This is a genomic window from Micromonospora sp. NPDC049559, from assembly GCF_040676675.1.
Taxonomy (GTDB): Bacteria; Actinomycetota; Actinomycetes; order Mycobacteriales; family Micromonosporaceae; genus JBFAPK01.
This window is the reverse complement of sequence record NZ_JBFAPK010000015.1, coordinates 1-57,671: the sequence shown is the minus strand read 5'-3', so window position 1 is coordinate 57,671 and position 57,671 is coordinate 1. Positions and strand designations below refer to the sequence as shown.

General features: G+C 72.0%; 46 protein-coding genes, 2 tRNA genes and 2 pseudogenes (1 of these 50 running past the window's edge). 25 read left to right on the top strand and 25 right to left on the bottom strand.

All coding sequences use genetic code 11. The features are described 5' to 3' along the window. On the bottom strand, positions 1-1,402 hold the 5' portion of the coding sequence (locus tag AB0J86_RS18120; RefSeq protein ID WP_363858399.1) for an ATP-binding protein. 59 nt of this gene lie to the left of the window's left edge; 1,402 of the gene's 1,461 nt are visible here — the first part of the coding sequence; it begins with the start codon at positions 1,400-1,402; its stop codon lies off the left edge, out of view. A 461-nt stretch (positions 1,403-1,863) separates the two neighbouring features. Here AB0J86_RS18120 and AB0J86_RS18115 point away from each other — a divergent pair, with 461 nt between their 5' ends. The 6 genes from AB0J86_RS18115 to AB0J86_RS18090 all read left to right on the top strand — a co-directional run bounded on the left by AB0J86_RS18115 (position 1,864) and on the right by AB0J86_RS18090 (position 9,408). Then, on the top strand, positions 1,864-2,592 hold the full coding sequence (locus AB0J86_RS18115) for a HipA family kinase (RefSeq protein WP_363858397.1): 729 nt from the start codon (positions 1,864-1,866) through the stop codon (positions 2,590-2,592). After that, a complete protein-coding gene (locus AB0J86_RS18110) occupies positions 2,589-2,957 on the top strand; it encodes a DUF3037 domain-containing protein (protein WP_363858395.1) in 369 nt (122 codons plus the stop codon). Before AB0J86_RS18115 ends, AB0J86_RS18110 begins: the two co-directional genes overlap by 4 nt. Positions 2,958-3,216: 259 nt before the next feature. Next, positions 3,217-7,404: a SpoIIE family protein phosphatase gene (locus AB0J86_RS18105; RefSeq protein ID WP_363858393.1), complete on the top strand. Its 4,188-nt coding sequence runs from the start codon at positions 3,217-3,219 to the stop codon at positions 7,402-7,404. Then, positions 7,401-7,703, top strand: coding sequence for an STAS domain-containing protein (locus tag AB0J86_RS18100; RefSeq protein ID WP_363858391.1), 303 nt, complete (start codon positions 7,401-7,403; stop codon positions 7,701-7,703). The genes AB0J86_RS18105 and AB0J86_RS18100 overlap by 4 nt, the downstream gene beginning before the upstream one ends. Then, positions 7,700-8,443, top strand: coding sequence for a pentapeptide repeat-containing protein (locus AB0J86_RS18095; protein ID WP_363858389.1), 744 nt, complete (start codon positions 7,700-7,702; stop codon positions 8,441-8,443). Before AB0J86_RS18100 ends, AB0J86_RS18095 begins: the two co-directional genes overlap by 4 nt. Before the next feature lie 125 nt (positions 8,444-8,568). Next, on the top strand, positions 8,569-9,408 hold the full coding sequence (locus AB0J86_RS18090; protein WP_363858387.1) for an FkbM family methyltransferase: 840 nt from the start codon (positions 8,569-8,571) through the stop codon (positions 9,406-9,408). Here the strand turns inward: AB0J86_RS18090 and AB0J86_RS18085 are convergent. The 5 genes from AB0J86_RS18085 to AB0J86_RS18065 form a co-directional block, all read right to left on the bottom strand. After that, a complete protein-coding gene (locus tag AB0J86_RS18085) occupies positions 9,378-9,632 on the bottom strand; it encodes an acyl carrier protein (RefSeq protein WP_363858385.1) in 255 nt (84 codons plus the stop codon). The genes AB0J86_RS18090 and AB0J86_RS18085 overlap by 31 nt on opposite strands. A 69-nt stretch (positions 9,633-9,701) precedes the next feature. After that, positions 9,702-11,468 carry an acyl-CoA dehydrogenase gene (locus tag AB0J86_RS18080; RefSeq protein WP_363858383.1) on the bottom strand — a complete coding sequence of 589 codons (1,767 nt, stop codon included), beginning with the start codon at positions 11,466-11,468 and terminating at the stop codon, positions 9,702-9,704. A 38-nt stretch (positions 11,469-11,506) separates the two neighbouring features. Then, positions 11,507-13,336 (bottom strand): acyl-CoA dehydrogenase family protein, encoded by a 1,830-nt coding sequence (locus tag AB0J86_RS18075; protein ID WP_363858381.1) that lies wholly within the window; start codon positions 13,334-13,336, stop codon positions 11,507-11,509. Beyond that, positions 13,333-15,003: a fatty acyl-AMP ligase gene (locus tag AB0J86_RS18070; RefSeq protein ID WP_363858379.1), complete on the bottom strand. Its 1,671-nt coding sequence runs from the start codon at positions 15,001-15,003 to the stop codon at positions 13,333-13,335. The genes AB0J86_RS18075 and AB0J86_RS18070 overlap by 4 nt, the downstream gene beginning before the upstream one ends. Then, positions 15,000-15,821: an alpha/beta hydrolase gene (locus AB0J86_RS18065; protein ID WP_363858377.1), complete on the bottom strand. Its 822-nt coding sequence runs from the start codon at positions 15,819-15,821 to the stop codon at positions 15,000-15,002. Before AB0J86_RS18065 ends, AB0J86_RS18070 begins: the two co-directional genes overlap by 4 nt. Positions 15,822-15,925: 104 nt before the next feature. Here AB0J86_RS18065 and AB0J86_RS18060 point away from each other — a divergent pair, with 104 nt between their 5' ends. After that, a complete protein-coding gene (locus tag AB0J86_RS18060) occupies positions 15,926-18,652 on the top strand; it encodes an L-tyrosine/L-tryptophan isonitrile synthase family protein (RefSeq protein ID WP_363858375.1) in 2,727 nt (908 codons plus the stop codon). 73 nt (positions 18,653-18,725) lie between these two features. On the opposite strand, the gene AB0J86_RS18055 is transcribed toward AB0J86_RS18060, so the two are convergent. The 3 genes from AB0J86_RS18055 to AB0J86_RS18045 all read right to left on the bottom strand — a co-directional run bounded on the left by AB0J86_RS18055 (position 18,726) and on the right by AB0J86_RS18045 (position 23,942). Then, positions 18,726-19,388: a hemerythrin domain-containing protein gene (locus tag AB0J86_RS18055; RefSeq protein ID WP_363858373.1), complete on the bottom strand. Its 663-nt coding sequence runs from the start codon at positions 19,386-19,388 to the stop codon at positions 18,726-18,728. A gap of 236 nt (positions 19,389-19,624) precedes the next feature. Beyond that, entirely contained in the window at positions 19,625-22,987 is a 3,363-nt protein-coding gene (locus tag AB0J86_RS18050) for a BTAD domain-containing putative transcriptional regulator (RefSeq protein ID WP_363858372.1), read from the bottom strand. A 187-nt stretch (positions 22,988-23,174) separates the two neighbouring features. After that, positions 23,175-23,942: a DUF427 domain-containing protein gene (locus AB0J86_RS18045; protein WP_363858370.1), complete on the bottom strand. Its 768-nt coding sequence runs from the start codon at positions 23,940-23,942 to the stop codon at positions 23,175-23,177. Positions 23,943-24,195: 253 nt separating this feature from the next. On the opposite strand from AB0J86_RS18045, the gene AB0J86_RS18040 reads away from it, so the two are divergent. Continuing rightward, entirely contained in the window at positions 24,196-24,498 is a 303-nt protein-coding gene (locus AB0J86_RS18040; protein ID WP_363858368.1) for a DUF1905 domain-containing protein, read from the top strand. A 219-nt stretch (positions 24,499-24,717) separates the two neighbouring features. Here AB0J86_RS18040 and AB0J86_RS18035 read toward each other — a convergent pair whose 3' ends face one another. The 5 genes from AB0J86_RS18035 to AB0J86_RS18015 all read right to left on the bottom strand — a co-directional run bounded on the left by AB0J86_RS18035 (position 24,718) and on the right by AB0J86_RS18015 (position 29,232). Then, complete coding sequence (locus AB0J86_RS18035) at positions 24,718-25,320, bottom strand: VOC family protein (RefSeq protein ID WP_363858366.1); 603 nt, start codon at positions 25,318-25,320, stop codon at positions 24,718-24,720. A 361-nt stretch (positions 25,321-25,681) separates the two neighbouring features. Continuing rightward, positions 25,682-26,731, bottom strand: coding sequence for an aldo/keto reductase (locus AB0J86_RS18030; RefSeq protein WP_363858364.1), 1,050 nt, complete (start codon positions 26,729-26,731; stop codon positions 25,682-25,684). Between the two features lie 123 nt (positions 26,732-26,854). Continuing rightward, complete coding sequence (locus tag AB0J86_RS18025; RefSeq protein WP_363858362.1) at positions 26,855-27,700, bottom strand: SDR family oxidoreductase; 846 nt, start codon at positions 27,698-27,700, stop codon at positions 26,855-26,857. A gap of 221 nt (positions 27,701-27,921) precedes the next feature. Continuing rightward, positions 27,922-28,500 carry a TetR family transcriptional regulator gene (locus AB0J86_RS18020; protein WP_363858360.1) on the bottom strand — a complete coding sequence of 193 codons (579 nt, stop codon included), beginning with the start codon at positions 28,498-28,500 and terminating at the stop codon, positions 27,922-27,924. 216 nt (positions 28,501-28,716) lie between these two features. Next, the gene (locus AB0J86_RS18015) at positions 28,717-29,232 is read right to left on the bottom strand and encodes a DUF6098 family protein (RefSeq protein WP_363858358.1); all 516 of its coding nucleotides are present in this window, start codon (positions 29,230-29,232) and stop codon (positions 28,717-28,719) included. Between the two features lie 139 nt (positions 29,233-29,371). Here AB0J86_RS18015 and AB0J86_RS18010 point away from each other — a divergent pair, with 139 nt between their 5' ends. After that, entirely contained in the window at positions 29,372-31,186 is a 1,815-nt protein-coding gene (locus AB0J86_RS18010; protein WP_363858356.1) for a 5'-nucleotidase C-terminal domain-containing protein, read from the top strand. 190 nt (positions 31,187-31,376) lie between these two features. Here the strand turns inward: AB0J86_RS18010 and AB0J86_RS18005 are convergent, their stop codons facing one another. Next, positions 31,377-32,429, bottom strand: coding sequence for a hypothetical protein (locus AB0J86_RS18005; protein ID WP_363858354.1), 1,053 nt, complete (start codon positions 32,427-32,429; stop codon positions 31,377-31,379). Continuing rightward, on the bottom strand, positions 32,426-32,773 hold the full coding sequence (locus AB0J86_RS18000) for a PadR family transcriptional regulator (protein ID WP_363858352.1): 348 nt from the start codon (positions 32,771-32,773) through the stop codon (positions 32,426-32,428). The genes AB0J86_RS18005 and AB0J86_RS18000 overlap by 4 nt, the downstream gene beginning before the upstream one ends. Positions 32,774-32,928: 155 nt before the next feature. Between AB0J86_RS18000 and AB0J86_RS17995 the strand changes: the two genes are divergently transcribed. After that, a complete protein-coding gene (locus tag AB0J86_RS17995) occupies positions 32,929-34,170 on the top strand; it encodes a PQQ-dependent sugar dehydrogenase (RefSeq protein ID WP_363858350.1) in 1,242 nt (413 codons plus the stop codon). A gap of 147 nt (positions 34,171-34,317) precedes the next feature. Here AB0J86_RS17995 and AB0J86_RS17990 read toward each other — a convergent pair whose 3' ends face one another. Continuing rightward, positions 34,318-34,767: a nuclear transport factor 2 family protein gene (locus tag AB0J86_RS17990; protein WP_363858348.1), complete on the bottom strand. Its 450-nt coding sequence runs from the start codon at positions 34,765-34,767 to the stop codon at positions 34,318-34,320. Between the two features lie 97 nt (positions 34,768-34,864). On the opposite strand from AB0J86_RS17990, the gene AB0J86_RS17985 reads away from it, so the two are divergent. The 4 genes and pseudogenes from AB0J86_RS17985 to AB0J86_RS17970 form a co-directional block, all read left to right on the top strand. Further along, positions 34,865-35,029 (top strand): hypothetical protein, encoded by a 165-nt coding sequence (locus AB0J86_RS17985; protein ID WP_363858347.1) that lies wholly within the window; start codon positions 34,865-34,867, stop codon positions 35,027-35,029. A gap of 159 nt (positions 35,030-35,188) precedes the next feature. Beyond that, positions 35,189-36,370, top strand: coding sequence for a Gfo/Idh/MocA family oxidoreductase (locus AB0J86_RS17980; RefSeq protein ID WP_363858345.1), 1,182 nt, complete (start codon positions 35,189-35,191; stop codon positions 36,368-36,370). After that, positions 36,367-37,449: a Gfo/Idh/MocA family oxidoreductase gene (locus AB0J86_RS17975; protein WP_363858343.1), complete on the top strand. Its 1,083-nt coding sequence runs from the start codon at positions 36,367-36,369 to the stop codon at positions 37,447-37,449. The genes AB0J86_RS17980 and AB0J86_RS17975 overlap by 4 nt, the downstream gene beginning before the upstream one ends. A gap of 533 nt (positions 37,450-37,982) precedes the next feature. Continuing rightward, positions 37,983-38,476, top strand: a pseudogene (locus tag AB0J86_RS17970) (integrase core domain-containing protein); the annotation flags it as partial. 298 nt (positions 38,477-38,774) lie between these two features. On the opposite strand, the gene AB0J86_RS17965 reads toward AB0J86_RS17970, so the two are convergent. Continuing rightward, positions 38,775-39,167 (bottom strand): hypothetical protein, encoded by a 393-nt coding sequence (locus AB0J86_RS17965; protein ID WP_363858341.1) that lies wholly within the window; start codon positions 39,165-39,167, stop codon positions 38,775-38,777. Positions 39,168-40,207: 1,040 nt separating this feature from the next. Between AB0J86_RS17965 and AB0J86_RS17960 the strand changes: the two genes are divergently transcribed. The 4 genes from AB0J86_RS17960 to AB0J86_RS17945 all read left to right on the top strand — a co-directional run bounded on the left by AB0J86_RS17960 (position 40,208) and on the right by AB0J86_RS17945 (position 43,665). Then, entirely contained in the window at positions 40,208-40,570 is a 363-nt protein-coding gene (locus AB0J86_RS17960; protein WP_363858339.1) for a hypothetical protein, read from the top strand. Between the two features lie 4 nt (positions 40,571-40,574). Continuing rightward, positions 40,575-41,150, top strand: a complete 576-nt coding sequence (locus AB0J86_RS17955; RefSeq protein ID WP_363858337.1) for a DUF6461 domain-containing protein — start codon at positions 40,575-40,577, stop codon at positions 41,148-41,150. A gap of 450 nt (positions 41,151-41,600) precedes the next feature. Next, positions 41,601-41,906, top strand: a complete 306-nt coding sequence (locus AB0J86_RS17950; protein ID WP_363858335.1) for an HNH endonuclease — start codon at positions 41,601-41,603, stop codon at positions 41,904-41,906. 619 nt (positions 41,907-42,525) lie between these two features. Beyond that, positions 42,526-43,665 (top strand): tyrosine-type recombinase/integrase, encoded by a 1,140-nt coding sequence (locus AB0J86_RS17945; RefSeq protein WP_363858333.1) that lies wholly within the window; start codon positions 42,526-42,528, stop codon positions 43,663-43,665. A 556-nt stretch (positions 43,666-44,221) separates the two neighbouring features. Here AB0J86_RS17945 and AB0J86_RS17940 read toward each other — a convergent pair. Next, positions 44,222-44,297, bottom strand: a tRNA-Lys gene (locus tag AB0J86_RS17940). Between the two features lie 205 nt (positions 44,298-44,502). On the opposite strand from AB0J86_RS17940, the gene AB0J86_RS17935 reads away from it, so the two are divergent. Next, complete coding sequence (locus AB0J86_RS17935) at positions 44,503-45,789, top strand: Ig-like domain-containing protein (protein WP_363858331.1); 1,287 nt, start codon at positions 44,503-44,505, stop codon at positions 45,787-45,789. Between the two features lie 313 nt (positions 45,790-46,102). Continuing rightward, the gene (locus tag AB0J86_RS17930) at positions 46,103-47,377 is read left to right on the top strand and encodes an Ig-like domain-containing protein (RefSeq protein ID WP_363858329.1); all 1,275 of its coding nucleotides are present in this window, start codon (positions 46,103-46,105) and stop codon (positions 47,375-47,377) included. A gap of 70 nt (positions 47,378-47,447) precedes the next feature. Here AB0J86_RS17930 and AB0J86_RS17925 read toward each other — a convergent pair whose 3' ends face one another. Next, positions 47,448-48,113 (bottom strand): DUF4097 family beta strand repeat-containing protein, encoded by a 666-nt coding sequence (locus tag AB0J86_RS17925; RefSeq protein WP_363858327.1) that lies wholly within the window; start codon positions 48,111-48,113, stop codon positions 47,448-47,450. A 172-nt stretch (positions 48,114-48,285) separates the two neighbouring features. Between AB0J86_RS17925 and AB0J86_RS17920 the strand changes: the two are divergent. Then, positions 48,286-48,555 (top strand): annotated as a pseudogene (locus tag AB0J86_RS17920) (helix-turn-helix domain-containing protein); the annotation flags it as partial. Positions 48,556-48,648: 93 nt separating this feature from the next. Beyond that, entirely contained in the window at positions 48,649-49,104 is a 456-nt protein-coding gene (locus AB0J86_RS17915; protein ID WP_363858561.1) for a MarR family transcriptional regulator, read from the top strand. 146 nt (positions 49,105-49,250) lie between these two features. On the opposite strand, the gene AB0J86_RS17910 is transcribed toward AB0J86_RS17915, so the two are convergent. Next, a tRNA-His gene (locus AB0J86_RS17910) sits at positions 49,251-49,326 on the bottom strand. 125 nt (positions 49,327-49,451) lie between these two features. After that, a complete protein-coding gene (orn, locus tag AB0J86_RS17905; protein ID WP_363858325.1) occupies positions 49,452-50,042 on the bottom strand; it encodes an oligoribonuclease in 591 nt (196 codons plus the stop codon). Positions 50,043-50,115: 73 nt separating this feature from the next. On the opposite strand from orn, the gene AB0J86_RS17900 reads away from it, so the two are divergent. Next, positions 50,116-51,420: a glycosyltransferase 87 family protein gene (locus tag AB0J86_RS17900; protein WP_363858323.1), complete on the top strand. Its 1,305-nt coding sequence runs from the start codon at positions 50,116-50,118 to the stop codon at positions 51,418-51,420. Positions 51,421-51,503: 83 nt separating this feature from the next. Here AB0J86_RS17900 and AB0J86_RS17895 read toward each other — a convergent pair whose 3' ends face one another. Beyond that, the gene (locus AB0J86_RS17895) at positions 51,504-52,082 is read right to left on the bottom strand and encodes a hypothetical protein (protein ID WP_363858321.1); all 579 of its coding nucleotides are present in this window, start codon (positions 52,080-52,082) and stop codon (positions 51,504-51,506) included. Between the two features lie 164 nt (positions 52,083-52,246). Here AB0J86_RS17895 and AB0J86_RS17890 point away from each other — a divergent pair, with 164 nt between their 5' ends. Both AB0J86_RS17890 and AB0J86_RS17885 read left to right on the top strand, forming a co-directional pair. Further along, a complete protein-coding gene (locus AB0J86_RS17890; protein WP_363858319.1) occupies positions 52,247-53,596 on the top strand; it encodes an MmgE/PrpD family protein in 1,350 nt (449 codons plus the stop codon). A gap of 3 nt (positions 53,597-53,599) precedes the next feature. After that, positions 53,600-54,193, top strand: coding sequence for a helix-turn-helix domain-containing protein (locus AB0J86_RS17885; protein WP_363858317.1), 594 nt, complete (start codon positions 53,600-53,602; stop codon positions 54,191-54,193). 191 nt (positions 54,194-54,384) lie between these two features. Here AB0J86_RS17885 and AB0J86_RS17880 read toward each other — a convergent pair whose 3' ends face one another. Both AB0J86_RS17880 and AB0J86_RS17875 read right to left on the bottom strand, forming a co-directional pair. Beyond that, a complete protein-coding gene (locus AB0J86_RS17880) occupies positions 54,385-55,143 on the bottom strand; it encodes a YcnI family protein (RefSeq protein ID WP_363858315.1) in 759 nt (252 codons plus the stop codon). A gap of 14 nt (positions 55,144-55,157) precedes the next feature. After that, positions 55,158-57,071: a copper resistance protein CopC gene (locus AB0J86_RS17875; RefSeq protein ID WP_363858313.1), complete on the bottom strand. Its 1,914-nt coding sequence runs from the start codon at positions 57,069-57,071 to the stop codon at positions 55,158-55,160. Between the last annotated feature and the right edge of the window lie 600 nt (positions 57,072-57,671).

Sequence of the window (57,671 nt, the reverse complement as noted above, 5' to 3'; positions counted from 1 at the left end):
AGGCGCTCATCCAGGACCCGGCCTGCTCCGGCGTCGGCTCGGCGGTGGGGCGGGCGTCGGCCGCCACCGCGGTGGCGGTACGGGCGGACCGGCCGCGCCGGGACTGCCGCCGCGGCAGGCCGCCGGACGTGGTGGATGCCTCGACGGGCGCGCCGGTACCGGCGTCCGCCTCGTCGTCCACCGGGGGGCGGACCGGCGGAGGGGCGGTGGCGGCGCCGACCGGTTCCGCCATCCGCACGTTCTCGGTGGGTATCAGTACGACCGCCCGCAGGCCGCCGTACGGCGACTCGCTCAGATCCGCCCGGAACCCGTGCCGGCGCACGTGGTGCCCGACGACCGCGAGACCCGTCTGCGGGATCTCGCCGAGGTCGCCGAGCCCGATCAACCGCCGCCCCGAGACCACCTCGCGGGCCTGCTCCAGCCGGTGCTCCTCCATGCCGATGCCGCCGTCGTCGATCTCGATGACCGCGCCGCGCTGCACCCTGCGTACCGTCACCGGCACGCTCGTCGCCGGCGGGGAGGACTGGGTGGCGTTGGCGAGCAGCTCCGCCACCAGGTGGATCACGGGCTCGACCACCTCGGCCGCCACCGCCACGTCCTGGTCCCCGGAGACCTCGACCCGCTCGTACGGGAGGATCCGCGCCGACGCGGCACGGACCACGTCCACCATCGCCAGCGGCTCCTGCCACTGCTGCCCCGGCCATTCACCACACAGCACGGCCAGGCTCTGCGCCTGGCGTGCCTGCTGGGCCGCCGCGTGGTCGACGCGCATGCTCGTCTCCACGACGTCGGGGAACTGCTGATGGCGCCCGGCCATCAGGGACACCTGCTCCTGGATCGAGTGGGCCGCCGTCTGTACGCGGCGGGAGAGCGCCACCACCGCGAGCCGCAGCGACTCCTCCCGCTCCCCCGCCTGTTCGGTCGCCCGGGTCGCCGCCGCGAGCACCTCGTCGAGCAGTTCGGCGACGGGTCCGTCCACGGCGGCCCGGTCGAGGGCGGGCGGTACCGGCGAGCCGTCCAGCGCGGCGGCCAGACGCACCCGTAGCAGGTGGTCGAGTTCCTTCTGCAGGCCGACGGAGCGCGCGGCGAGCTGGTCGTGCCACTCCGCTTCCCGTTGCCGCAGCCGCTCGTCGAACGAGGCCCGGTCCCGTTCGGTCTCCGCCTCCCGCCGGGCGGAGTCGACCAGCGCCGCCCCGAGCCGGTGGTGCGTCCTGGCCGCGAGCGCGAGCACGAGGCTCGTCGCCAGGGCCGCCCCGACGGCGACCGTCGCGGCGACCCAGTTCGTGCTCGTCACGGCCGCGGCGAGGGATGCCGCGACGGCGAGGCCGGCGAGTGCGAGCGTGGCGCGCCACGTCGAGCGCGCCTCCCGCACCCGCGCGTCAGGCGCTGTGGAACCCGGCATGTTGGCTACCTTTCCCCTGGGTGGACCCGCAGGGTGACGCTTCGAGGTCGTACGGGCAGCGCGACCGGGGGTAGACGCGGGTCGCGGGTGCCGGTCGAGCCGCGAGTCGGCGGAGGCCGCACACGGGCGCAGTCCTCCTGTCCACGATCGACGGCCGGATTGGCGTACGTTTTCCCATGATCGCGGCGCCAGGAGGGCGGCACTGGTGGCGGTTGCCCACGGGCTGACGTGGTACCTACCCGCAACGCGCGCCATAGACAGCCGCTAATATTTACATAGATGTCGGATTGGCGTGATTGGGCGCAGCAGATCATAATTACTGGTTCACACGCCGGCAATAGTCATCGGCGAGAATCCACGACACCTCCCCCAACCGGGTGAACGCCGGTCCGGACGGGCCCGGGCCGTGTCCTGCCGATCATTGCCGGCCCCGTCGGCAGGACACGGCCTAGGATGATCAGGTGCTACGCCGGTTGACCGCCACCCGCTACGTGACCCCGCTACGGGAGGGCGGCTCGCTGCCCGGCGTCGTGGAGGCGGACGACCTCGGCACGTACGTGCTGAAGTTCCGCGGTGCCGGTCAGGGGCCGAAGGCCCTGGTCGCCGAGGTGATCTCGGGTGAGCTGGCGCGACGGCTCGACCTTCCCGTACCGGAACTCGTCGTGGCCGACCTCGACCCGGTGGTGGCGCGCGCCGAACCCGACGAGGAGGTCCAGGAGCTGATCAAGGCGAGCGCGGGCGTCAACCTCGGCATGGACTTCCTGCCGGGGGCGCTGGGCTTCGACCCGGTGGTGCATCCGGTCGACCCCGGGCTCGCCTCGCGGGCGCTGGTCTTCGACGCGTTCGTGGAGAACGCGGACCGGAGCTGGCGCAACCCGAACCTGCTCGTCTGGCACGGCGGACTGTGGCTGATCGACCACGGCGCCACCCTGTACTTCCACCACGACTGGTCCCGGGCGGCGAACGTGGTGCACCGGCCGTACCGGTGGGACGACCACGTGCTGAAGCCGTACGCGACGGCGCTGGAGCAGGCCGGACCGGAGTTGGCCGCGCGGCTGACGCCGGCCCTGCTCGACGAGGCCATCGCGCTGGTGCCGGACGAGTGGCTCGACGATCCCGAGGCGGACCGGGAGGCGTACCGGAAGCACCTGACGGCGCGGGCCGCGGAGCCGGAGGCGTGGCTGCCATGAGGGTTCCCTACGAGTACGCGATCATCCAGGCGGTTCCGCGGATCGAGCGGGGCGAACTGATCAACGCCGGGGTGCTGCTCTACTGCCAGCGGCGGGACTTCCTGGCCGCGCGTACCCACCTGCACGAGGAGCGCCTGCTGGCGCTGGCCCCGGAGGCCGACGTGCCGGGGATCCGGGCCGCGTTGACGTCGTGGGAGACCACGTGCACGGGCAACGGCGCGTCGGCGGGCATGTCGCTCGGCGAGCGTTTCCGGTGGCTGGTCGCGCCGCGCAGCACCATCCTGCGGGCCGGGCCGGTGCACATGGGGCTCGCCGAGGACCCGGACGCCGAGCTGGACCGCCTGGCCGCGCTGCTCGTCCACTGACCGCCGGGCCGCGCTGCCGCCGGATTCCCTCCGGTCCGGCCCCGGTCAGCCGGTCCCGTCGCCGCTTCGCGCGGCCGTAGGGCCGCTGGTCGGGTGCGAGCCGTTCGAGGTGTCGCAGCTCATGGCATAACGGAGCCCCGAACGGGGCATGGGAGAGGCTCGTGTCGTACAGCGCCGCTGATGTGCCCCACCGCCCGCGCCTGGCCGGGCTCTGTGGCTCACCCGCTGCGAGGCCGTGGCGAGGGAGAATCCGACAGCGATGAACGATGCCGTCCCCCGGCCGCTGGCACCCGCGGTAGCCGACGTGTTCGCGGCCGACCACGAGATCGGGGCGGATCTCGCCGCGGTCGACTGGGCGGCGACGCCCCTCGGACCGCCGGACGGCTGGCCGCAGAGCCTGCAGACGGCCGTGAGCATCCTGCTGTCGTCCCGGTTCTCGATGTGGATGGCGTGGGGACCGGAACTGACCTTCTTCTGCAACGCCGCCTACCGCCGCAACACGCTGGGACGGAAGTACCCGTGGGCGTTGGGCCGGCCCGCGAGCGAGGTCTGGGCGGAGATCTGGGACGACATCGGGCCCCGGATCGAAACGGTACTGACCACGGGACGGGCGACCTGGGACGAGGCGCTGCTGCTCTTCCTGGAGCGCTCCGGCTACCCGGAGGAGACCTACCACACCTTCTCCTACAGTCCGTTACGCGACGACGACGGTGCGCTCGTCGGCATGCTCTGCGTGGTCAGCGAGGAGACCGAGCGCGTCGTCGGAGAGCGGCGGATGACCACGCTGCGGGACCTCGGCTCCGATCCCAGCGTGATCCGCACCGAGGAGGAGATGCTGGCCTTCGCCGGCCGCCAGCTCGGCCGCAACCTGCGCGACCTCCCGTTCACGCTGACGTACCTGTTCCAGCCCGACGGTTCCGCGGCCCTGGCCGCCGCCACCGGGATCCCCGCCGGACACCCGGCCGCCCCGGCGACGCTGCCGGCCGACGCTCCGGACCCGGTCTGGCCCGTGGCCCCGCCGGCCCGGGGCGAGTCGCGGCTCGTGCCCCTCGACGGCGCACCGTTCACCGGGCTGCCGGCGGGGCACTGGCCGGAGCCGCCCCACCAGGCGCTGCTGGTGCCGCTGGGGCGCCAGGGCGGCTCGCCGTACGGGTTCCTGGTCGCCGCGCTGAACCGGTACCGGCCGCTCGACGACGGCTACCGCGGCTTCGTCGAGCTGACCGCCGCGCACGTCGCCACCGGGATCGCCAGCGCCCGCAGCTACCGGGCCCAGCAGCGGCGGGCGGAGGAGCTGGCCGAACTGGACCGGGCCAAGACCGCCTTCTTCTCCAACATCAGCCACGAGTTCCGTACCCCGCTGACCCTCATCATGGGTCCGCTGGAGGAGCTGCGCACCCGGCTGGACGGCGCCGACGAGCGGGTACGCGAGGAATTGGGCGTCATCCACCGCAACGGGCTCAGGCTCGGCAAACTGGTCAACACCCTGCTGGACTTCTCCCGCATCGAGGCCGGCCGCATGCAGGCCCGCTACGAGCCGGTGGACCTGGCCGCGGTCACCGCGGAACTCGCCAGCGTCTTCCGCTCCGCGGTGGAGCGCGCGGGCCTGGCCTTCGAGGTGGACTGCCCGCCGCTGCCCGAACCGGTGCACATCGACCGGGGCATGTGGGAGAAGGTGGTGCTCAACCTGCTCAGCAACGCGCTGAAGTTCACCTTCGACGGCGCCGTCCGGGTCGGCCTGCGGGCCGGGGACGGGCAGGCGATCGTCACCGTCGCCGACACCGGCATCGGGGTCCCGGAGCACGAGATGCCGCGGCTGTTCGAGCGGTTCCACCGCATCGAGAACGCCCGGTCGCGCTCGAACGAGGGCAGCGGCATCGGCCTGGCCCTGGTCAAGGAGTTCGTCGGCCTGCACGGCGGCACCATCGGCGCCGAGAGCACGCTCGGCGAGGGGACGACCTTCACCATCCGGCTGCCCTTCGGCACCGCCCACCTGCCGGCCGACGCCCTGGTCCCCGCCGACACCACGGCGACCGTCTCGGCCACCGCCGACCCGTTCGTGCAGGAGGTCCTGCGCTGGCTGCCCTCGGGCGCCGGGAGCGGCGAGGAGCCCGTTCCGTACGCCCCGGGCGAGCCCGCCCCGCCCGGCGTCGCCGGCGACGGGCGTCCGGCGGTACCGGGCACGGCGGCCCGGGTGCTGGTGGCGGACGACAACGCGGACATGCGCGAGTACCTCACCCGGTTGCTGCGCTCCGCCGGGCACCGGGTGCGGGCGGTCACCGACGGCCAGGCCGCCCTGGAGGCCGCCCGGGCGGAGGTGCCCGACCTGGTCGTCAGCGACGTGATGATGCCCCGCCTGGACGGGTTGCGGCTGGTGGCGGCCCTGCGCGCCGACTCCCGTACCGTCGGCACCCCCGTGCTGCTGCTGTCGGCTCGGGCCGGGCAGGAGGCGTCCATCGAGGGCCTGGAGGCGGGGGCGGACGACTACCTGGTCAAGCCCTTCTCCGCGGCCGAGCTGCTGGCCCGGGTACGGGCGAACGTGGAGCTGGCCCGGTTGCGCAACCACCACGCCCGGTGGCGTACGGCGCTGGTCGACTCCCTCCAGGAGGCGTTCTTCGTCTGCGACGAGGACGGCGCCGTCATAGAGATCAACTCGGCGTTCACCGAGATCCTCGGCTACGGCCCCGAGGACCTGCCCTACGCACCGGTCCACCCCTGGTGGCCCGACCGGGAGACCCAGCCCGAGGCCCACCGGCGGGCCGCCGAGGGCTTCGCGCTGCTCCTAGCGCGGCCCCACGGCACGTACACCATTCCCGTGACCCACCGCGACGGACACCGGCTCTGGGTCGCGGCCGCCTTCAACCGGGTCGAGGACCCCGACACCGGGCGGCGCGTCGTCGTCGGCACCTTCCGCGACGTCACGGCCGACCACTACGCGGTACAGCGCGAGACCGCCCTGGCCGCCCTGAGCCTGCGCCTGTCGCGGGCCGAGAGCGTGGCCGACGCCCTGGCCGGTGTCCTGGCGGAGCTGCGCGGGCTGTGGCAGGCGAAGTACGCGCTCGCCGCCGTCTTCCGCCCCGGCTCGGCCACGCCCTCGGTGACCGCCACCGACGCGGAGCTGCGCTGGGAGAGCCTGTCCGAGGAGCGCCGGCGGGCCCTGGCCGCCCTGCGGGACCTGCCGCTGCTCACCCCCCGCGCCGACCGGGCGACCGGCGCCGGCATCGCCCTGGAGCACCCGGACGGGACGATGGTCCTCGCGGTCGACCTGGGCGAGCAGCGCCCCTTCACCGACCAGGACCAGACGCTGCTGGCGCTGCTCGCCGGCCACATCGGTCAGGGACTGCACCGCGTACACCAGATCGACCAGCAGCGCGAGACCGCCCTCGCCCTGCAGCGCGCCATCCTCGGCCCCGCGCAGCTGCCCACCGGCTTCGCCGTACGCTACGAGCCCGCCACCCGCCCGCTGAAGGTCGGCGGCGACTGGTACGACACCGTCGAGTTGCCCGACGGCCGGATCGGCATCGTCGTCGGCGACTGCGTGGGACACGGCCTGCGGGCCGCCACCATCATGGGCCAGCTGCGCAGCGCCTGCCGCGCCCTGCTGCTCCAGGACATCAGCCCCGCCCGGACGCTGATGTCGCTCGACCGGTTCGCCGCCCTGCTCACCGGGGCCAGGTGCGCCACCGTCTTCTGCGGCGTGCTCGACCCCGCCAGCGGGCACCTGCGCTACTGCAGCGCGGGCCATCCGCCGGCCATCGTCGCCCACCCCGACGGCACCACCCAACTGCTCGACCAGGGGCGTTCCAGGCCGCTCGCGGTCCGCCCGGGCGAGCAACGGCACGACGCCGAGTACCGGGTGCCCGCCCGTGCCACCGTCGTGCTCTACACCGACGGGCTGGTCGAGCGCCGCCGCCAGCCGCTCAACGCCGGCATCGACCGGGCCGTCGCCACCGTACAGAGCGGGCGCGGCGCCCCCATCGAGGAGCTGGCCAGCGACATCATGGACCGGCTGACCCCACCCGGCGGCTACGACGACGACGTCGCCCTGCTCCTCTACCGCCATCCCGGTCCGCTGGAGCTGGACTTCCCCGCCGAGGCCACCCGCCTCGCGACCGTACGCGCCGCGCTGCGCGGCTGGCTCGACCGCTGCGGCCTCGACCCCGGCACGGCGCAGAACGTGCTGGTGGCCGCCGGTGAGGCGTGCGCGAACGCCATCGAGCACGGCCACCGGGACGCACCCGGCGGTCGGATCCGGTTGCGGGCCGCCGCGACCGCCGACGACCTGCACCTGACCGTGCGCGACAGCGGCCGCTGGAAGGTTCCCGAGCCCACCACCAACACGCATCGCGGGCGGGGGCTGCTGCTGATGCGAGCACTGATGCACGAGATCACCATCACCACCGACACCGCCGGGACCACCGTCGACATGCAGGCGAGGATCGCGCGATGACCACTCCGCTCACGCTCACCACGGGCCGCCACCCGGACGGCAGCCTGGTCCTGACCGCCGTAGGCGAGATCGACATGAGCAACGTGGACGCCCTCACGGGCGCGCTGACCGAGGCCGTCACCCGGACGGGCGACGAGCCGCTCGTGGTCGACCTCACGGCCGTCGAGTACCTCGACAGCGCCGGCCTGGCCGCCCTCTACGCCCACGTCGAGCGGATCCGGCTGGTGGCCAACCCGATCCTGGCCCCCGTACTGACCATCTCCGGCCTGGCGGAACTCACCACCGTCGAGGGCCCGTGACGGCCGGCGGGCGGCGCGCCGGCCAGCGGGCGGGAACGCCGGTACGCTCGTCGCGTCGTGGTGATCCGCGCTGGCGGGCCCCGGAGAGCCCCCGGCCGCCGTCGTCGCTGGAGCTGGCCACGGTCGAGGAGCACGACCTCGGGGACGAGGCGACGTTCCAGCGGCTCGGCTTCTTCGACCTCGACCTCTCCGGACGGTCGGCCGACGGGGTCGAGTTCCAGCAGTGCCGGTTCCGAGGCGCGGACCTCAGCGGTACGCGGCTCGACGGTGCGACCCTCACCGACTGCCTGGTCGAGAGCACGAACCTGGCGAACCTGCGGGCGGAGCGGTCGTCCATGCTCCGGGCCCGGCTGTCGACGGTACGGATGACCGGGGTCCAGTGGGTCAACGGGGTGCTGCGGGACGTCACGGTCTCGCAGTGCCGGCTCGACCTCTCCTCGTTCCGGTTCACGGACTTCCACCGGGTCGTCTTCGAGGGGTGCAACCTGGCCCGGGCGGACTTCCAGAACGCCGACCTGAGCGGCGCGCGGTTCCGCGACTGCGACCTCACCGGCGCGCAGTTCTCGCAGGCGACGATGGCGGGCACCCGGTTCGCCAACTGCGACCTGGCCGGGATCGGCGGGGTGACGAGCATGGCGGGCGCGGTGGTCGCGGACCAGGATCTGGTGGCGCTCTCCCATACCCTGGCCGGCGCGCTGGGTATCCGGATCGAGGGCCGGGACGAGGCGGACGGCGGATGACGCGGGCCGGCAGTGATCGGCAGGACATGGCCCTGGTACCGGCCACGGCGAACCGAACGCCCGCGCGGCCCGTACTCATGCACGGGTCGTCGGCACGGGTCGTCGGCACGTGGCAGGGAGGAACGTTGGTACCGATTCGCGCAGGGGTCTCCGACGGGCTCCGCCGCTCCTGGGGTATCGCGCGGTCCCTGGTGATCTACCACGGCCAGCCGGGCAAGCACCGGCGGGCCCGGCGGCTCTACCGCGAGTTCCTCGGGCCGGGGGATCTCGGCTTCGACATCGGCGCCCACGTGGGTGGCCGGGTACGCACCTGGCGGCGGTTGGGCGCCCGGGTGGTCGCGGTCGAACCCCAGCCCGACTGCCTGCGCGTTCTGCGCACCCTCTTCGGCCGGGACCGGGACGTCACCATCGTGGCCGAGGCCGTCGGGGCACGCGCCGGGCGGGCCCGGCTCGCCCTCTCCAGCGCCACGCCGACCGTCTCGTCGATGTCGCCGGACTGGATCGGCTCCGTCACGGCCGACCGCGGCTTCAGCCGGGTCCGGTGGGACCGCTCCGTCGAGGTCCCGGTGGTCACGCTCGACGACCTCGTCGCGGCATACGGGACGCCCGCCTTCTGCAAGATCGATGTCGAGGGGTTCGAGGCCGAGGTCCTGGCCGGGCTCAGCCGCCCGCTGCCCGCGCTCTCCTTCGAGTACCTGCCGCCGGCGCACGACGCCGCCCTCGACGTCCTCGCCCGCGTGGAGCGGCTCGGCGCCCCGGCCGGCGGCTACCGCTACAACTACTCGCCCGTCGAGACCATGCGGTACGCCAGCGACCGCTGGCTCGACGCGGCCGAGCTGGTACGGCTGCTCGAACGGTTCCGGCCGCTCGGGCGTTCCGGCGACGTCTACGCCCGGCTGCCCGACGGCGCCCGGGAACCCGGGCCGGACGGTGGTCAGTCCCGTCCCGTGGCGCCCAGCACGTAGTCGGCGATCGCCTCGATGGTCGGGTTGTCCCAGGCGACCGTGGGGTCGACCGGCACGCCGAACTCCTCCTCGATGTCGCCGGCCAGGCCGAGGGTGTAGACCGAGTCCATGCCGTAGATGGTGAGCTGCCGGGTCGGGTCGATCTCGGCCGGGTCGCGCTCCACGTAGTACGCGACCCGCTCCACGAGCCAGTCGGTCAGCGCGGTCCGGGTGATGGAGGGCATGCGTTCGCTCCCGTCGGGGTGGTCGTCAGCTGCGAGGGGCGGCCCGGTCGGCCGCGGGCGTCGGGATGGTCACGTGCGGACCGGCGTCGCGCTCAGGTCGAAGGAGAGGCCGTCCCGCTCCCGGTCCAGCAGCGTGCGCACCAACCAGTCGGCGGTACCGGCGGGCAGGGGGGCGGGCCGGCCGGCGAGGTGTCCGTACAGCCGGGCCAGGGTCGCCGCCAGCCAGCGCGGCTCGCCGAGAAACGGGTCGCCGCGCTCGCGGCCGGCGAGCCACGTGCCGACCGCCGCCGCCGCGGCCAGCAGCAGGGCGTACCGCTCCGCGAGGCGCATCGTCTCGGGGTCGGCGAGCGGGCCCCGCCGCGCCGGCGGGGTCGTGGCGGCGTCGCGGGCGAGCGCCCGCAGGGAGTCGGCGAGGCTCGCCACCAGGTGGCGCGGGCCGTCCTCCGGGACCGTCGCGGTGAGCAGGAGGCCGGTGAGATCGTCCCGCCCGGCGCTGGCGAGGGTCAGCCGGGCGAAGTCCAGCTCGGGCAGCCCGGCCGGGTCGGCGTCCGGGGCGACGAGCGGCGCGGCCGGATCGGGCGGTGGCGTGGGCAGTTCGGGTGGTGGCGCGGCCGGGGCGGCGAGCGGTCCCGGTGGTCCGGCGAAGAGCGCGGGTGGCGGCGCGGCCGGCGTACGCCAGGCGCGCCGGGCCAGCGCCGGCAGCTGCGGGATGATCGCGAGCAGGCAGGCCGTCTCGCCCGCGTGGCCCAGCCCGACCACCGGAAGGTCGCGCAGGTGCTTGCCGAAGAGCGCGTGCTCCCCCTCGCGCAGGTAGTAGCGGGCACCGAGGACCACCGCCAGCTCCTCCATGGCGCCGGTCAGCAGGCGGGCGCCGAGGTACTTCGCGGCGGCGGAGTGCAGCGACGACTGCTCGGGAAGCAGGTGCAGGCCGCGGCAGGCGGCCGTGGCGAGCGCGTCGACCGCGAGCAGGTCGGCGAGGGCGCCGGCCAGGGTCTCGCGCGCGTGGGGCAGGTCCAGCACCGTACCGCCGTAGAGGCGTCGGGACATCGCGAACCGCAGGACGGTGCGCAGGGCGGTGTCGACCGCGCCGACCGCCAACCCGGGGAGGACGGCCCGGGTGACCTGGAACGAGCGCAGCGCGTTCTCCATCCCCCGCCCGGGCGCGCCGAGCAGCGCGGTGGCCGGTACGGGCAGGTCCGCGGCCCGCACGCCGCCGAGGCGTACGCCGCGAACGCCGCTGGTCCGGGTGCGCGGCAGGAACGCCACCCGCGCCGGGTCGAGCCGGTCCCGCTCGACGAGCAGCAGGGAGTGGGCGCGCGGGCCGGCGCTGTCGGCCGTACGCGCGAACAGCACGAACGCGGCGCACCGCGCGATGTTGTTGACGACCCGCTTGCTGCCGGCGAGCCGGAGCAGGTCGCCGTCGACGCGGGCGGCGAACTCGTTGCGGGCGAGGTCGTTGCCGTGCTCCGGCTCGTGGTACGCCACGGCCAGCCGCTCGCCGCGCAGCAGCAGGTCGGCGACCCGGCGCCGCTGCGCGGGCGTACCGGCGGACCAGACGTTGACGGCGGCCATGAGCGAGGTGACCCCGTAGCCGAGCCCCAGGCTCAGGTCCCGCCGGAAGACCGGGCGGACCGCCCGTACCAGCCGGTCGGCCGCGACCAGCCGCCCGCCGAGGCGGGCCGGGACGAACTCGGCGTTGAGGCCCCAGGAGGCCAGCGCCTCCTCGCCGGCCGCGAGCAGCTCCCCCCGCTCGTCGGCGCGCAGGATCCGCGCCGCGCCGACCGGGTTGGCACCGTCCCTCGGGTCGCCCAGGACCGCCTCCAGCTCCACCGTCACGGCGCTCTCCCCTCCCCCGGCGGGCACTGGCCCCACCGTCACGGCCCCATTCCCTCGGCCAGCTCGCACTCGAAGAGGGAGAAGAGCCGGCGCGACGCGGCCTGGCCGGTCAGCCCCGCCCAGAGCGCCTCGTCCACCTCGGGCCGGGGCCGCACCGGCTCACCCAGCTCGCCGAGCAGCCGGCCCAGGACGGCCGCCAGCCAGCGGCCGTCCGTCCAGAGCGCCGCGGAGCCACACTCGGCGCGGTCGTGGCCGGGCCGTTCCTGGCCGGCTCGGTCGTGACCCGCTCGGTCGTGACCGGGCCACTCTTGGTCGGCGCGGTCGTGGTTGGCGAGCCAGAGGGTGACGGCCGCGGCGCCCGCGTAGCAACGGGCCAGGTCCTGGGCGGCGGCGAGATGCGTGCCGGGGGCACCGCCGCGCGCGGGCCGCAGTCGCGCGATCGTCGCGTGCAGCCGGTCGGTGTGCCGGGCCAGCGCGCCGGCCAGCTCGGCGGCGGTCGTCAGGCCGGGCCGGGCCAGCGCCAGCTCGGCCAGCACGCGCGCCGCGTCCGGCAGGGCGGCCAGCACCGTCAGCCCGTCCCGGGCGGCGAGGGCGAGCCGCTCCCGATCGAACGGCGGGACCGCCCGGCGCAGGTCCGCGACGGGGCGCAGCCGCGACCACGGCCGCGGGCGGCGGTACCCGCGCACCAGGTTGGGGAACTGGCTGACGACGGCGTGCAGGTTGACCACGGTGCTGCCGTCGAAGAGGGAGACGATCCGCGCGTCCCGGCCGACCTTCTGGAAATCGCCGTCCGCGAAGATCGACCGGGCGCCGAGCAGCCGGCCGAGGGCGGCGATGCTCGCCTCGGTCCGCACCGGGAGCAGGTACTTGACGGCGGCGCTGGCGACGCTCAGCTCCCCGGGCAGCCAGTGGATCATGCGGGCCGCCACGACGGCCGTCGCCTCGGCGGCGAGCTGGTCGGCGTACGCGTCGAGCAGCACCCGCCGCGCCGCCGGCAGGTCGGCCAGAACCCGGCCGTACAGCCGGCGGGCGCCCGCCCAGGCGCTGGCGATCCGCAGCGCGTGCTCGCCGGCGCCCAGGCTGAGGGCGGCGCACATGGTGCGGGTCAGCTGGAGTCCCCGAAGGACGGTTTCGAGGCCGGAGCCGGGCGGCCCGAGCCGCGCGGCGGCGGGCAGCACCGCGCCGGCGAACGCGACGCCGCTGATGTCCGCGCCGCGGATGCCGAGCGTACGGACCTTGGGCAGGCAGCGCAGGGCGTCGGGGCCGAGGCGCTCCTTGTCGACGAGCAGCAGGTCGAACCCGCGCGCGCCGCCGGCCGGGTCGGTACGCGCCAGCACGGTGAGCAGCCGCCCCCGGGTGGCGTTGTTGATCAGCCACTTCTCGCCGGTCAACCGGAAGGACTCCTCGGCCCGGGTCGCGACCACCTCGCCGGCGAGCAGGTCGCTGCCGTGGTCGCGCTCGGTCAACGCCCAGGCGACGGGCGTACCGGCCAGGACCCGCTCCGCCAGGTCGGCACACTGCTCGGGGGTACCGGCGACCCAGGCCGAGACCGCACCGAGGAAGGTCTTGCCGTAGCCGATGGCCACCGTGAGGTCGCGGCGCGCGACCAGGCGTACGAGGTGCAGCAACTCCTCGTACGAGCGGAGCGCCCCGCCGTACTCGGGCGGGACGAAGTACCGGTGCAGTCCCCACGCGGTCAGCCCGGCGCAGATCGCCTCGGGGAACTCCTCGCGCTCGTCCAGAGACCGGGACCGGGCGAAGGAGAACTCCACGGTCGGGTCCTCCGGGTCGCCGAGGCGCCGCTCCAGCTCCCGGGCCGGCCCGAGCGCGTCGGGCGGGGTCGCGGGCCCGGCGGCTGCGGTGCTCATGCGCCCGCCAGGGTGTGCAGCGGGTCGAGCCGGCCGCCGAGGAACCGTTCCCGCATGTGCCCCCGGCGGATCTTCCCGCTGGTCGTACGGGCGATCGTGCCCCGGCCGACGAGCAGCACGGCGGGAGCGGGGATGCCGAACCCGCCGGCCAACTCGGCCTGGACCCGCTCGGCCAGCTCCGGCAGCCGGTCGGCCTCGGGCGTGCGCACCTCCTGGATCAGCACGACGTGCTCCCGGTCGTCGCCGTGCGTGAAGGCGGCGGCGACGCCCAGCGCGGGATGCAGGCGGGCCGCCTCCTCAAGGTCCTCCGGGTGGATGTTGCGCCCGTTGAGGATGATGACGTCCTTGAGCCGGCCGGTGACGTACAGCTCGCCGTCCCGCCGGAAACCGAGGTCGCCGGTGCGCAGGAACGGGCCGTCGCCAGCGGCGGTACGGGCGCCGAACGTCGCGGCCGACTCGTCGGGCTGCCGCCAGTACCCGGCGGCGACGCTGCCCGAGCGGAGCCAGACCTCGCCCACCGCCCCGTCGGCCAGCTCGGTCCGGGTAGCGGGGTCGACGATCCGCAGCTCGGCGTCGAGCGGGGCGCCGCAGCTCACCAGCTCGGTACCGGCGTCGGCGGGGACGGCCCGGTGCCGCTGGAGTGCGCCGGTGTCGAACGTACCGACCGTCGCGCCGCGGTGCCGCCGCGCGCCGGAGACGATGAGGGTCGCCTCGGCCATCCCGTACACGGGCATCCACGCCCGCGGCCGGAAGCCCGCCGGGCCCAGCCGCTCGGCGACCCGGCGCAGCGTGGCCGGCCGCACGGGCTCCGCGCCGTTCATGGCGATCCGCAGCGAACCCAGGTCGAGCCCGGCGAGCTGCTCGTCGGTGGTCTTGCGGGCGCACCAGTCGTAGCCGAAGTTCGGCGCGACGGTGATCTCCGCCCGGTAGTGGCTGATCAGCTCCAGCCAGGTGACGGGCCGCCGCAGGAACGTGGCGGGCGCGGTGAAGGCGAGATTCAGCCCGCCGTACAGCGGTTGGAGCAGCAGGCCGATGAGGCCCATGTCGTGGTAGTGCGGCAACCAGCCGGCGAGCGTCCCCGTTCCGGGTCGGCCCAGCTGCGTCCAGGCCGCGTGCTCGTTGTGCAGCAGGTTGCCGTGGGTCAGCACGACGCCCTTCGGTTCGCTGGTCGACCCGGAGGTGTACTGCAGGAACGCGACGGTCTCCGTACGCAGGTCGGGCCGTCGCCAGTCGTCGGCGTGGGGCAGCGCCAGCGTGTCGGTGGCCACGCGGTCGAGGTACGGGCCGAGCGCCTCGCGGTGCCCGGCGTCGGTGAGGATGAGCGCCGGCCCGGCGTCCTTGACGATGCCGGTGAGCCGCTCCAGCCCACGAGGGTCCTCCTCGGGCAGCGGCGCGGGAACCGCGACGACCCGGGCGTAGAGGCAGCCGAGGAACGCGGCGAGGAACTCCGGTCCGGCCGGGTAGAGCAGCAGCGCCGTACGGTCGCGCAGGCCACGGTCGAGCAGCCAGGCCGCGATCGACCGGGCGCGCGCGTCCAACTCGGCGAAGGAGTGCCGGTCCTCGACCGCCCCGGCCCGCTCCCGGCGGACGAAGGCGTACCACCGGTCGTCGCCGTGCCGCTCGACGGAGGTCCGGATCGCCGAGACGAGGTCGGGGTGCCCGCTCATCCGCCCACCCCCGGCCGCTCGACCACGGCGAGCGCCTGCGCCGCCACGGCCGGTCCGAACGCCTCCGGCCGGTAGATGTAGGAGGTGTGGTGCCCCGGCACGTCCGCGACCTCGCAGCGCAGCAGCTCGGCGAGGGCCGGAACGGTCCGCGCGTAGCTGTAGCCGCCCGCCCGGCTTCCCGTACCGACGACCAGCCGGATCGGCACGCGGCCCGCCAGGGCCGGGACGTCCGGCAGGTAGGAGACCATGCGCATGATGTCGTGGCGGAAGACGAAGTCGCCGTCGGTGACGGTGCGCTCCAGGAACGTCGGCCTGATCTTCAGAGCGAAGTCGCGGCCCTGGTAGGTCATCCACGCCATCATCGCGGGCACCGGTCCCTCCCTCGTGTTCAGTTCGCACATGTCGCGGAAGTACGCCAACTGGTCGTCCGCGTCCGGCAGGACCCGTACCGTGATCGGCTCGTGCGCCAGCAGCGCGGCCAGGCGCTCGGGGTGGCGGGCGCCGAACTCGAACGCGATCGACGCGCCGCCGCAGGTGCCGAAGACGACGGGACGCTCGGCGCCGGCGGCGTCCAGCACCGCGCGCAGATCGTCGGCCTGCTGCGCCATCGTGCCGTCGTGCGACTCCCGCCCGGTGCTGCGGTTGAGCCCGCGCCGGTCGTACGCGATGACCCGGAACCGGTCGCGGAGGAACGGCACGACGCCGGCGAAGCTCGCCGCGCTGCCGCCCGCCCCGGCGATCAGCACCAGGTCCGGACCGACGCCGTGCGTCTCGTAGTACAGCCGTGCGCCGTCGGCGCCGGAACTCGTCGCGAACACCCGGCCAGCCAAGCAGGCGCCGGCTTCAGATCGGCTTCATGCGGGACGGCACGGGTCAGGACGATGAATGCGATCTGAAGCCGCGCGCCGGTCTACTCGGTCGCGTGCTGAGGCTCGACGACGTGCTGACCGGAGCGGTCACCGGAGATCCGCTGCTGCGCCTCTACGCCGCGGTGGCCGGGCCGGGCGGGCCGTGGCCGGCCCATCCGGCGTACCCCGGGGGCACGGTGGCGGTGCCGCTGCGCGCGCTGGTCGCCCCGGATGGGCCGCACCGGTACGAGCCGAAGGGCCGCCGAACCGACCTCCCGGGCCCGGCGGAGTTCCTGGTACGCCCGCTCGTGACCGTCTTCCGTACCGCGCTGGACCGGTTGGGCGTGCTCGTCGACACCGACCCGGACGTGGTGGCGGTGGAGCTGGCGCCGGACGGCGGTACCGGCGGCGGTGCCGTGGCGACCGGTCGCGTGGTGGTCACCGGCCGGCTCCCCCGCACCGCCCCGGGCGCGGGGGACGCGGACCGGGCGGCCCGCGACCTGGCCCGCTGCCTCGACCTCGTCGCGGCGTCGCTGGACGGTGCGGAGCGCTCCCGCGTGTGGCGGGTCGCCGCCGAGGAACTGCGCTTCCTGCGCCCCGAGACGGCCGAGCTGCTCCGCGGCGACCACGCGCTCGCCCCGTACGTCCACTCACTGCCGCCCGGGCAGGACGGGACGCTGCGCCGGGTCCTGGACCTGGTGGAGGAGCGGGCGCGGGCGCGACGCGCCCGCCCGGGCGCGCGGCAGCCGGCGGTGCTGCTGGACCTGGACTTCGTCACGCTCGACCCGCGCCGGCGCACGCTGCACGCGGCCCGCCGGGTCGGCGGGCCCCGGCCCGGCGCGCCGGACGGCATCCTGGAGCTGGCCCACCCGGAGCTGCTGAGCCTGCTGCCGACCGGCGACCCACCGGCGTGGGAGCGGTTCGTCGAGGCGAACGGGCTGCGGCGGGCCTACCCGGAGGTGGACCCGGAGGCGCTGCGGCAGGACTTCTGCCGCGCGTTCCACCGCCCGTGGTCGAACCTCGGCTGGGACGAGCTGACCGAGGGCGTGGTCCGCTTCGTCCGGGACGTCGAGGACCGCGGCGGGGCCGTGCTGTTCAACACCGGCCGGCGCGAGCGGGTCCGCGCGTGGACCGAGGAAGTGCTCGCCCGGGGCGGGCTGCTCCGGCCCCGGCTGCTGATGATGCCGGACGACCGGGACCGGCCGGTGGCCGCGCTCAAGGCCGTACACCTGGCGCGGGCCGCCGACCTCGACGTCGTCGCGGTCTTCGACGACCTCGCCGAGAACCGCGCGGCCCTGGCCCGGGCGCTGCCCGGCGCGCGCCTCGTCGCGGTCGCGCTGCCCGGGTACGTCCCGGGCGACGAGCCGGAGGACGGCACCGAGCTGATCTCGACCTTCGAGCGTTCGCCCCGGCCCGCCCCCGCACCCGTGCCGCCGCACGCCGCCGTCCGCGCGGACAGTCCCGCCCCCGCCCCCGCACACGTTCCCGTGCTGTCGCACGCCACCTCGGTCGCCGAGCTGCCCCTCGCCGAGCTGCGCGAGCGGCCGGTGCTCGCCGGGCACGCCGTACGGCTCTCCCGGGCAGAGTCGACCGCGCTGGTCGATCGCCTGGTGGACGAGGCGCTGGCGGCCGGGTACGAAACCGGCGCGCGGGCCGCCCGCCTCGGTACCGGCGAGACGGCGCCGTCGCTCGTACACCGCGTCCTCGGCGCCAAGCGGTTCCGGCGCGGCGCGCGCGACGCGTACCCGTTGGCGGTCGCCGAGCGGGACATCCGCCCGCGCGTCGAGCGGGGCGAGCCGATCCGCGCGGTGCTGCCCGCCTTCCCCGTCAAGCAGGCCGACAGCGGGCTCAAGGCCCTCGGTCCCCTGCCCGACCTGGCGGAGTTCGGGCTGCTGCTGCGGCTGCGGGAGCTGGCGGCGGCGGTCGCCGCCGTCTATCCGCCGGGACTGCGGATCACCGTGCTCACCGACGGCAACCACTTCCGGGTCCGGCCGCGCGCGGCGACCGCGCCGTACCTGGCCTGCCTGGACCGCTACCTCCGCCTCGTCGGCGCCGGAGAGATCCTGGAGATACGCGACGTCGACGAGGTGGCCGCCGAGGAGCTGGGCCCCGGGGCGGTACGGGCCCGCGGCGCGATCGAGGCCCGGCACCGCGCGGCGCTCGAGGACGCCTATCGGGACCTGGACGTCGCCCGCGATCCCCGCGCAGCGCTCGCCCGGTCCCGCACCCTGGACCCGGCCGCCCCGGGTACCCCGGGACCGGCGGTCGCGGACCTCTTCCGCTCGCTCGTGCACTCGGTACCGCTGCCGCCCGGCGCCGTGGACCCGAGGATCCTCTACGCGGACCTCTACCACGTGGGGCCGGCGGTACCGTCCGAGATCGCGCACGACCGGCGGGCGGTCCTCCGCGCCGCCTGGGACGCCGCGCTGCACTACGCCAGCGTCGCCCGTACCGACCACGACCTCGGGTACGACCGGCTGCTCCGGCCACGCATCCGGCTCACCCTGAGCATCCCGTCGCCCGGCCGGTGCGGCCTCGCGGGCCTCGGCGGCTCCGCACTGATGCCCTGGCAGGGCACCGGCGCGGTGGACCAGCGCGGCCACGTCTCCACGGACTTCGCCGTGCACCTGCGCGACCAGGCGTTCGTACCGGTCCACTCGCCGCTGCTCGGTGACGCGCAGCCGTGGTTCATGGCCCCCATCACGGTGCTGGAGCCGCTGGACCGGCCGGGCTCACCGGACCGGCCGGCCGCGCGCCTGGTACCGGGCTTCCTGGAGCGGATCCGGCTGCGCCGCCGCTGATGCCGCGCCCGGCGGCGGAGCCCACCCGCCGGCCGACCGGCGCGCGCCCGGCACTCGTGCGGCGCGCGGTCGTTCAGCGCGCGCCGACGCGCGGCGGCGTGCGGGTGCCGTGGATGCGCTTGGCGTAGGCCGCGTAGAGGCGGGGCGCCATGACCGGCAGAAGCAGCCGGGCCGGCAGCGGAACCTCCTTGAGCAACGCCTTGATCACCTCGGGGTCGCCCTCGTACATCGCCATGCCGAAGCCCAGCGGCAGCTGCTTCTTCGGTACCCCGGCCATCCCGTGCTCGCCGAGCTGCTTCCACTCGGCGGCGGTGACGTGCCGCTCGGCCAGCGGGAGGATCTCCCGCTCCTCCAGGGCCATGTGCTCGGCCAGCACGTCGTACAGCCGCTCGAAGACCTCCGCGAGTTCGTCGCCGCCCTGCCCGGTGGCGCGCCAACCCGGCAGCAGCCGGACCACCTCGGCGTGCGCCTCCTCGATGGCGGCGTGCTGCATCTCCATCGTGGGCACGATGGCCTCCGCCTCGGCGCCGCCCCGCTCGTGCAGCCGTGGCCAGAGGAGCAGGTCCTCACCCTCGTGGTGCCTGTGCAGGAGGTGGCAGATGAGGTCGGCGTGGGCGGCGACGGCCTCCGCGCGGTTCGCGTCGCCCGGCGCGACGCTGCGGACGAGCTGCGGGAGCAGGCTGAACTCGCGACGCAGCATGGCGTGTGCCATGTACATGTCGCGGACGTCGGCCATGGGTTCGTTGTGGTTCCGAGTCACGGTGGCCTTTCCGAGGGGCGTCAACTGCGGTCGACCTGTCCGTCCGTCGGCCGCCGACTCGTCGGAATCGGCGGCCGAGCTTCCCGGACGTAGGCATGCCGCACCGGCACAGTTCCGGGCAATGGTGCCCGGCACCGCTTGCGATCGACTTGGAGCGGGCCAAACCGGGAAGACCGGGACCGGGCCGACCACGGACCGGACGGCGGGCGGGTTCAGCCGGCGAGCGCGGACCTCGCCTCCGCGAGCCAGTGCGGCGAGCCCCAGCGTCGCGCCACCTCCACCGCGAGCGCGAAGTGGCGCTCCGCCTCGTCGTCACGGCCCTGAAGACGGAACAGCTCGCCGAGGGTGAGCGCGACCGGACGCATCACGATCGAGGTGCTGGAGAAACCGGCCAACTGCTCGCGTACCGGCAGCAGCGCGTCGATGACGGGCTGGGCCAGATCCCGCCGGCCCAGGGCGACGACGACCATCCCCCGCACGCTGAACAGGACCGACTGGACGTAGTCGGGACGGTAGGAGTGGCGACCCAGCGGCATGGCCCGCGCCTCGTCGAGCCGGCCGTTCTCGACGAGCGCCAGCGCCAGCAGGTCGTCGAGGATCGGACCGAGCGTCCGCCGGAGGAGCCGGGTCGGCTCCAGGTGTTCGGCGAAGCGCCCCTGGCTGATCAGCAGGGTCGCCGTGCCCACGTACTGGAGCGCGTCGGCGTGCAGCGAGCCCTGTCGCCGCATCTGCTCGACCGCCTCGTCGTAGTGCCGCTGTGCCGCCGCGAAGTCGCCGACGACGTGCGCGAGCGCGCCCAGTTGACCGCTGTGGATCGCCAGCGCCTCGTGCAGCCGGTACGTCCGCGCCATCGTCCCCTGCCGGGCGACGCTGGCGCGTACCTCGTCCGGCCGGTTGAGCGCGGCGGCGGCGTGCCCGAACACCTGCTCGGCGAACCACCGGTAGGTGACGAGGCCGTGCTCGTCGGCGAGCGTGGCCAGTTCCCGCGCCAGCTCCAGGCGCCGTCCCGCCTCCAGGTCGAACCGCATGGTGCGCAGGCGGGCGGTCAGCCCGATGGCACGCAGCTCCGGGTCGGCCAGCTCGCGCGAGATCGTCAACGCCGCCCGCCCGGCCTCCGGGCCGCGCGGGTCCGGCTCCCCGTCGAGCTCGTTGGCCAGCGCCTCCAGCAGCCGGCAGCGGTCGGCCGGGGCCAGGTCACGCCGGCGCAGCAGCCGCGCGAGCAGCTCGACGACGTGGTGGTCCACGACGCCGTACGCGCGGGTCAGCCACGGCGTCGGCACCTTCCACGCGGTGAACGCCGCGACGAGCAGCTCGTCCCGACCCGAGGCGGCGGCGACGTCGGCCGCGCAAGCGCGGGTCCGGCGGGCGGCGGCCAGGGCACCGGCCCGCGCCTGGGCGCGCAGCAGCCGGCCCAGCAGGTCGACCCGCAGCGCGGCGCGGTCCCCGGTGATCGCCCCGGCCGCGTCGACCGCGCCGGTCAGCAGTTCGATCGCCGCGTCGTACGCGTAGCGCCGCTCGGCCAGTTCCGCGGCGCGGACGCCGTAGTCCACGGCGAGCCGTGCGGTCCCCGACGACGCGGCGCGGGCGTAGTGGTGGGCCAGCGCCGGGTAGTCGTCGGGGCGCAGCCGCCCGGCGCAGGCGGCGACGCGCCCGTGCAGGCGGGCCCGGCGCAGGTGGGAGAGGTCCGTGTAGATGGTGTCGCGGAGCAGGCCGTGCGCGAACCGCACCCGCCCCGGCGCCGATTCGGTGATCAGCCCGGCGACCAGCGCGACCTCCAGCGCGTCGAGCACCGTGCCCTCGTCCGCCTCGGCGGCCTCGACCAGCATCTCCACGTCGGCCTCCCGGCCGACGACGGCGGCGAGGCGCAGCACCGCGACCACGGACCCCGGCAGCCGGGCCAGCCGGCGGCGCAGCACGTCGCGTACCCCCTCCGGCACCTCCGAGGTGGCGACGAGCGCACCCTCGGCGGCGAGCAGCCGGGCCGATTCCCGGACGTAGAAGGGATTGCCGCCGGTACGCTCGGCCAGCGCGGCGATGGTGTCCGCGTCGACGGTGGTCCGGACGAAGGCGCCGACGAGCCGCCCCACGTCGGCCGCCGCGAGCCCGGACAGGTGTACGCGCCGGGGCGAGCGGCGGGCCAGGGCGGCGGTCGTCTCGGCGAGCCGTTCGGGGTCGTCGGTGGGCCGGAACGACGCGACGAAGAGCACCGCCGCGTCGGTCAGCTCGGCGGCGCTGGTCAGGAGCAGCAGCGTCTCGGTGTCCGCGGCGTGCAGGTCGTCGAGGAGCACGGCGACGGGCCGGCGGACCGCGGCGGCGCGCAGCCAGGCGGCGACGGCGCGGTGCAGCCGGAACCGGCCGGCGCTGGCGTCTCCGCCGCCGGCCTCGCGCCCGGTGTCGGGCTCGCGCCCGGTGTCGTCGAGCAGCGGGGCGAGCTGCGGCGCCAGCTCACCGGGCGGCGCCGCCGCGGCGAGCTGGCGCAGCGCCTCGGTCCACGCCCAGGCCGGCGGGGCACCCGCGACCTCCGGACAGCGGCCGACCGCGACCAGCCAGCCCCGGTCGGCGAGTTCCCGCCGGAGGTGGGCGAGCAGGGTGGTCTTGCCGGCGCCGGCCTCCCCGGTGACCAGCGCGATCCGGGGGCCGCCGGCGGCCGCCTCGGCGGCGGTCTCCCGGAGGGCCGCCAGTTCCGCGCCCCGCCCGACGAACGGCTCGTCCGCCGGCGGGATCGGGGGCGCCGTCGCCACGTCCGGGCGCGGCCCCGGTCGCGCGGTGGCCCCCGGTACGGGCGACCCGGCCGACGCCGCCGTCCCGACCGGCGCTGGGAGCAGGTCGAGGCGCTGGCCCAGGATGGCGCTCTCGAGTTCGACCAGCGCGGGTCCCGGATCCAGACCGAGCTCGTCCGCCAGGATCGTCCGGGCCCGGCGCAGCGCGGCGAGCGCGTCGCCCTGCCGGCCCGTACGCCACAGCGCCAGTGCCAGCAGCCGCCAGCACTCCTCGCGCAGGGGCGCCTGCCGGGTCAGCACCTCCGCCTCCGGAACGACGTCGGCGGCGTTCCCCGCGCGCAGGGTCACGTCGATGAGCAGCTCCCGGGCGGCGAGGCGCAGCTCCTCCAGCCGCGTCGCCTCCGGCTGCGCCCACAGCTCGCCGGCGAACTCGGCGTACGCGGGGCCGCGCCACAGCTCCAGCGCGGCGCGGAGCAACGGACGGGCGCGCCCCGGATCGGCGGCGCTGACCGCGCGGGCCTCGGCGAGCAGCCGCTCGAACCGCCAGGCGTCGACGGCGTCCGGGGGCAGGCGGGTCGCGTAGCCCGGTGGCGCGGTCACGAGCAGCCGGGCCGGCGTCCGGGGCGCCCGGTCCGGTTCCAGGAGTCGTCGCAGGTGGGAGACGTACGCCTGGAGGGAGGCGATCGCCCGGGGCGGCGCCTCGCCGCGCCACAGGTCGTCGATCAGCTGGTCGGCGGAGACGACCGAGCCGCGGGCCAGCAGCAGCCGGGCGAGCACGGCGCGTTGCCGGGGACCGCCGAGATCGACCGGACCACCTCTGTCGAGCTCGAACTGGCCCAGCACCCGGAGCAGCATGGCAGGTCAATGGTAACCGGGAAGATCCTCCCGAGGCACCGCACCGTCGCCGGCGGCGGGCGGCACCACCTGCGAAGATGCCCGGCCCGCCTGGCGGCCGGCGGCGTCCATGGCGCGCTTCGTCCGCGCCGGTGGGCGGTCGACGGACGCCGCGGCTCAGCGGAAGGAGCGGGTGAGACGCCGCCGCTCAGCGGAAGAAGTGGGTGACCGGGCGTTCCAGGGGCCGGCCGTCCAGGTGGATGTCGACCCGCTCGTTGTAGAAGCTGACCAGCCCCGCGATGGCCTGCACGGCCCCCGTCGGGAAGGCGTAGGACCAGGCCAGGTCGGCGTGCACGCCGGTCGGGGTCCGGATCGACCAGTAGTCGCTGGTCCGGCCCTTGTACGGGCACGCGGTCACCGTGTCGGTCCGCTCCAGCGCCGCGAAGCCGACCTCCGAACGGTTCAGGTAGTACCGGGTGGGCAGCCCGGTCTCGAAGAGCATCACCGGCGACGACGAGTCGGCGAGCAGCACCCCGTCCAGCTCGACGCGGACCCGCCGGGTCGAGCGCACGGCGTCCACCCGCACGTACGGGTTGCGCGGGTGGACGAAGACCTCCTCGTCCTCCTCGTACCAGGCGTCCAACGCCTCCCACTCGAAGCGGACCAGGCCGGCGAGTCCGGGCAGGGCGTCGTCGGTGTAGAGCCGGGCGGCGGCCGGCCGCTCGATGTCGCCCGCCCGGAGACCGAGCTGCCGCGCCGTGCCCCGGCTCGACCTGCGCACCTGCTCCTCGTCCACCACCACGTTCGGGTCGACGTCGTCGAACGGCACGTAGTACTGCGGGTAGTTCGGCCATTCCCAGAGGTAGACCGCGCGGGTGGTGTCCAGCACGATCCGGCCGCCCAGCATCGCCCGTACCCGGCGCGGCCCGGGCTCCATGTGGTTGACCGGGGTGATCATCTGCGGGTGGCTGCTCATCGGCGTCCCCTTCGATCGCGGCGGAGGTCCCCTCATTGGTGCACACCGGGACGTGGCCGCGCGCCCGCACCCGGATTTTCGGCTCCGGGTGACCGTCGGGGCCGGGGCGCCGGGCGAGGCCGGGGCTCCGGGTGACCGTCGGGGCCGGGGCGCCGGGCGGGGCCGGTGGACATCGGGCGGTGGGCGTCGGGCGGAGTCGGTGGCGCCGGGCGGGCGGGGCGGCCCTGTCGGTACCGGGTGGCATCCTGAGGCCGTGATCGTCGACTTCGAGGCCGAGCTGTGGATCTGGGACGCGCGGCGTAGCGAGACCTGGACCTTCGTCAGCCTGCCCGTCGGGGCGGCCGAGGAGATCCGGGACCTGACCGGCGGCGCGCGGCGCGGCTTCGGTTCCGTGCGGGTACGCGCCACCGTCGGGGGCAGCACCTGGACGACCTCGATCTTCCCGGACCGCGCGCGGGGCAGCTTCGTACTACCGGTCAAGCGGGCGATCCGCACGGCGGAGGGGCTGGACCCGGGCGACGTCGCGAGGGTGACCGTCGAACTCCGCGACTTCTGAACCCGCGCCGCCCTCGCCCCGCTTCGACTGCTTCGCCGGGCCGGCCCGCAACGGCCTGGCGACTACCGGCAGCCGAATCCGCTCTGACCGCCGGTTCCGACCATCGCCCCGGGAAGAAACCCCGGGGATCCGCTGGCCGCCGGTTCGCCTGCGGGCGGGCCCGCCTCGGCCACGCTGTCGGCGCCGCCTTGGCCGCGGGCGGCCGTTACCGAGGCGAGATCAGACGTTCATGCCGGCGGCCTTCGCCATGTAGTTGGCGTACCAGACCGGCCAGTCGGGGTCGGCCGCTCCGATCTCCTCCTCGTGTCTGCCGTGCGCCGCGGCGGCGTCGCGCAGCGCCCGCTCGACCTCGGCGACCGAGCCGTAGACGACCTGGTCGACGCGCCCCGGCAGCCGCGTGGTGACCTCCTGCAAGACGATGCCGTTGCCGTCCGGATCCGAGAAGGAGAGGAACGAGGCGTACGACTGCCGGTCCGGGTGTGGACCGGCGACCCGGCCCCTCGTACCGGCGTGGTGGAAGAAGCCACCCTCGTCGTGGAAGACCTCGCTGACCTCGACGCCCTTGGCGAGGAGATCCTCGCGGGCCGCCACGATGTCGTCCACGACCAGATGGATGCCCTGCGCCGAGCCGGGCGTCGCGTCGGTGACCCCGCTGCCGATGATGATCGACGCGGTCGAGCCGGGCGGGGTGAGGTGCACCACGCGCAGGCCGTCCGCGGCTGCCTTGTCGACGTCCTCGCGGAAGCCGATCCGGGTGTAGAACTCCTTGGCCCGGTCCACGTCCGAGACCGGAAGGACGATGACCTCCACCTTGTATTCCATGACTTCCTCCTTCGCTAGATATCATCGCGGGTCGGTGAAGATCATCTGAGACTATCCGGCGTCGTCGGCGGTCACCGTGCCGTCGTCGGGGACGGCCGCCGTCACCGCGTCGCCCGCACGGCGTACGGCGACAGCCCGCCGTCGCGGTGCGGAGGCTGACGCCCTGCTCGATCGGCGACGCGCCGATTTCGGTACGGACGAGGTTCTCCGCACGCGGCAGCGGGCCCCGGTCACCCTCGACGAGGATCACCCGGGACCCGACCGACGCGTACGCCTGGCTCCTCGCGACGCCGACCACCCCGCCGCCGACAACGATCAGCGCGGCGGAACGGACGTCGGTCCTGGTCACTTCCGGTCGCGGTCAGGCGCTGGCCCGCAACCCGTTGATCACCGTGTTGCCCTGCTGCGCCGGTACGCCGAAGTCGCGCAGGAAGGCCGCCGGGAAGTTGAGTTCGGGGGTGGTCAGGCCGTCGAGTTCCGCCAGCTGCTCCGGGGAGAGGGTGACGTCGAGCGAGGCCAGGTTGGCCTCCAACTGGCCGACGGTACGGGCGCCGATGATCGTCGAGCTGACCACGGGCTGCTGGCGGACCCAGGCCAGTGCGGTCGCGGCGACCGTGGTGCCGAGTTCACCGGCGATCCGGCCGAGCGCGTCGAGCAGCCGGAAGGTGCCCTCGTGCAGGTGCCGTCCCACGAACATCCCGCGGCCCGCCCCGGCCGGGTTCTGGTTGTCGCGGGTGTACTTGCCTGTCAGTACGCCGTTCGCGAGCGGGCTCCACGGCAGCACGCCGAGGCCGAGTTCGCGGGCCGCGCCGAAGAGTTCCCCCTCCGACGTGCGTTCCAGCAGGTTGTACTCGACCTGGATGGCGGCGATCGGGGTCCAGCCGCGCCACTCGGCGAGGGTGGCCATGCGCGCCACGGCCCACGCCGGCGTGTCGGAGAGGCCGACGTAGCGCACCTTCCCCTCGCGGACCAGGTCGTCCAGCGTGGAGATGGTCTCCTCCAGCGGCGTGTGCCGGTCCCAGTTGTGCTGCCAGTAGAGGTCGATGTAGTCGGTGCCGAGCCGGCTCAGCGACTCGTCGACGTGGTGGCGGATCGCCTTGCGGCCGGTACCGCCGTTGTTCGGGTCGGTCGGGTCCATGCTGAGCGCGAACTTCGTGGCGATGACCAGCCGGTCGCGCAGGCCCGGCCGCTTGCCGAGGTACGCGCCGAGCACCTCCTCGGCGCGCCCGCCCATGTAGGCGTTGGCGGTGTCGACGAAGTTGCCGCCGGCGTCGAGGTAGCGGGAGAGGATCTCGGCGGACGTCGCCTCGTCGGCACCCCAGGACGGGTCGCCGAAGGTCATCGTGCCCAGGGCCAGCGGGCTGACCCGCAGACCGGTGCGGCCGAGCGTGCGGAAGTCGGTCAGGTTCACGGGAGCTTCTCTTTCTGTCGGAAACGAGGTGGGGGCCCTGACCCGGAGACCGGCGCGACAACCGGCGCCCCGGTCAGGCCGGGAGAATCGGTGACCGGTCAGGCGGGAAAGTCGGCGGCCCGGTCAGGCGGGGAAGTCGGTGCCGGCGGCGAGCGCCCGGGCGGCCTCGATCTCGTCGAGCCGCCCGGTCAGCGCGGCGCGGATGGCCTGGTAGGCGTCGCTGCCGAGGACGAGGCGACGCGGTGCCGGCGTGGTCGTGGCCGAGTCGATGATGGCGGCGGCGACCCTGCGCGGGTCACCGGGCGCCGCCCCGGTCAGGTTCCCCGCGGACGCCTCGATGTACCGGCGGATCTGCCCGACCGGGGTACCCGCGTACGCCGGGATCGGGTCGGCGATGGAGAGCGCGGCGCCGAAGTCCGTCCGGACGCTGCCGGGCTCGACCATGGTGACGCCGATGCCGAACGGCGCGACCTCGCCGACGATGGACTCAAGGAACCCCTCGACGCCCCACTTCGAGGCGTGGTACATGCTGGCGCCCGGGCTGCTGATCTGGGCGCCCATCGTCGAGGTCTGGATGATCCGGCCACCGCCCTGCGCACGCAGGTACGGCAGCACCGCCCGGACCAGCTGGATCGGCCCGGTCATGTTCACCGCGACCTGCTCCGCGATCGCCTCGTCGGAGAGCTCCTCCGCCGCGCCGACCGCACCCCGTCCGGCGTTCGAAAAGATCACGTCGATCGTCCCGAACTCCTGGAAGGCCCGCTCGACGACCTTCCGTACCGCCGCGGTGTCGGTGACGTCCAGCTCGGCGGTCCACAACAGGTCCGGATACGACCGGGCGAGATCCGCGAGCCGCTCGGGCCGCCGGGCCGTGGCCGCCACCCGGTGACCGGCCGCCAGCAGCTGCTCGACGACGGCCCGCCCGATGCCGGCGGACGCACCCGTGACGAGCCAGGAAGAGGTTGACACGTCCGTACCTCCATTTAAACCAACTGGATGTATTGGCAACGGTAGGGGGCCGGGCCCGAAGAAGTCAACCAGACAGTTGGTTTTCTGGGCGACCTGCGTCACACCGCTTACGGGATCGGAAATCTTGTCGAAATTGGGGCCGATCGGCGCGGTTCGCGCAAACGGCCACGCGGGAACAGCACGGCGCGTGCCGCGCGAGCGGCGCCGCCGAGCTGGTGTCGCTACTCGGCGGGCGGGCCCGCCAGCGCGTCGCGGATGGCCGTGACGGCCGCGACCACGACGGCACGGTGGGCCCGCCGCCGCGCCTCGGGGTCCAGGCCACCCACGACCTTCAGCCCGGCGGGCACGTTGACCCACGCGACGCTGATCGCCACCACGATCTCCAGCACGTCGATCGCCGTCGGCTCGTCCGGCAGCCGCAGCGCCACCCGCAGTTCGCGCGCCTTCGCCAGGTGCGACTCGATCTCACCGGGGGTCGCGTCGGCCCGCTCCAGCCCGCGCCAGGCGGTCAGTCGCAGCAGTTCGGGGGTGGCGTTGAGCGCGTCGAACAGCGCTCCCGCGTACCCCGGCAGGTCGTCGGGCGTGTACGGCACCGCGTCCGCGAGCACCCCGAGCCGGTCCGCCAGCACGGCGTCGAACAGGTTCTCCTTCGAGCCGAAATAGGCGTAGATCGCCTGTTTGTTCGCCCTGGCCGCCGCCGCGATCCGGTCGACCCGGGCGCCGGCGAGCCCCCGCTCCGAGAACTCCTGGTACGCCGCGTCCAGGAGACGGGCGCGAGTGGCGGCGGAGTCGTACGGCATGAGAACGAGGTTAGCTATCCAACCGTATGGTTGCAATCCTGGCGGGGCCATGGCGCCTGCCCACCGGCAGGAACAAGGTCGGCTCAGGCGGACGGCTGTAGCACCACACGCGGGCAGCCGTCCTCCTTCCTCTCGAAGATCTCGTAGCCGCGCGGACCGTCCCGCAGGGGCATGGGATGGCTGGCGAGACAGCCGGGATCGGCCGCCGAACACCTGTCAATCACTGCGGTGCAGCGGCCCCCACTCGTCGGAATGCTGCCCCCTGATGGCGAGGTCCGCTTCGCGTAGCGCTTTCTCGGAGACCCACGCGATCGGCCGGTGGCAGATCACCAACGGCTCGTTGTCGGGCCCCCGGCCACACTGCTCGCCGACGAACACCCAGGGTGAGGCCTCCGGTCCGCGGAGGTCACGGAGGTGGCAGTAGTCGTACAGCCGCCGGGCGACCCACAGGCGCAGCGAGCGCCGGCCCCACCACGGCTCCACCCGCAACGGATTGGCGGAAAGACCGGGCAGGGTAACCCCGGTCAGTGCGTCCCGGCTCGACTGCTCGTTTCCCCGGGCGCCCGCCAGATCGGCCGCCGGGCCCCGGGACCACCGCACGTACAGCTCCTCGTCCTGGCCCGCCTGCTCCAGGAGCGCGGCCAGTTGGTCGAGGTCCGCAAGAACACCCATCCCCGTGTCGTCACGTTCTCGGTTCACCCCGACTGCATTGCCCGGCAGGGAAGCGGCCATTCCTCCAATCGACTCGACTCGACTCGACGGTCAGCATCCGCTCAGGCCGGGCACGCCCGTCGTTCATCGAAAGTTCGACAAGTCCCGCGAGGCTCCGAGGACGTACCAAGATCTTCTTGCCCATGGGGGGACTGTTCGCATGCGCAACCTGTTCCGATCCGGCCCGCCGACGCGGCGCGGCGGCGTCACGCTGGCCGCGGCGATGGCCGCCGGCCTCGTCCTGGCCGGCGTCGCGGCGTCGCCGGCCGCGGCCACGCCCGCCGACCCGGTGCCGGTCCAGCTCGTCTCCATCACCGACCTGCACGGCTACTTCGGCGAGTACACCACCACGGTGCCCGGCGCGAGGGCGGGTGAGCCGGCCCAGCAGGTCGGCGGCGGCGCGTACCTGACCAGCCACATCAAGCAGCTCAGGGCGGGGAAGACCAACTCGATCCTCTTCTCGGCCGGGGACGACTTCAGCGGCTGGCCGAACGAGACCGGATGGTTCTGGAACGAGCCGACGATCGAGTACCTGAACTCGATCGGGCTGGACTTCTCCACCGTCGGCAACCACGAGATGGACCGGGGCATCGAGTTCCTGCACCACATGGAGGACGGCACCTGCAGGGGCATCCCGAGCCTCGACCTCTGCTTCACCGACTCGACCGGCCGCCGCTTCCGGGGTGCCGACTACGACTACTACTCGGCCAACCTGGTCGACGACCGCAACGGCAAGCCGGCGCAGCAGCCGTACCACGTGGAGTACGTCGACGACGGGCGGGGCGGCAAGCTGCCGGTCGGCTTCGTGCACGCCACCACCAAGCTGATGTCGGACGAGCAGATGTCGTACACCCCGAAGGGGTTCCGACTGCTCGACGAGGCCGACACGGTCAACCGGTACGCCGCGATCCTGCGCCGGCAGGGCGTACGCGCGATCGTCGCGGTCCTGCACGAGGGCTTCTCGCAGCAGTCCGGCGCGGGTTACAACGAGTGCGTCAACCCGTCCGGGCCGGTGGAGGAGTTCAACCGGCGGATCACCCCGGACGTGGACGCGATCGTCACCGGACACTGGCACGCCCTGGTCAACTGCATGCTGCCCGATCCGGCCGGCGCCCCGCGCCCGGTGGTCGAGGCCGCGAACCACGGCCGGCTGATCAACGAGATCAACCTGCGGCTCGACCCCCGGACCGGCGAGGTGCTGCGGGACCGGACCACCTCGGTCAACCACGCCAACACCCGCGACGTCGCGCCCGACGCGGAGACGCTGCGGATCGCCGAGTACTGGCGGCAGCAGCTGGTCGTCCGGGGTAACACCCCGGTGGCGGCGGTGACCGCCCCGCTGACCCGGTCGACGGGCGACCGGGCCGAGTCCACCATGTACAACGCCGCCGCCGACGCGTTCCGCTGGGCGGCCAACCGGGACGGCAGGGCGGACCTCGCGGTCGCCATGCCGGGGATCCTCCGCCGGGACATCGCGTACGCCGCCGACCCGGCCAACCCGGCCGACGCCCCGGGGCGGGTCCTCTTCTCCGAGCTGGCGCTCGGCACCGTCTACGACAGCGGCATCGGGGTGGGGCTGGTCCGGGGCGACGTGACCGGGGCCGCCCTCGACGAGCTGCTGGAGAGCCAGTGGCAGCAGGCGGCCGACGGCACGGTCACCTATCGGCACCTCGCGGTCTCCGAGAACGTGCGGTACACGTACGACCCGACGCGGCCGGTCGGCGACCGGATCGCCCCGGGCGGCATTCTCATCGACCACAGGCCGGTCAGGCCGACGGCGACGTACCGGATCGCCACGCTGGCGAACAACTTCTTCGCCAAGAACGCGACGCCCGGCTTCACCGCGCTGTTCGGGGCCGAGCGGCAGGACCGCAGCGCCTACAACGGCGGCGACGCGCTCTGGCGGTACCTGGAGAAGAAGTCCCCGATGAGCCCGCCGGCCCTGGGCCGCGCCCAGCCGATCACCGCAGGCTGATCCGGACCGGAAGCTGATCCGGGCCCGAAGCAGCGGCGGCCGGGTGCGGGACGCTCGCGTCCCGCACCCGGCCGCGATCCGCGACCGCGACCGCGACCGCGACCGCGACGATGAACGACACCCGGGGTGGCCGACCGCGTTCTGACACCCGCGCCTTTCCCCCTCGCCCCCCGCGTCTCGATGGCGCGGATCAGTTCTCGCCGGCCGGCGCGTGCCGTGGGCGGGGTCGTTCCCACCGGTGCACGGCCGCGACCGCGACCGCGAGCGTGAGTACCGGGATCAGGACCAGCACCAGCCACTGCCCGGGGTTCAGTCCGGCCGGCTCGTCCGGGCCGAAGGGGTGACTGTGCAGGAAGGGCAGGTAGACGTAGCCGATCCGGCTGAGCAGCAGCAGCGCGCCGACGGGGGCGAGCAGGGCCAGGACGCGCCGGCGCAGCGGTGCCCGGATGCTCAGCACGGTACCGAGGCCGAGCAGGTATCCCGCGCCGAGCAGCACGGCTTCGAGGGCGGAAACGGCGTTGGTGAAGAACAGTGGTGTCCGCACGGTCCCGCCCTGCCAGGCGGGAAAGTACATGACCGCGACGGTGGGCAGCGTGCTGCCGACCAGCAGCGTGGCGCCGGCGAGCAGCGCGATCCGCCACCGTCCGAGCAGGGCCGTGGCCGAGCGGGACGCCGGTACGGTCAGCGCGGCGGCGGCCAGCACCGCCAGCGCCACCGGCCACAGGCCGACCACCGAGGTGTAGTAGTAGCCGTGGTCCCGGGCCGCCCGCAGCACCTCCAGCACGGCGGCGGGCCAGGCGAGTACGGCCGCCGCGCGCCGCCACCGGGTCGCGGCCAACACCGCCACGGCGAGCCAGCCGACCGCCGGCACCCAGGTCTCCCAGGGGAGTTGGGCCTGCGCCCAGGACTGCCAGGAAGAGAATCCCGGCACCCCCCAGAACGCGGCCATGGTGAGGTTGAACAACGGGTACCGGCCGGCGTACGCCAGCAGGGCCAGCGGGGCGACCAGGCCGAACACGGCCGCGGTCGACCGCCAGTGCTCGCTCGACAGGTCGACCACGGCCTGCTGGGTACGGGCCCGCAGCGCGCCGGCGAGCAGGGCGCGTACGTCCTTCGCCCGCGGCCGGCGCTGCCCCGGGTCGGCGTCGTCGAGCAGGACGCCCAGCATCTCCTCCTCGTACTGTCGGCGGTGCTCCCGGGGGTAGCAGGCCAGCAGCCAGCGGTACGCGCGTTCGAGGGTCATGCGATTCCACCGTTCAGCGACAGGCCGGCGCGGCGCAGCCGGGCGGTGGCCGCCTCGACGTTGTCGCGCATCCGGGCGGTTTCCTGGGCGAGGCGCTGGGCCCCGAGCGCGGTGAGGCGGTAGTAGCGCCGCAGCCGCGACTGCACCAGTTCCTCGCGGTCGACCTCGGCCAGGCCCTCGGCCCGCAGCCGGTCCAGTACGGCATAGAGCGTGCCGGCGCGCAGGTCGACGCGGCCGCCGGAGATGCGCCTGACCTCCGCCAGGATCGCGTAGCCGTGCTGGGGGCCCTCGACCAGGCAGGTCAGGATCAGGAACGTCGGTTCCCGCATGGGCGATTCGTTCATGCCAGGAGAATATACAAGTAGAAAGTATATCTGGCTAGCGTGACGATGATCCGGAAAGGGCGGCGGGGCGGCGGGTTGGGCATCGACGATGACAGATGTATTGTGGGAACGCTCCCAGATCGCGTCCTCCACCTACCTGCCCGAGGAGCTGAAACATGTCGCGACGGCGTCGCCCCGCCACCATGCTGGCCATGCTGCTCGTTCTGGCCGTGTCCGCGTTCCTGTTGCCACCGGCGTCGGCGGCCGGCACCGCCGCGGCCGGCACCTCCCACACCAGTGCGGTGCCCCTCACCGAGCTGACCGTGGTGTCCGAACAGGTGGCCTCCGGTCTACAGCGTCCCATCGCGCTCACCGGGCTGCCGGACGGCCGGATGCTGATCGCGGAGAAGAACGGCACCGTCCGCGCCTACCACCCCGACACCGGCCTCGCGGCCGAGCCGGTGCTCGACCTGACCGCCCGGATCGACACGTCGGACAACGAGCGCGGTCTGCTCGGCATCACGCCCGCACCGAACTTCGCGCGGACCGGGATCCTCTACGTGGCCTACACGAGCCTGCCGGCCGGCACGCTGACCCTGGCGCGAGTGCCCATCGGCGCTCCCAACCGGCTACAGGTGCTGCTCACCCAGGAGCACGCCGAGTACGGCAACCACAACGGCGGACAGGTGGCGTTCGGCCGCGACGGCTACCTCTACTGGTCCCTCGGCGACGGCGGCCACGCGAACGACCCGTTCAAGTCCGGTCAGAACCTCGGCACCCTGCTCGGCAAGATCGTACGGATCGACGTCAACCGCACCTGCGCGGGCAAGCCCTACTGCGTGCCCTCCGACAACCCGTTCGTCCGCACGCGCGGCGCGCGGCCGGAGATCTGGGTCTACGGGCTGCGCAACCCGTGGCGGTTCACCATCGACCCGGTCGACGGCTCGCTGTGGATCGGTGACGTCGGCCAGGGCCTGGTCGAGGAAATCGACCACATCCGCCCGTCGCAGCGTGGGGCGAACCTCGGCTGGTCGTGCCGAGAGGGCACCCCGGTCTTCGACCCGGAGCAGTGCCGGCCGGGCGTGCGGTACACCGACCCGGTCTTCGAGTACGAACACTTCATGACGGAGAACTGCTCGGTGACCGGCGGCGTGGTGTACCGAGGGTCCGCCACGCCGGAGGCGTGGGGCACCTACGTCGCGAGCGACTACTGCTCGACCCTCGCGTTCGCCGTTCGTCCCAAACCGACCGGCGGCTACGAGTCCGCCACGATCGGCAACTTCCCCATCCAGCCGACCGCGATCGACGTCGACGTGCACGGCGAGCTGTACGTGCTCAGTGACCTCCCGGGATGGCTGAGCCGGGTGCGGTTCGAGCGGGTCCAGCCAGCCTCTGGCGGCGGGGCCGCGAACCGCTGAGCCCGGGACGATCCCGCAACATCCGCAGTACCCCTGGGGGACGGCCGCGCGGACGCGGCCGTCCCCGGCTCGCTCCGGGTGCGGGCCCCGGGTTTCCCGAAGAGCAACCAGCCGTACCCGTGAACGCCCCGCCCGAGCCACTGTCGGTCAGCCATCCGTGGCGGTGTCGGGGCCGGCAGGGCTGACGTGTGCCGCGACGAGGCGCCACCCCTTGTCCTCATCGAGGATCCAGGTGCGCGTGTAGCGGACCCGAGCCGCGAACGGTTCACCGGCGAGGGTGCCCTCCAGGGAGCCGAGGAACCAGGTCACCCCGGTACCGCCGACCACGAGCACCGCCAGGTCCTCCTCGTCCACCCGGGTCATCGACTGCCGGCCGGACCGGTGCACGTGCAGGTCGTCCTGCTTGGAGTACAGGCGCCCGTCAGGTCCGGTGAACACGAGCCGGTCATCGATCAACCGATCCAGCTCCGCGACATCGGACGCCAGTTGGGCCCGCTGCAGACGCCGTTCGGCAGCGCGCAGCGCCGCGGCTTGGGCAGCGGACGCGTCAGTCCGGGTATCTATGAAACGATCTGACGGCTGGCCCACGTGAGACATAAACAACCCCTGACTGAGCCGGTTGAAGCATTCTCGGCCATCCTGTCAGGCCAGGCTGCTGGGTCTGCCCATCGGCGCCGCACCGAACGGCGTCATCATGAACAAGACGCTGTTCGAGAGGTACGGCGTGCCGCTTCCGGACGACGTGCAGACGGTCGTCGGTCGCTACAACGAGCAGGCGCTGCTGGGCCAGATGTCCAGCGCGGACGCGGCTCGGGGTTTCATCGACACCGTCCAGAGTGCCATCGACGCCGCATCCTGACCCCGGTCACCCCCGATCCCGGGGCGATAGATTACGTCGGGTGGTGAGCAGCAGAGCCGCCTCTCGCCGCCCGACGGCGCCCGCGCGGAGCGCACGTGCGCTCCGCGCACCCCCCAGGAGTCCCCACCCGCACCACGTAACGCTACCCAGGAGCTCGACGTGATCAACGTTGCCATCATTGGCACCGGCGGCATCTCCAATTCCCACATCAACGCTTACCACGGTTTCCCCGATCGCTGTCGCATCGTGGCACTCGTCGACACCTCGCTCGATGCCGGCAAGGAAAAGCGCCGCGACCTCGGCCTGCATGATGCCCGGGTCTACAGCTCGCACGAGGAGTTGCTCGCACACGAGGACGTCAATCTCGTCAGCGTGTGTACACCGCCGGACACACACGAGCGGATCTCTGTCGACTGCCTGTCGGCGGGCGTGAACGTGCTGTGCGAAAAGCCCATGGCGCCCTCTGTCGCGGCATGCGATGCCATCCTCCGTGCGGAGGCCGCCAGCGGGGCAGTCTTCAGTTCGGTCGCGCAGAACCGTTTCCGCGACGATGTCGCCCGGCTGAAGACCGTCGTGGACTCGGGGCTGCTTGGCGAGATCACGCATGTGCAGGTCGACTCCGCCTGGTGGCGCGGTCTGCCGTACTACGACATGTGGTGGCGGGGCACGTGGGCACAGGAGGGGGGAGGCCCGACGCTCAACCACGCGGTACACCACATCGATCTGCTGCTGTGGCTCCTGGGAGCGCCGAGCGCAGTCACTGCCGTGCTCACCAACGCCGCTCACGAGAACGCTGAGGTCGAGGACCTGTCGGTCGCCGTGCTGCAGTACGCACGGGCCTTGGCCACGGTCACCAGTTCGGTGGTCGACCACGGTGAGCGTCAGCGGATCCTGGTGCACGGGCGAGAGGCCAGCGTGAGCCTCGATGGTGAGGTGGTCGCTGAGACCTCTCAGCCCAACGGGTTTCCCAAGCCGGCGGGCAACACGGCGCTGGTGGACCGGCTACGCGCGTTGATGTCCGATTGCGCGCCGCTGTCCCACACGGGGCACCAGGGCCAGGTTGATGACGTGCTCAGCGCCATCGAGGAAGGCAGGCGCCCCACCATCGACGGCCGCGACGGACGACTCACCATCGAGGCCATCACCGCCATCTACAAGGCAGGCATCGAGCGTCGAACCGTCGACCTGCCCCTGCCGGACGGCGATCCGTATTATCAGAGCAATACAGTCGCCGAACGCGCCCCGCGGTTCTTCGCGAAGTCCGCCGCGGTCCGGCACCAGTCCGGCCCGATCACTGTCTCGGGCGAGCAGGTCGTCGATGTTACGGCAGGAGTCCGATGAGCGCCGGCGATGGCGCGACGTACGCGCCGGCACCTGTGCCCGCTCCCGTCGTCGAGGCCGGCGAGTTCGTATTCGCAGCCATCGGCCTCGATCACGGCCACATCTATGGCATGTGCGAGGGGCTCATCGGTGCCGGCGCCACTCTCAAGTGGGTTTACGACACCGACGAGACGCGCGTCGCGCAATTCCGCGAGCGCTTCCCAGACGTCCGCGTCGCGCGCGCGGAAGCCGAGATCCTCGACGACCCGAGGGTCCGGCTCGTCGCCGGTGCAGCCATCCCGAGCGAACGGTGTGCACTGGGCCTGCGGGTGATCGACTCCGGCAAGGACTACTTCACCGACAAGGCGCCGCTGACCACGCTCGAGCAGCTTGCCGCCGCTCGGGAGGCGGTGGAGCGGACCGGGCTGAAGTATGCGGTGTACTACTCGGAACGCATCCACGTCGAGACGGCGGTGTTCGCCGAGCAGCTCATCGAACAGGGTGCGATCGGCCGCGTGTTCCAGGTCGTCGGGTTCGGCCCGCACCGCCTGAACGCGGGTAGCCGGCCCGGCTGGTTCTTTGAGAAGGACAAGTACGGGGGCATCCTGACGGACATCGGCAGCCACAACGTCGACCAGATCCTGCACTACACCGGGTCCACCGACGCCAAGGTGGTCAACAGCCAGATCGCCAACTACGCCCACCCGGACCACCCCGGCCTTGACGACTTCGGCGACGCCAATCTCGTCACGAACACCGGCGCGACCGGCTACCTGCGGTGCGACTGGTTCACACCGGACGGCCTGCAGACGTGGGGCGACGGTCGGACCTTCATTCTGGGCACCGAAGGCTTCATCGAGCAGCGCAAGTACATGAATCTAGGAAATCAGGACGGCCCCGGCCACCTCCTCCTCGCCAACAACGACGGCGAAACGCACTTCCAGGTCACCGGCAAGGTCGGCTACCCGTACTTCGGCCAGCTCATCCTCGACTGCCTCGACAGGACCGAGAACGCCATGACTCAGGCCCACGCGTTCAAGGCCATCGAGCTGGCCATCCAGGCCCAGAGCCAGGCGACGGACCTGTCGACCTCACGCTGACAGCGGTCGGCAACAGTGCGGTCCGTGCGCGGTAGCCGGAGCACGGACCGCACCCCATTACGGCCCAACAGGGCGCGGCGAAACAGGCCCTGATACCCCCTACCATGCCCGAGATCCGGGTTTCACAGTCGAACAACCGTGGCCGGCCGTCGTCTGGGCCCTCCGCAGGCCGGCCAGTCCTCGTGAACCGCGGCCTGAGCCCAAAACGTGAGCCGAGGTCGTGACTCGCGCGTGCCCCACAACGACGAAGGGCGTACAGCCAAAAAGCTATACGCCCTTGTCAGAGATGGTGCGCCGCCAGGGACTCGAACCCCGAACCCGCGGATTAAGAGTCCGAAATCATCTATCCCGGAGTCTGACGGCTAATGCTAGCTCATATCGTTTGAGCAGGTGAGGGGGCCGGCGGCATCCCGTCTCATGCCGCCGACTCCCGCGCCATTTCGGGACGTACGGTCCCCCTCGGTCCCCCCGAATCCCCAGCGAACCAAATCCACCCAATCTCGACAAATCGACGCCGGTAGTCGGGGGAGCGGGTACACGCCCGCGAGTCCGGGCCCGTCGCGGAGTCGATGATCCGCGAGGTCTTCGACACCCACGGCGTCCCGCACGTGGTCCACGCCGACCGGGGCACGTCGATGACCTCGAAATCCGTCGCCAACCTGCTCGAAGACCTGGCGGTGACCCACTCGCACTCGCGGCCGACGGTGTCCAACGACAACCCGCACAGCGAGGCCTGGTTCAAGACGTTGAAGTACGCACCGGTGTTCCCTGACCGGTTCGCGTCCCTCGCCGACGCGCGATCGTTCACGGCCGACTTCGTGACCTGGTACAACCATGCTCACCGGCACTGCCATCGGCCTGCACACCCCGGCCGAGGTCCACCACGGCCGCCCACCAACGCGTACGCGCCGGCCGCGCCGACACCCTGGCCACCGCGCGGGCGGCGCATCCGGAACGGTTCAGCACCACCCGACTCCTACCCAAGATCCTCGATCTGCCCGGACAGGTCTGGATCAACAAGCCCGAGCAGGAAACAGAGCCCGTGCCCACAAGCCGCTTAACTCCCGTTGGCCTCAATCCCTTGACACGTTCCGCACTGGCCGCGCTGACACTGATAAACCGTCGTTGCAAGAACGGCGCCGCGCGGTGGTGCGCACGCAACTGGGCTAGGATGGGCCTGCCTCGAAGCCCAGTTTGGCGGTTACGGCAGCAAGGATCTCCCTACGGTCGGAATCCGGGCCGGTAACAGTCATACCTTTCCCCTCACGTACCTGGCGCGCCTCCAAGTCCGCGACGATCGCGTAACATATGTCGCAGACCACCTCCTATCGATCCAGCAGCGGCCCTAGCGCCGCGTACGTCAGGTCGGTCAAGAAGAACCGGTGCACGGTCGCATTGCGGTGCTCGTAAAGGTCGACAACCTCCGCTTTCAAAGCGTCGTCGATCAGACCGCGACGCCGAGCCTCTTCATAAACCGCTCGCTCGGAGATCTTGGTACCGCTTGGCACCTGCTGCACGTAGGCGTTGATGTCGACGTGGTCGCCAGTGAGTTGCTTGTCGAGAACGATCGCGATACGAAGTAGCCCATCGATGAGTGAGACATAGAGCACTATTCCCTCGATAAGGCTTCCCGTACGGTGGGCCCGCGCAAGGAGATGTCTGACGGCCGCAAACGAGTGGACAAAGTTGTTCAATGGGTGCGCCGAATCGATGGTCATCAGGCCAGCATAGGGGCGGCATGGAGACGGCGCGGGCGGCGAGCTTGCCGGCCATCCGCCTGCTGATAGTCGGGTGGCTCCCCGCCCCGACCAGTTCTCTCCCCCGGAGGCACCTACTTCCCCAGGTACGCTGCGGCAGTCTGTCGGGTGGATCGGGACTCGTCCCCGCATTTCGGCGTGCCGGCCCGCGCCAGCGGTCCGCTGTTGCTCGCCGGCCCGGATGCCAGCGTTCAAAACCCGCAAACAATCCGCCGGACCCGCTCGTGGTGCGCGGTGGTTTCGTGCGCCTACACGTCCATCGTGCTCGACGCCTTGGCGTGGCCGGCCACGTTCGTAAGTCCGGCGGGCTCCAGGCCCTCACTCGCAACGACGAGGCGTGCCTCCTGATTGAGGCACGGGTGCGGTCTGGGAGAAGGCCCCGAACTGGCCCGGCACCGACTCCGCCGATCTGGCGCCCCTACGTCGAGTTCAGCGGCCCACCCGAAAGCGATCTGCACCTGAGCCCCAACCCAGAACGCGACCGCCGCTCAGCCGCCGATGACGGCGATCCTCGTCCAGTCCGGGGACTGGGCGAAGCGGTGCATGGGCAGCAACCTAGCCAATCAGCAATTAGCTGACGGTCCACAGTACGTCTGCCACCACGGCCAGCTGGACTCATCGAACCAGCCGCCATGTGTTAAAAATCAAATTGGAGTCGATATTATCTCAACAGCGAGAAAAATTACTCGTCCATCCCTCATCGGGATCCCCGTCGTAGTTTACAAGCGCCAGTTCGCCGTTCACACTTTTGAAAGATAAGGCCGTTCTATACCGAAATTCCCTGCCCCCAAGTTCGTCGAAGTCGAGCGTCACGCCGGAATCTATCCTCCAGTTACCCGATCCAGAAGTGGGCGGCACACCATCGAACTGAGTACGGACTTGATAGCCCTCTACATGCCCGGCCGGAGTTCCTAATCTCACTGGGCACCTACCAGGCGGCGGCGATTACCTACTACTGGGCTCAGATCGCGCTGCCCGACGGCTGGGGCGACGCCACTCCGTTGCGCCGTCTGGCCGACGCAACAACTGCCGACGCGCAGCGCGAGCGCACCTGCGAGGACGGCACCTTCAACTACCTGCCCGAGATAGTCGCCAACGACTCCTGCGACGAGTTCCCCTTCGCAGCCACCTATGAGGGCGGCACCCCCGGTGCACTCTGCGCAGACATCGTTCCCCTTCTTGAAGACGGCGGTTGGCAGATTTACGAGGCGAACCCCGACAAGCCCGTGACGGGCACGGAGAAGTGCGTCCGGGGTCACGTTCCAAACGAGCAGAACACGGGTGCTGGCGGTGAGCTAGGCCGGTTCGTCCAAGCCCAGCGGGTGCTCGACCTAGAAAAGTACTGGATGTATCTGGTTCCATGAGGCAATGATTGATGATCCCTGGGCCTGGGCCGTGGATGGTAGGCGCGTCAGCTTCTGTTTGACCTTCATTTCTGGCCGCGACCCAGCTCAGGTGATCACCACCCTCGGTGGTGACCCGGACCGGCTGACGCTGTACACCGAGCTTGAGGCGTACCAACAGGGCAGACCCAACACAATCATCCGCTGCGGCACCGTCGGTACCTGGACCTTCTGCTACGAGGACAGCGCCGGCGCGACGGCCACCCCGGCGACGGCGGCACGCCTTTCCGAAGGCACCGAACTACTCCAGGTAATCAAGGGCGGTGACGGCACCAATGTGATCGTGCACGCCCGCAACGGCCGCAGGGTCGAGTGGACCGAGCCGCTTCGATCGTTCCAGCCATCCGGCAAGGGCCCGCACCCACTGCACTCCGCCGTGCAGGCCCAGATGCGCCGCGAACCAGAAGTCCTCGGACTGGTCGCCGCCCTACACCTCATCGCCGACTACGTCGGCGGCCACATCACCGAAGCAGACCTCGAAGGCCCCTTACTGGGCGTGGTGGTCTCGCTGACTGGGCTGGAGTGGCAACTCTGCGGTTGAATGCCTCGCCAGATCAGCATTACGACACCTCGACCGTCCAGCCCTAGCGACCGCCGGCCAGTCGGTAATGCCGCTTGGTAGATCCGTCCGGGTCGGTCACTGCGGCTGGAGTTGTCCTTGCGCTGAGAGTATGGCGAGGCCCCTTCGGGTCCGGAGGAGATCCTGCAAGTGAGGCTCAGCTCACTCTGCTGGCGCCCTGACTTCGTGGCTGCCGACACCGGATACATAGATGTAAGGGTTAAACAGTGAAGCTGCGAACCGGCAGAGACCCCCTTCGGGGTCAACATGGTGAGCAGTAGACGGCTCCGCTGTAGAGGCCCCTCCGGGGCCACGACGGTTCGCAGGCTCGCTGCTCCGCCGGCTTCGCTGTATATACCCCCGAACTGGGTCCTCAGCAGCATCCGTGCATACGTCGCCGGGACCATCACTCTTCCGATAAGGGGAAGCCGCTTGCCCGGCTGGCAGAACAGCGACCGGCGCGACCGGCTCCCCTCGAACTGGGACAAGATCCGCAAGGACGACGCCGGCTACCGCTGCGAGGCAACGAGCGCCGATGACGAGCGGTGCAAGGAGCGGGCCGTCGACGTCGACCACAAGCGGCGCGGCGACGACCACAGCCAAGAGAACCTGCGAGCGCTGTGCGAGTGGCACCACGACAAGAAGTCTGGGGCAGAAGGCGCGGCGGCCCTGGCGGCGACGCGTCGCCGGATCAGCAAGCGCTTTCGCCGGGCCGAGGTTCATCCCGGCCTGATGTAGTTCGCGCTCCGGGTTGAGCAGCCATCCCCATTGAGCGCCCGGGAGAGCGGCCTTCGCCGCCTTCCGCTGGCCCCTGCCCTGCCGCCCTCTCCGGGGCAGGGGCCCACATCCGTTAGCGCCTCGGGCAAACTCGTAGCCTCGTCGGGCGGACATCGGGCGCATTGATGAAGCATTGGGCGCGGCCGGCGGACAGGCCGCGGACAGCTCTAAACCGAACGCGGTCGATCAGAGCAGTCGCCAGAGCCCGGCTCTACACCATTAAGGTACCGATTGTCGGTACCCAAATTGGCACCAATGGCAGATTGACCGGGACGCACAGGCCGGGCTTGACCCGATGACTGCGCTAAGCGTTGTCGCCTTGTGCGATTCTGTGCGACGCAGCAATAGGTCAGTTCAGGGAAGCTGCCCTCTAGCCGCAATCGACTGAGGCTTCCCGGCGGGCTGCGGACGACGCAGTCGGCGATCAGGAGTATTGACATGGGTCAGTTGGAGTCAGTGTTTCAGTGATGTGGTTGTCGTGACGCGACGACCAAGCGCCAACTCAACGAGAAGTGCCCGGGGCTCACCGAGCCTGAGCACGGCAGCTGGTACTTCACCGCTTACGTACCGACGATGACTGGTGGCCGCACCCGGGTTCGTCGTGGTGGCTATGGCGGCCGAGCAGGCCCGGCTGAAGCTGTTGGCGATGCCCGAGAACAGGGCGGCGGGGCAGACGCTGACGCTGCAGCGGTGGCTGACGCAGTGGCTGGCGGCCATAGAGGGGCAGATCCGGCCGACGGCCCTGCGCGCATACCGCGAGCATGTGCACAATCACCTGATCCCGGCTATCGGCCACATCGAGCTGGCGAACCTGCGCGCCTGCCACGTACAGGCCGCATTCCTGAACATCGGCACCCGACGCACGAAGTCCGGTCGGCTGCTCGCTGCTTCGACACAGAATCGCATCCGGGCGACGCTGCGCAGCGCCCTATCCGAGGCCGTCCGGCAAGATTTCATCCCGCTCAACCCGGCATCCCGGATCCGCCTGCCCAAGCCTCACAAGGTGCACCCCGTGCTTTGGACGGCCACCAGAGTGGCCGAATGGCGGGCTACCGGCGTCCGCCCCGCAGTCGCGGTGTGGACCAGGCAGCAACTGGTCGCCTTCCTGAAAACCATACGCAACGACCCGCACTTCGCTCTTTGGTGGTTGGTCGCGCTGACTGGCCTGCGCCGCGGCGAAGTCGCCGCGCTGCGCTGGACCGACATCGACCTCCACGACACAACCCTGACGGTGAAAGAGCAGATTGTCGTGGTTGACGGGCAGGACGTTGTAGGTCCACCCAAGTCCGCGACCAGTTGCCGCACCATTGCTCTGGATGCCACCACCGTCCGGCTGCTCCGTAACGAGTGGCGCTTGCACCAACGCGCGCTACGGGAAACCGGCCGCAACCCCGGCCGATACCTGTTCGTCAACGCCAAAGGTCAGCAGCTGCGTCCGGACTACCTCACACGCAGGCTCGGCAAACTCATCGCCAACGCGGACCTACCGCCGGTGCGGTTGCACGACCTTCGCCACGGCGCCGCGTCGCTCGCCCTCGCCGCCGGCGTCGACCTCAAAGTCGTGCAACACCTGCTCGGCCACTCAAGCATCATCACCACCGCCGACATCTACACCACCGTCCTGTCTGAAGCATCTCGCAACGCCGCCGAGGCAACAGCCTCGTTCGTCCTTGATGTCGCCCGCACCCGGCTCAGCCTCGGTGGCGCATCCCAAGCCTGACCACCAGCCGACCTCGTCGTCGACATCTACCCTCATCCACGGATCGGCCCGTGGCTCGGCCTCCGCCGACACGACAAGGGACACCACAGCGTCCTCTCCGACCGATCCTTACAGCCCTGACCGATCGGCCACCGTCGGTCACGAACGACATCGTCGAGCATGGGTCGAGCCTTGCGCCCGAGGCTGGAGCAACAAGGACGAGAGCGTCAGGGACTGCGTAGATTTCCGTTTGACCTGGGTGTGGTCCGTTGGACAGGACGTCGATCCTGTCGGGGAAGGACCACGTCATGGCAGACAAGAAGAATGCTGTTCAGCTTCCGCAGCCGACGGCGGCGGAGGTGGAGTTCGCTCAGCAGTTGGTGGAGCGGGCCAAGGCCGACGTAAGCATTCCAGGAGTCGCGATGGTGTCAAGCAAGAGTCCGCAGGGCTCGACCAACACCTCCGCAGGTCAGAGCCGGGATTCCACCCGGAAAAGGTGGGGCACCACGGGGTCCCACCCGCGCCCCACTCATGATCCAGGGGATATAGCCAATTGGCTATATCCCCTCGGTACTGCTGGTGCGCCGCCAGGGACTCGAACCCCGAACCCGCGGATTAAGAGTCCGCTGCTCTGCCAGTTGAGCTAGCGGCGCTCGCTGACAACGGGGAGAACCTTAACACGCGTCCCGAGGGGACCTCCAATCAGATCCCCCCGGCCACCCGGCCGCGCCCCCGCCCGTGCATATCCCCCTGGAAGGGGCAAATACCCTAATAAGCCTCAGCCGGCCAGAGGCGGGCATAAAATTTCCGCGTCGTCGGGCACCATGGGCAGCAGGACGCGAGCGAACCGAGGTGGGGATGGGCAAGGTCACGCGCGGCTGGGCGATGGTTGCTGTCCTGGCGACGATCACGCCGCTGGCTCTGACGGGCTGCACGGCGCACGGATCGCGGCTGATCAGCATCGAGACGACAACCGGTCCGAACCCGAGCGCGCCGGCCGTACCGCTCGCGCTCGCCCTCTCTCCGGCGTCCGGCGCCACGAGGCAGCCGGTCAGCACCGAGATCGGTACGAGGGTCACCGGCGGCAGGGTCACCGACGTGACGGTGACGGCCGACGGCGGTACGAAGATCGCCGGCGCCCTGCGCGAGGACGGCTCCTCCTGGGTTCCCGCGGCCCCGCTCAAGTACTCGAAGAGCTACACGGCCACGGTCACCGCCACCGGGCCGACCGGCGCGGTGACGACCGGCAAGACCACGTTCACCACGATGGCCAAGCCCCGCTCCGTGATCGGCTCCGGGCTCTACCTCTTCGACGACCGAACGTACGGGGTGGCGATGCCGGTGGTCGTGGAGTTCACGCCGGGCATCCCGAAGAAGGACCGCGCGGCGGTGCAGAAGCGGATGTTCGTGCAGACCGATCCGCCACAGCCGGGCGCCTGGCACTGGGTGAGCAACGGCACGCAGGCCTGGTACCGCGCCCCGGAGTACTGGCAGCCGGGGACCAGGCTGACGGTACGGATCGGCCTGGAGGGTATTCCGCTGAGCAACGGGCGGTACGGCAACGTCGACCGGAAGGCGACCGCCAAGATCGGCAGCAAGTTCGAGATGAAGGTCGACAACAAGACCAAGAAGATGTCGGTCTACGACAACGGCGTACTGGTCAAGACGATGCCGGTGAGCCTCGGCAAAAAGAGCACCCCGTCGTCCAGCGGGCACATGGTCGTGATGGACAAGAAGGAAAAGACGGTCTTCGACACCCGGGACGATCCCAATCCGGCGAACCGTTACGTCACTCCGATCGATTTCGCCCAGCGCCTGACCTGGGGCGGCGAGTACATCCACGCGGCCCCCTGGTCGGTCGGCTCGCAGGGTCGTACCAACGTCTCGCACGGCTGCGTCAACGTCTCGACCGCGAACGCCCGGTGGCTCTTCGGCAAGACCAAGGTCGGCGACCCGGTGACGGTGAGCGGCACCGAGCGGAAGCTGGAGCCGGGCAACGGCTGGACGGCCTGGGACCTGACCTGGGAAGAGTTCGTCAAGGGCAGCGCCCTGCCGGTGACCGCCGCCGCCGCGGCCCCGGCGCCACCGGGCGGCACCGCGACCCCGTCCCCGGCCGGGACACCCACGGCCACCCCGGCCGGCTGAGACCCCGCCGCCGCCCGCCGCCCGCCGATCCCGCCGCCCACCGCCCGCCGGGACCGGACACCCGGCGGGACCGGGGACGGGCGGGACCGGGGGCCGGTCGCCGGGCGGCTGGGGACAGGCTCCGGCGTACGGGTGGCAGAATCGTCGAAGGCAAGTCGAATCGATAGACGATAAGCGTCAATTATCCGATTTATCCGCAGGTTGCACCCGGTGTTTCTTCACACGCGGGACAACGGAGGCTTGCCGCCGTGCGTCTTTTAGGGACGATGGGCCATGGGTACCAGGTCGGGGGGACCAGGACTGTGAGGGAATCATGCGAGCTGACAGAAATGCGCTGATGCCGGGTGCCCACGGCAGGTGGCGGGCCGGCGCGCGGTTGCTCGTACCGGCGGTGCTCGCCGGCGCGCTCGCGCTCAGCGGCTGCAGCAAGGGCGGTGACGGGCCCGCCTGGCAGGGCGGCCGGCCGACACCGACCGCCAAGGCGAGCGCGACGATCACCACTCCGGCGGCCGACGCGAAGGACGTACCCGCCTCGACCGAGATCGTCTTCACCACCAAGGACGCCACGAACAGCACCGTCGAGCTCAAGGACGCCTCCGGCAAGGCCGTCGAGGGCACCCTGAGCAAGGACGGCAAGAGCTGGCTGCCGAACGGCGCGTTGAAGTACGGCACGACCTACACCGCGACCGTGAACGTCACCGACAGCGACGGCAAGACCGCGACGGCGACCAACACCTTCACCACCATGGCCAAGCCCTCCAACGTGAACCGGGCGACGAGCTTCCTCGGTGACGGCGCGGTGGTCGGCGTCGGGATGCCGCTGATCGTCAAGTTCAACAAGGCGGTCCCCCAGGACTACCGCGACGACGTGCAACGGCGACTCACGGTGAAGTCGGACCCGCCCCAGGAGGGCGGCTGGCGCTGGATCAGCCCCACCGAGGTGCACTTCCGGCCCAAGGTCTTCTGGAAGGCCAACAGCAAGATCTCGTACCGGATGCAGCTCGGCGGCCTGCCGATGGGCAACAACGTGTACGGCTCCTCGGACGTCACGGTCGATATCAAGACCGGCTCGGCGTTCATCATGTCGGTCGACAACAAGACCAAGCAGATGACCGTCACGAAGGACGGGCAGGTCATCAAGACCCTGCCGGTCAGCCTCGGCAAGCCGAGCACCCCGTCCTCCAGCGGCACCACCGTGGTGATGGAGAAGTTCAAGAAGACGACCTTCGACACCCGCGACGACCCCGACCCGGCGAACCGGTACGTCACCGACATCGACTGGGCCCAGCGGCTGACCTACGGTGGCGAGTTCATCCACGCCGCGCCCTGGTCCGAGGGGAAGCAGGGCCGGGAGAACGTCTCGCACGGCTGCGTGAACGTCTCCGAGGCGATGGGCGAGTGGCTGTTCAACCAGACCAGGATCGGCGACCCGATCACGGTCAAGAACACCGAGCGCAAGCTCCAGAACGGCAACGGCTGGACCGACTGGAACATGAGCTGGGACGAGTTCATCAAGGGCAGCGCGATCCCGTACGAGGAGCCCTCGGACGAGTCGTCCGGCGATCCGACTCCCGCCACCACCCCCTGACGCCAGCACCATCGGGACGGGCCGGCCAGGACTCCTGGCCGGCCCGTTCTCGCGTACCCGATCCGCCCGCTCAGCGGCTGCGGGCGGTGATGTCGCCGTGGGAGGTGGTGGCGCGGATGTCGAGCTCCGCGGTGCCGTCGTTCTTGAGGGCGTTGCTGATCCGGCCGTGGTCGGTGCCGGCGTCCAGGGCGGCCGAGACGCCGGCGGCGGCGACGATCGAGATGTCGCCGGACTGGGTACGGAGCACGACCTCGCCGCGCACGGCCTCGCCGATCCGGATGTCGCCCCGTGCGGTGCTGATCTCCGCGGGGCCGGTGAGCCGGCCGACCTCGACGTCGCCGTCGACGGCGGTGAGGCGGACGCTCTCGGCCTCGTCAATTTTGATCTGGCGGTACGCGCCCTCGAAGGCGACGTCGCCGAGGCGGCCGACGCCACGGAGTTCGGAGCTGGCGGCCCTGCCCTCGATCCGCGAACCGGCGGGCAGCTGAACGGTGACCTCCAGGGATCCGGAGGGGCCGAAGACCGAGTTCTTCGGCCCGGGGGTGTGGATCCGCAGGACGCCGTCGGCGTAGGAGACGGTGGTCTGCTCGGCGGCCTGGACGTCGCGGCTCTTGGTGGGACTGGCGGGCAGTACCTCGACGGTGGTGTCGGAGCGGTCCGCGGCGATGAACTGGACGCGCCCGGCGGGGATGTCCAGGACGGCGGAGATCGGGGCGGGGGTATCGAACTTCTGCATCGTGCTCTCCCGTGTTCGCTTCTTGTTTCCGATACGAGAAACGCTACGTTGCTTTCCATACTTCGGCAACTAGCATGTTGCATAGAATCAGTATTGGTGCAGGTGGAGAGCGGAAAAATGTTGCAACGACCATGAAGGGAACGCAACGACAATCGCCCGAGCGTTGCAATGGATGAGAGCTGAACGCTATGGTGGGGATCCTGGACCAGCACGACGGACCATCAAGGAGATCGCGATGCCGGGAGGCAGACTCACCCAGCAGGAACGCCAGCAGATCGCGCTGGGGCTGGCCGACAGCCTCCCGTACGCGGAGATCGCCCGGCGTCTCGACCGTCCGACCTCGACGATCACCCGTGAGGTGATGCGCAACGGCGGCCCCGCCGCCTACCGCGCCGACCTGGCCCACCGCGCCACCGAACGCCGCGCCCACCGGCGCCGGCCCGCCTCCTCGCGAAGGCCGGAGTCGGCCGCCCAGTCGGACGGGCGCCACACCGAGGCCGTGGCCGAGTACGAGGAGACGCTCACCACCGTCCTGATGGCCTCGGGCCTGCCCAAGATGGCGGCCCGGGTGGTGACCTGCCTGTTCACCACCGACGCGGGCAGCGTCACCGCGTCCCAACTCGCCCAGCGCCTCCAGGTCAGCCCGGCGTCCATCTCCAAGGCGATCGCCTTCCTGGAGGGCCAGAGCCTCGTCCGCCGGGAGCGCGACGAACGCCGCCGCGACCGCTACCTCGTCGACGACGAACTCTTCTACCAGGCGACGATCGCGAGCGCCCGATCCAACGACCAGCTCGTCGCAACCGCGCGCGAAGGCGTCGCCATCCTCGGCCCCGGCACCCCCGCCGCGACCCGCCTGGAGAACATCGCCCGCTTCCTCGACTTCATCAGCGAGAGCATCGTCCGCGCCGCCGAACAGGCCCGCGAAGTGCTCCACACAAAACCCGCGGCAGCCTCGACCGGCACGGCCCAGGCAGGTCCGGGCCGTGGATAGCCGACCGTCGCGGTCGCCGCGGGCAGGAGGACGAAGCCTGCCGCGTTCTCGGGGAAGCCCAGGGTGCCGCTCCCCCATCGGGCCCCTAAAACGATCAAGGCCCCCTCGGAAGAGGGGGCCTACCTGCGAAGCAGGAGATCAAAACCTGGGGTGACTGATGGGATTTGAACCCACGACACCCGGGACCACAACCCGGTGCTCTGCCAACTGAGCTACAGCCACCATGCCGACCACGTCCGGAAGTCGACCTCTGTCGGAAGTCGCCCCTGCGCGGTGCGCCGACCAATGATAGCGGCATCCCCGGCCGCCGCGTCGAGTGGGTATCGGCGACCGGCCGGGGCCTCCGCTCAGAGCTGGGCGGCGATGGCCTTCGCGGTGTCGACGTCCGGGCCCGGCAACGGTACGAAGACCGTGCGCCGGTAGTACTCCAGCTCCCGGATGCTCTCCCGCACGTCCGAGAGGGCCCGGTGGGCGAGCCCCTTGGTGGGCTGGCCGAAGTAGACCCGGGGGTACCAGCGCCGGCACAGCTCCTTGATCGACGAGACGTCGATCATGCGGTAGTGCAGGTGGGCGTCGAGCCGGGGCATGTCGCGGGCCAGAAAGCCACGGTCCGTGGCGATCGAGTTGCCGCAGAGCGGGGCGCTGCGGGGATCCTTCACGTAGCTGGTGACGTAGTCGAGGATCCGGTCCTCGGCCTCGGCCAGGCTGACCGCCGAGCGGCGTACCTCTTCGGTCAGTCCGGACCGTTCGTGCATCGCTCGGACGATCTCGGGCATTCCGGCCAGGACTTCGTCGTCGGCGTGGATGACGACATCCACGCCGTCACCGAGTACGTTGAGATCCGGGTCGGTGACGAGCGCGGCGACCTCGATCAGGGCATCCTTGCCAAGATCGAGACCGGTCATCTCACAGTCGACCCAGACGAGAAGATCAGCCACCGGAACAGACTACGCGCAGCCCAGCAGCCCGCGCCTCAGCACAGTGGGCAGAACCGACCGCTAGGGTTTCCCCGTGCCAGCCGATCCCGCCGCACCACCGATCGCCGCCGACGATGATGATCCCGGTGGTCGTCCGGCCCGTCGGCTCGTCGGCGTCATCGTCCTGATCGCCGCGGTTCCCGTCCTGTACCTCCTCGCCAGCCCGCACAACTTCTTCGACCTGCGCATCTACATGAGCGCCATGCGGTGGTGGGCGGACGGCAACCCGCTCTACGACTACGTACAGCCGGACCGGGTGCAGGGTGAGCTGTACTTCACGTACCCGCCCTTCGCGGCGCTGCTGCTGCGGCCGTTCGCCGGGCTGCCCGTCGGCCTCACCATCGCGATCTTCACGATCCTGACCATCGCCGGGGCGGTGGTGACCACCTGGTGGCTGGTGACGCCGGTGGCCGTCCGCCACAACATCCCCCGCTGGTTCGCGCTCGGCGTGGCGGTACCGCTGGTCTTCGCGGCCGAGAGCACCCGGGAGACGATCACCTTCGGCCAGATCAACATGGTCCTGGTGGTCCTGATCCTGGCGGACCTGCTCTTCGCCGTACCCCGGGGGTCGCGCTGGGCCGGGGTCGGCATCGGGCTGGCCACGGCGATCAAGCTCTACCCGGGCATCTTCATCGTGTACCTGCTCGCGGCCCGGCGGTGGCGGGAGGCGGCCACGGCCAGCGCCACGGCCGCCCTCGCCACGCTGCTGGCCGCCGCGCTGGCCCCGGGCGACTCCTGGCGGTTCTTCACCCACGAGCTGTGGGCGACCGACCGGGTCGGCCGCACCGACTACACCGGCAACCAGTCGCTCTTCGGCATGCTGAGCCGCTTCTGCGCACCCGAGAAGCCGGACCGGGTCCTCTGGCTCGCCCTGGTCGCGGTCGTCGCCGCGTACGGGCTGTGGCGCGCCGCCCGCGCGGCCCGGGCCGGGGACCAGCTCTCCGGCCTGACGCTGACCGGCCTGGTCGGCTCGCTGGCCAGCCCGATCACCTGGACGCACCACGTGTACTGGTTCATCCCGGCCGTACTGGTGCTGGTCGACGCCGGCCTGCGCACACCCGTAACGTCGCGGATCCCGAGCCCTCGGGCGGGCGAGCTGGGGCCCCGGCGCCGGCGGGCACTGCTGATCCTGGCCGCGGCGGTCTACGCCTGCGTGGCGTACGGGGTGGTGTCGTTCCACGACTGGGGCGTGGCGCCGGAGCGGACCAACTCGCCCGTCGAGTTCGTGCTGCGCAACATGTACGTGCTGCTGGCGCTCCTGCTGCTGGTCGTGCTGCCGGTCGGGCACCGGGTGCTGCCGGCCGGCCGGACCGCCCCGACTGTCCGGGCGAGGGGCTGACTGTCCCCTACTCGCCAAAGTTGCACCAAATGGACAGAACTATGTCGTCCGCGCCGATACCACTAATCTAGGGCTAACGCGCACTAAGCGTCCCTTGGTACACCGATCCCCCGGTGAGAGTGGCCCTCCGTGTCGGCAGCACGGAGGGCCACTCGCCGCTCCACCCGGCGCTGCGGGTGACCCGGGGAGCGCCGGGCGGCCGGAGCCGACCGCGTACGTCCCGACGGCGACCGGACCGGCAACGCGATCACCCTGCCCTCGCCGGAGGCGCTGCCACCCCAACCGCCGTCCTCGCCGGAAGCGCCGGGCTCCCCGGAGCCGCCGGCCTCTCCGGGGCACGACGACGGGAGCGCGCGCCGATCCGCCTCGGCCGGCCCACCGAGCGGCTGCACCCCGATCCGGGCCGCCAGCAGCGGCACCTGGCTCGGCTCGACCACGAAGACCACCTCGCGGGGGCGCATCCGGCCGGGCCACGCCAGCGCCGCGATCCCGAGCGCCACCAGGACAGCACCGACCGCCAGCAGCGCCCAGGGCGGCGGGTCGAACCGGTCGAGCGGCAGTTCGGCCCGTACGGCCGCCAACCCCAGCGGACCGCCGAGCAGCAGGGCCGGCAATCCGATCGTGAGCAGCACTGTTCCGGCGATGGCTCGCACGAACCGCATCCGCGTCCTCTCCTCCGTGGCTCGGTGTCCCGCCGACCGACCCTACAGAGCGAACCCCGACGAATCCGGACTTTCTCCCAGAAACAGTCCCGTCCCCGAAGGCCGGTCCATTGGTGGGGTAAGTGACAGTCGAATCTCTCAGTTGAGTGGGTACGCTCTCACTTATGAGCGACGACAAGACGATCGCGGCCCGGCTCTCCCGATGGGTGACCGGCCTTCGCTTCGACGACCTCCCCGCCGAGGTGGTCGAACGCACCAAGCAGCTGATCCTCGACCAGGTCGGCGTGCAACTGCTGGGTACGACCCTGCCGAACGTGCAGCCGATTCGGCGCGTGGTCGCGCCCGGCCCCGCCGAGAGCACGGTGACCGGTGGCGGCGTGACCAGCGCCGCGCAGGCCGCGTACGTCAACGGCGCGCTCGGGCACAGCGGCGAGTACGACGACGCCCACCCAACCGCCTGGCACACCGGGTCGGCGGTGGTGCCCGCAGCGCTCGCCCTCGCCGAACGCGACAGCGTCGACGGCCGCGAGGTGATCACCGCCGTGGCGGCGGGCGTCCAGGTCATGGGCGTGCTCGGCGCCGTGACCACCGGCGGCATGGTCGCCGCCGGCTGGCACGGTTCCAAGGTGCTGGGCGTCTTCGGCGCCGCGGCCGCCGCCGGTCGGGTGCTCGGTCTGACCGCCGACGAGCTGCGCGAGGCGTTCGGGATCGCCGGCAGTGACGCCTCCGGGACCATGGAGTACGACCGCGGCGGCGGCGAGGTGAAGCGGCTGCATGCCGGATCGGCGGCGCGCGCCGGCGTCGAGGCGGCACAGCTCGCCCGCCTCGGGCTGACCGGACCGGCCACCATATTCGAGGGTGACCGGGGCGTGTTCCGCCTCTTCGCGCGGACCGAGGCACCGGTCCCGGAGCCCGCGTGGGCGCACTGGCAGATCCTCGACACGATCTTCCGCTTCTATCCGATGGTGGGCACGGTGCACGCGCCCCTCGACGCCGTACGCCATCTGCGCGAAACCCGGGGCATCACGCCGGAACGGATCCGTCGAATCCGGGTCGGGCTCGTCGATTTCGCGGTCGGGCACGGCGCGGGGATCACCCGCCCCACCGACGCGATCTCCGCACAGTTCAGCCTCGCGTTCGGCGTCGGCCTGCAATTCGTCACCGGCGCGAACGCGCCCGCCGACTACTTCGACCCGTCCCGGTGGCACGCCCCCGAGATCCTCGCGATCGGCGACCTGGTGCAGCCGTATCCGATGCCGATTCCCGCCGGCGACCCGGTATTCAGCGCGCGCGTCGACGTCGAGCTTTCGGGCGGTGGCACGGTCGGCCACTATCAAGCCGGATTCCGTGGCCACCCCACCCACCCGGCCAGCGCGGCGGAGATCGAAGAGAAGTTCCGCGCCAACGTGGCCGGGATCCTCGCCCCGGGCGACGAGCGCGCCGTGGTCGAGGCCGTGGCAGGGCTCGACCTGCGCGACGACGTCCGCGGCCTCACGGCCCTGTTGCGGCGGTGACGGATGCTACGCCGTGATGCCCAGGCCAACCGCGTTCGACTGCTCGACGCGGCCGAACGTGTCTTCGCCGAACACGGGACCGATGCCAGCATGGAGGAGATCGCCCGGACCGCCGACATCGCCCCCGCCACCCTCTACCGGCGCTTCGGTACCAAACAGGCACTGGTGCGAGAGGTACTGGCCACGTTCTTCGGTCGCCTGGTCGATCTGGCCGACCAGGCGCTCGCCGAGCCGCCGGACCGGTGCCTGGACCGCTGCGTCGAGTTGGTCGGGTACGAGCTGGCGGCCCGGCGGGGCTTCATGCACGGCATGTGGGGCGAGTTGGCGCCCCGCGAACTCGTCGCGGAACTCGAGCACCGGATCGCGCGGCTCCTCGCCCGGGCGCAGGCCGGAGGCGGCATCGACCCGCACGTCACGGTCGGCGACATCGCAGCCCTGGTGTGGGCGTTGCGCGGGATCATCCAAACCAGCGAACACGTCGCCCCCGGCGCCTGGCGGCGGCATGCGGCGTACGCGCTGGCCGGGTTCCGGGCGGGGACCCCGCAGGACACCAACCCGCTTACCCCGGAGCAGGTCGCGCGCAGCGTGGCGTCCTGACGAGCCACGGAGACATGGGATACGCCGGTGCGGCGCGGCCTCGTCGAGGGCCTCGTCGAGGGCCTCGTCGAGCCGAGTGTCCGACGCACAGAACGGCACCGGCCCGCCGGAGACGTGCTCCGGCGGGCCAGGGCGAAAGGGCGGCAGGGGTCCGCGCCGTACTCGAAGGCGAGTGCGGCGAGGCCGGCGCGTCAGGCCGCCGGCGGGGCGCTCCTGCGGCGGGCGGTGACGAACGCCAGCCCGCCCAGTGCGAGCCCGGCCAGGCCCGCCACCAGGCCGGCCGTGCCGAGCCCGATCGCGAGCCCGCTGCCCTCCCCGTCCTCGTCGTCGTCGGCGTCGTCGTCACCGACCCGGGCCACCGCCACGCCCGGGCTCGGCGCGTTCGCCCCCGGCTCGGCCGCCGGGGTGAGCTTCAGCACCGGCGCCGGGTGCTCCGGCTCCTCGGCACCGGCCGCCACCGGCTCGTCGATCCAGCGCACGATGTTGCCGTCCGAGTAGGTCTGCAGCGTCTTGAAGACCATCTGGTCGACCTGCGGCAGCGGCCCCAGCGAGACCCCGAACTCCTGGAACTGCTCCGGCTTGATCGCCGCGTCGCCGGTCGCCGTCCAGGTGATCTTCGACACCGCCTCGGTGACCGCGCTCCCGTGCACCTGGATCGGTGGGTCGACCTTGCGCTTCTCCACGCTGACCGTCCAGCCCGGCACCGGCATCGTGGAGACCGACGCCACCGGAGCGTTCTCCGGCAGGTTGACCTCCACCTTCGTGGTCGACGCGGTGTCGCTCTCGGTCGGTACCCGGAACGCGACGCGGCCGTAGCCACCCTGCGTCGCGTCCTTGGGGTTGACCGTGACGTGCGCGGACGCCGGAGCGGCGAGACCGAGCACGCCGAACGTGAGCGCGCCGAGCGCGAGCGACGCCGCGCTGATGGCGGTACGCCGATGACGGGACATGGAAGGACCTTCCTCTACTTGACGGGTACGGTGGCGGTCACCGTGGCCTGGTCGATCTCGGTGGTACGGAGGGTGAAGCGCAGCTCCCAGTCGCCCGCCGTCGGCAGCGTGACCGAGCCGTACGCGTGGTCGTCGGTGAGCTGCAACAGCGCCATGTCGATCGGCTCGATCCCCTTGGCCGGCAGCGCCGCGGTCGCCTTCCACTCCAGCACCGGCAGCGGCTTGTTGTCTGGCGAGAGCGCGTACAGGTGGACGTCGTTGTTGCCCGTCTGGGCGGGGTCGATCTCGACCTGGAGCGCGTAGAGCGAGCTGGTCAGGGTCGCGGAGTAGTAGCCGGGGGCGGCCGCCTCGGAGTTCGCCGCCGCGGTACGGGCCGGGGTGGTCTGCACCAGCGTCGCCGAGAGTGCCAGCACCACCGCGGTGATCACCAGCTCGACCAGGACCGAGCGGCGCAGCCGGCGGGCCGTACCGGTCATGCCCTCGTCCGGCACCGCGGCGTCGCCGCCGGGACGGGTCTCGACCGCGACGCCGCCGGCCGGGGTGGCGTCGGCCGTGCCGCCCGCCGCCGCGAGGACGCTCGCGCCGGTCCCCGTCGACGCGGCGGTCACCGCGTCGCCGGCCCGCGCCGCCGGTTCGTCGTCCTCGGCCGCCTCGGCCGCGCCGTCGCCGGCCGCGATCTCCTCGGTTCCGGCCGCGTCATCACCGGTCGTGCCGGTCCCGGCCGCGTCGGCCAGCGCGCGGCGCAGCACCAGCCGCCGGGAGTACGCCGCCGCGAGCAGCACCAGGGTCAGCAGCGCGATCTTGGCAAGGACCAGCCGGCCGTAGGTCGTCTCGATCAGGGCTGCCGGCGTGCCGATCTCGATCAGCAGCTGCACCAGCCCGGCGAGCACCAGCGCCGAAACCGCCGCGGTCGCCCAGCGGGACCAGACCGGCAGGATCGCCCCGAGTTCCCGCGTGTTGGCCTGCCGCAACAGGTACGCCGCGAGCATCAGCAGGCCGCCCAGCCAGACCGCCATGCTGGCCAGGTGGACGCCGTCGACGACCACCGACACGGCCGGGATCGGCGACGCGCTCGGGTGTCCGGCCAGCGGCCAGGTGACCAGGCCCACCACGCCGAGGATCACCAGCAGGGCGTGGTCGACCCGACCGGACCGGCCGGCCAGCAGCGGACGCAGCAGGATGGCGGCGGCCACGAGCACGCCCAGCCGGATCAGGTGCGCCGCGCCGAACGGGCTGCCCAGTACGTCCCCGAGCTGGTCGGCGCTCACCGCGAAGAGCCCGCCGCCGGTGGTGTATGGCACCTGCAGCCAGATCCCCGCGAGCGTGGCGAACGCCACGAGTCCGGCCCCGGCCCAGACCAGCCGGCCCGGCCCGGTACGGGACAGCCGCCGCGGCCAGAGCAGGCTCAGCACCAGCACCGGGCCGATCAGCAGGACCAGCCCGGCGTAGCCGAGGTACTTCGCCACCGGTACGGCGACCGAGACGCTCCGGTTCACCGAGGTCTCGCCGCCGTCGTCGGTGGGGGCGGCGCTCCGGTTGCCGTACGAGTACGTGAACCCCCCCGAGACGGGGTGGCTGTCGGCGGAGATGACCCGGTAGCTGACCAGGTACGTCCCCCGCGGCCCGCCCTGGTCGAGCGGGATGGTCACGGTCGCCCCGTCGAACTTCGGCTCGCCCCGGTCGGCCCGCGCGCCGTCCGGGCCGACCACCCGGATCTTGTCCGGCACCTGGCGGACCGACTCGCTGAAGGTGAGCACGATCTGGGCGGGGGCGCTGGTGAGCACGGCGTCGGCGGGCGGCGTGCTGCCGACCAGCACGGCGTGCGCGCTGGCCGGACCGGCCGGCCCGAGCAGCAGGGCCAGGGCCGGGACGAGGAGTACGACGGTCGCGGCGAGACGAGCCAACCATCGCGGTTTCGCGGCAATCATGTCCGCAATGCTCGCCGAACGACCCCCGTAGGCGCGACTTCTCGAATCTCGTAGCACGTCACGGAGTACAAGTCGGTTCGCGCCCCGGAAAAGTTCCCGACGTGTCCGGACGTTCGGGAAAATCGCCGAGGCGGACCCGAAGCGGGCCGGCCGGGATGCACGCCACCGCCGACGGAGAGTTCCCTCGGCGGGGGACAAAGCACGCGGCCGAGCCCGGCCACCATCGGGGGGCGGTACCGTGACTCGACGTGATTGCTACTCAGCGTGACGATCTGGTCGCGCCCGGCGGCGGCCGTGACGAGGTACTCGATGACGTCCGTCACGCCCGGCGGGGGGACGACTGCCGCCCGCGCCGCCTGGCCCGGCGGCCCATGCCGCCCGGGCGGGCGTGCGGTGCGTCACGTTCGCGCTGACCCGGGCCCCCGGCCTGCGGGAACACCCGGCCCGGTCGACTCGACCCCCGCGTCCGCCACCACCCCCGCCGCGGGGGGGGGGGGGGGGTGGGGGGACGTGTTAATCGTACATAAAAAGTGATCTGAGAATATATTACTAGTTGGCGCGCCCGCGGGGGCGGGGCGGTTGGTGACGTAGGTGTGCGCG

Bases quoted from the DNA above. Each gene is read 5' to 3' on its own strand.
- AB0J86_RS17985 (WP_363858347.1), top strand. From the start codon at position 34,865: ATGAACAAGACGCTGTTCGAGAGGTACGGCGTGCCGCTTCCGGACGAC.
- AB0J86_RS17975 (WP_363858343.1), top strand. From the start codon at position 36,367: ATGAGCGCCGGCGATGGCGCGACGTACGCGCCGGCACCTGTGCCCGCT.
- AB0J86_RS17875 (WP_363858313.1), bottom strand. From the start codon at position 57,071: ATGATTGCCGCGAAACCGCGATGGTTGGCTCGTCTCGCCGCGACCGTC.
- AB0J86_RS18000 (WP_363858352.1), bottom strand. From the start codon at position 32,773: ATGAACGAATCGCCCATGCGGGAACCGACGTTCCTGATCCTGACCTGC.
- AB0J86_RS18035 (WP_363858366.1), bottom strand. From the start codon at position 25,320: ATGGAATACAAGGTGGAGGTCATCGTCCTTCCGGTCTCGGACGTGGAC.
- AB0J86_RS18085 (WP_363858385.1), bottom strand. From the start codon at position 9,632: ATGCCCTCCATCACCCGGACCGCGCTGACCGACTGGCTCGTGGAGCGG.
- AB0J86_RS17880 (WP_363858315.1), bottom strand. From the start codon at position 55,143: ATGTCCCGTCATCGGCGTACCGCCATCAGCGCGGCGTCGCTCGCGCTC.
- AB0J86_RS17930 (WP_363858329.1), top strand. From the start codon at position 46,103: ATGCGAGCTGACAGAAATGCGCTGATGCCGGGTGCCCACGGCAGGTGG.
- AB0J86_RS18010 (WP_363858356.1), top strand. From the start codon at position 29,372: ATGCGCAACCTGTTCCGATCCGGCCCGCCGACGCGGCGCGGCGGCGTC.
- AB0J86_RS17935 (WP_363858331.1), top strand. From the start codon at position 44,503: ATGGGCAAGGTCACGCGCGGCTGGGCGATGGTTGCTGTCCTGGCGACG.
- AB0J86_RS18005 (WP_363858354.1), bottom strand. From the start codon at position 32,429: ATGACCCTCGAACGCGCGTACCGCTGGCTGCTGGCCTGCTACCCCCGG.
- AB0J86_RS17915 (WP_363858561.1), top strand. From the start codon at position 48,649: ATGGCCTCGGGCCTGCCCAAGATGGCGGCCCGGGTGGTGACCTGCCTG.
- AB0J86_RS17990 (WP_363858348.1), bottom strand. From the start codon at position 34,767: ATGTCTCACGTGGGCCAGCCGTCAGATCGTTTCATAGATACCCGGACT.
- AB0J86_RS17965 (WP_363858341.1), bottom strand. From the start codon at position 39,167: ATGACCATCGATTCGGCGCACCCATTGAACAACTTTGTCCACTCGTTT.
- AB0J86_RS18075 (WP_363858381.1), bottom strand. From the start codon at position 13,336: ATGAGCACCGCAGCCGCCGGGCCCGCGACCCCGCCCGACGCGCTCGGG.
- AB0J86_RS18100 (WP_363858391.1), top strand. From the start codon at position 7,401: ATGACCACTCCGCTCACGCTCACCACGGGCCGCCACCCGGACGGCAGC.
- AB0J86_RS18015 (WP_363858358.1), bottom strand. From the start codon at position 29,232: ATGGCCGCTTCCCTGCCGGGCAATGCAGTCGGGGTGAACCGAGAACGT.
- AB0J86_RS17955 (WP_363858337.1), top strand. From the start codon at position 40,575: ATGATTGATGATCCCTGGGCCTGGGCCGTGGATGGTAGGCGCGTCAGC.
- AB0J86_RS17890 (WP_363858319.1), top strand. From the start codon at position 52,247: ATGAGCGACGACAAGACGATCGCGGCCCGGCTCTCCCGATGGGTGACC.
- AB0J86_RS18055 (WP_363858373.1), bottom strand. From the start codon at position 19,388: ATGGCCGACGTCCGCGACATGTACATGGCACACGCCATGCTGCGTCGC.
- AB0J86_RS17885 (WP_363858317.1), top strand. From the start codon at position 53,600: ATGCTACGCCGTGATGCCCAGGCCAACCGCGTTCGACTGCTCGACGCG.
- AB0J86_RS18070 (WP_363858379.1), bottom strand. From the start codon at position 15,003: ATGAGCGGGCACCCCGACCTCGTCTCGGCGATCCGGACCTCCGTCGAG.
- AB0J86_RS18105 (WP_363858393.1), top strand. From the start codon at position 3,217: ATGAACGATGCCGTCCCCCGGCCGCTGGCACCCGCGGTAGCCGACGTG.
- AB0J86_RS18050 (WP_363858372.1), bottom strand. From the start codon at position 22,987: ATGCTGCTCCGGGTGCTGGGCCAGTTCGAGCTCGACAGAGGTGGTCCG.
- AB0J86_RS17895 (WP_363858321.1), bottom strand. From the start codon at position 52,082: ATGCGGTTCGTGCGAGCCATCGCCGGAACAGTGCTGCTCACGATCGGA.
- AB0J86_RS18110 (WP_363858395.1), top strand. From the start codon at position 2,589: ATGAGGGTTCCCTACGAGTACGCGATCATCCAGGCGGTTCCGCGGATC.
- AB0J86_RS18020 (WP_363858360.1), bottom strand. From the start codon at position 28,500: ATGCCGTACGACTCCGCCGCCACTCGCGCCCGTCTCCTGGACGCGGCG.
- AB0J86_RS18045 (WP_363858370.1), bottom strand. From the start codon at position 23,942: ATGAGCAGCCACCCGCAGATGATCACCCCGGTCAACCACATGGAGCCC.
- AB0J86_RS17925 (WP_363858327.1), bottom strand. From the start codon at position 48,113: ATGCAGAAGTTCGATACCCCCGCCCCGATCTCCGCCGTCCTGGACATC.
- AB0J86_RS17995 (WP_363858350.1), top strand. From the start codon at position 32,929: ATGTCGCGACGGCGTCGCCCCGCCACCATGCTGGCCATGCTGCTCGTT.